At 40.4% G+C, this 57,671-nt stretch carries 47 protein-coding genes, 2 tRNA genes and 2 pseudogenes (2 of these 51 cut by a window edge); 15 read left to right on the forward strand and 36 right to left on the reverse strand.

The features are described 5' to 3' along the window. A pseudogene (locus FXN70_RS02780) lies at positions 1-903 on the forward strand (IS3 family transposase) (it extends 279 nt beyond the left edge of the window). 39 nt (positions 904-942) lie between these two features. On the opposite strand, the gene FXN70_RS02785 reads toward FXN70_RS02780, so the two are convergent. The 5 genes from FXN70_RS02785 to FXN70_RS02805 all read right to left on the reverse strand — a co-directional run bounded on the left by FXN70_RS02785 (position 943) and on the right by FXN70_RS02805 (position 10,186). Further along, complete coding sequence (locus FXN70_RS02785) at positions 943-1,278, reverse strand: Imm42 family immunity protein (protein ID WP_324645951.1); 336 nt, start codon at positions 1,276-1,278, stop codon at positions 943-945. Between the two features lie 97 nt (positions 1,279-1,375). Continuing rightward, positions 1,376-2,773 carry an efflux transporter outer membrane subunit gene (locus tag FXN70_RS02790; RefSeq protein ID WP_324645952.1) on the reverse strand — a complete coding sequence of 466 codons (1,398 nt, stop codon included), beginning with the start codon at positions 2,771-2,773 and terminating at the stop codon, positions 1,376-1,378. After that, a complete protein-coding gene (locus tag FXN70_RS02795; protein WP_324645953.1) occupies positions 2,760-5,885 on the reverse strand; it encodes an efflux RND transporter permease subunit in 3,126 nt (1,041 codons plus the stop codon). The genes FXN70_RS02790 and FXN70_RS02795 overlap by 14 nt, the downstream gene beginning before the upstream one ends. Then, on the reverse strand, positions 5,882-8,986 hold the full coding sequence (locus FXN70_RS02800) for an efflux RND transporter permease subunit (RefSeq protein ID WP_324645954.1): 3,105 nt from the start codon (positions 8,984-8,986) through the stop codon (positions 5,882-5,884). Before FXN70_RS02800 ends, FXN70_RS02795 begins: the two co-directional genes overlap by 4 nt. Before the next feature lie 3 nt (positions 8,987-8,989). Further along, a complete protein-coding gene (locus FXN70_RS02805; RefSeq protein WP_324645955.1) occupies positions 8,990-10,186 on the reverse strand; it encodes an efflux RND transporter periplasmic adaptor subunit in 1,197 nt (398 codons plus the stop codon). 570 nt (positions 10,187-10,756) lie between these two features. Here FXN70_RS02805 and FXN70_RS02810 point away from each other — a divergent pair. The 6 genes from FXN70_RS02810 to FXN70_RS02835 all read left to right on the forward strand — a co-directional run bounded on the left by FXN70_RS02810 (position 10,757) and on the right by FXN70_RS02835 (position 20,357). Next, entirely contained in the window at positions 10,757-11,815 is a 1,059-nt protein-coding gene (locus FXN70_RS02810; protein ID WP_324645956.1) for a type II asparaginase, read from the forward strand. Positions 11,816-11,965: 150 nt separating this feature from the next. Continuing rightward, positions 11,966-15,538 carry a DNA polymerase III subunit alpha gene (gene dnaE / locus FXN70_RS02815; RefSeq protein ID WP_324645957.1) on the forward strand — a complete coding sequence of 1,191 codons (3,573 nt, stop codon included), beginning with the start codon at positions 11,966-11,968 and terminating at the stop codon, positions 15,536-15,538. Between the two features lie 15 nt (positions 15,539-15,553). Beyond that, positions 15,554-16,396: an RNA methyltransferase gene (locus FXN70_RS02820; protein WP_324645958.1), complete on the forward strand. Its 843-nt coding sequence runs from the start codon at positions 15,554-15,556 to the stop codon at positions 16,394-16,396. Beyond that, positions 16,389-17,201 carry a serine O-acetyltransferase gene (gene cysE / locus FXN70_RS02825; protein WP_324645959.1) on the forward strand — a complete coding sequence of 271 codons (813 nt, stop codon included), beginning with the start codon at positions 16,389-16,391 and terminating at the stop codon, positions 17,199-17,201. The genes FXN70_RS02820 and cysE overlap by 8 nt, the downstream gene beginning before the upstream one ends. A 104-nt stretch (positions 17,202-17,305) precedes the next feature. Beyond that, the gene (locus FXN70_RS02830; protein WP_324645960.1) at positions 17,306-18,235 is read left to right on the forward strand and encodes an ABUW_2363 family tetratricopeptide repeat lipoprotein; all 930 of its coding nucleotides are present in this window, start codon (positions 17,306-17,308) and stop codon (positions 18,233-18,235) included. Positions 18,236-18,350: 115 nt separating this feature from the next. Further along, positions 18,351-20,357, forward strand: a complete 2,007-nt coding sequence (locus tag FXN70_RS02835) for an alpha/beta fold hydrolase (protein ID WP_324645961.1) — start codon at positions 18,351-18,353, stop codon at positions 20,355-20,357. A 59-nt stretch (positions 20,358-20,416) separates the two neighbouring features. Here FXN70_RS02835 and FXN70_RS02840 read toward each other — a convergent pair whose 3' ends face one another. Further along, positions 20,417-21,703 carry a carbohydrate porin gene (locus FXN70_RS02840; RefSeq protein WP_420714351.1) on the reverse strand — a complete coding sequence of 429 codons (1,287 nt, stop codon included), beginning with the start codon at positions 21,701-21,703 and terminating at the stop codon, positions 20,417-20,419. 295 nt (positions 21,704-21,998) lie between these two features. Between FXN70_RS02840 and FXN70_RS02845 the strand changes: the two genes are divergently transcribed. After that, entirely contained in the window at positions 21,999-23,306 is a 1,308-nt protein-coding gene (locus FXN70_RS02845; RefSeq protein WP_324645962.1) for an MFS transporter, read from the forward strand. A 65-nt stretch (positions 23,307-23,371) separates the two neighbouring features. On the opposite strand, the gene FXN70_RS02850 is transcribed toward FXN70_RS02845, so the two are convergent. Further along, a complete protein-coding gene (locus FXN70_RS02850) occupies positions 23,372-23,743 on the reverse strand; it encodes a ribonuclease E inhibitor RraB (RefSeq protein WP_324645963.1) in 372 nt (123 codons plus the stop codon). A 108-nt stretch (positions 23,744-23,851) separates the two neighbouring features. Next, the gene (locus FXN70_RS02855; protein ID WP_324645964.1) at positions 23,852-24,517 is read right to left on the reverse strand and encodes a pseudouridine synthase; all 666 of its coding nucleotides are present in this window, start codon (positions 24,515-24,517) and stop codon (positions 23,852-23,854) included. Between the two features lie 233 nt (positions 24,518-24,750). On the opposite strand from FXN70_RS02855, the gene FXN70_RS02860 reads away from it, so the two are divergent. After that, the gene (locus tag FXN70_RS02860; protein WP_324645965.1) at positions 24,751-26,874 is read left to right on the forward strand and encodes a TonB-dependent siderophore receptor; all 2,124 of its coding nucleotides are present in this window, start codon (positions 24,751-24,753) and stop codon (positions 26,872-26,874) included. Positions 26,875-27,100: 226 nt separating this feature from the next. Beyond that, the gene (locus FXN70_RS02865; RefSeq protein WP_324645966.1) at positions 27,101-27,544 is read left to right on the forward strand and encodes a universal stress protein; all 444 of its coding nucleotides are present in this window, start codon (positions 27,101-27,103) and stop codon (positions 27,542-27,544) included. Between the two features lie 253 nt (positions 27,545-27,797). Here the strand turns inward: FXN70_RS02865 and FXN70_RS02870 are convergent. From FXN70_RS02870 to FXN70_RS02930, 13 genes and pseudogenes are all read right to left on the reverse strand, one after another. Continuing rightward, a tRNA-Ile gene (locus FXN70_RS02870) sits at positions 27,798-27,874 on the reverse strand. Positions 27,875-27,937: 63 nt separating this feature from the next. Then, a tRNA-Val gene (locus tag FXN70_RS02875) sits at positions 27,938-28,014 on the reverse strand. A 95-nt stretch (positions 28,015-28,109) separates the two neighbouring features. After that, entirely contained in the window at positions 28,110-28,829 is a 720-nt protein-coding gene (locus FXN70_RS02880; protein WP_324645967.1) for a phosphatase PAP2 family protein, read from the reverse strand. A gap of 99 nt (positions 28,830-28,928) precedes the next feature. Then, positions 28,929-29,714: a formate dehydrogenase accessory sulfurtransferase FdhD gene (gene fdhD / locus FXN70_RS02885; protein WP_324645968.1), complete on the reverse strand. Its 786-nt coding sequence runs from the start codon at positions 29,712-29,714 to the stop codon at positions 28,929-28,931. A gap of 139 nt (positions 29,715-29,853) precedes the next feature. Continuing rightward, positions 29,854-32,262, reverse strand: a complete 2,409-nt coding sequence (locus tag FXN70_RS02890; RefSeq protein WP_324645969.1) for an FdhF/YdeP family oxidoreductase — start codon at positions 32,260-32,262, stop codon at positions 29,854-29,856. Positions 32,263-32,384: 122 nt separating this feature from the next. Further along, complete coding sequence (locus tag FXN70_RS02895) at positions 32,385-32,873, reverse strand: molybdenum cofactor biosynthesis protein MoaE (protein ID WP_324645970.1); 489 nt, start codon at positions 32,871-32,873, stop codon at positions 32,385-32,387. 2 nt (positions 32,874-32,875) lie between these two features. After that, positions 32,876-33,127, reverse strand: coding sequence for a MoaD/ThiS family protein (locus FXN70_RS02900; RefSeq protein WP_324645971.1), 252 nt, complete (start codon positions 33,125-33,127; stop codon positions 32,876-32,878). A 123-nt stretch (positions 33,128-33,250) separates the two neighbouring features. Next, positions 33,251-34,468 carry a molybdopterin molybdotransferase MoeA gene (locus FXN70_RS02905; RefSeq protein WP_324645972.1) on the reverse strand — a complete coding sequence of 406 codons (1,218 nt, stop codon included), beginning with the start codon at positions 34,466-34,468 and terminating at the stop codon, positions 33,251-33,253. Next, on the reverse strand, positions 34,465-35,388 hold the full coding sequence (gene moaCB / locus FXN70_RS02910) for a bifunctional molybdenum cofactor biosynthesis protein MoaC/MoaB (protein WP_324645973.1): 924 nt from the start codon (positions 35,386-35,388) through the stop codon (positions 34,465-34,467). Before moaCB ends, FXN70_RS02905 begins: the two co-directional genes overlap by 4 nt. Positions 35,389-35,461: 73 nt before the next feature. Beyond that, on the reverse strand, positions 35,462-36,463 hold the full coding sequence (moaA, locus tag FXN70_RS02915) for a GTP 3',8-cyclase MoaA (RefSeq protein WP_324646060.1): 1,002 nt from the start codon (positions 36,461-36,463) through the stop codon (positions 35,462-35,464). A 233-nt stretch (positions 36,464-36,696) separates the two neighbouring features. Next, a complete protein-coding gene (locus tag FXN70_RS02920; RefSeq protein ID WP_324645974.1) occupies positions 36,697-37,053 on the reverse strand; it encodes a DUF1304 domain-containing protein in 357 nt (118 codons plus the stop codon). Positions 37,054-37,172: 119 nt separating this feature from the next. Then, entirely contained in the window at positions 37,173-38,150 is a 978-nt protein-coding gene (locus FXN70_RS02925) for a zinc-binding dehydrogenase (protein WP_324645975.1), read from the reverse strand. Between the two features lie 201 nt (positions 38,151-38,351). After that, positions 38,352-38,618: pseudogene (locus FXN70_RS02930) on the reverse strand (IS1 family transposase); the annotation flags it as partial. 183 nt (positions 38,619-38,801) lie between these two features. On the opposite strand from FXN70_RS02930, the gene nfsB reads away from it, so the two are divergent. Beyond that, entirely contained in the window at positions 38,802-39,455 is a 654-nt protein-coding gene (gene nfsB, locus FXN70_RS02935) for an oxygen-insensitive NAD(P)H nitroreductase (protein WP_324645976.1), read from the forward strand. A gap of 25 nt (positions 39,456-39,480) precedes the next feature. On the opposite strand, the gene FXN70_RS02940 is transcribed toward nfsB, so the two are convergent. The 11 genes from FXN70_RS02940 to FXN70_RS02990 all read right to left on the reverse strand — a co-directional run bounded on the left by FXN70_RS02940 (position 39,481) and on the right by FXN70_RS02990 (position 49,957). Continuing rightward, positions 39,481-40,341, reverse strand: coding sequence for a DMT family transporter (locus FXN70_RS02940; RefSeq protein WP_324645977.1), 861 nt, complete (start codon positions 40,339-40,341; stop codon positions 39,481-39,483). Between the two features lie 58 nt (positions 40,342-40,399). Then, on the reverse strand, positions 40,400-42,037 hold the full coding sequence (locus FXN70_RS02945) for an OFA family MFS transporter (protein ID WP_324645978.1): 1,638 nt from the start codon (positions 42,035-42,037) through the stop codon (positions 40,400-40,402). A 142-nt stretch (positions 42,038-42,179) separates the two neighbouring features. Further along, positions 42,180-43,352, reverse strand: a complete 1,173-nt coding sequence (locus FXN70_RS02950; RefSeq protein WP_324645979.1) for a cysteine desulfurase family protein — start codon at positions 43,350-43,352, stop codon at positions 42,180-42,182. 204 nt (positions 43,353-43,556) lie between these two features. Then, a complete protein-coding gene (locus tag FXN70_RS02955; RefSeq protein ID WP_324645980.1) occupies positions 43,557-44,333 on the reverse strand; it encodes an ABC transporter ATP-binding protein in 777 nt (258 codons plus the stop codon). Between the two features lie 10 nt (positions 44,334-44,343). After that, positions 44,344-45,057 (reverse strand): ABC transporter permease, encoded by a 714-nt coding sequence (locus FXN70_RS02960; protein WP_324645981.1) that lies wholly within the window; start codon positions 45,055-45,057, stop codon positions 44,344-44,346. Next, on the reverse strand, positions 45,054-45,743 hold the full coding sequence (locus tag FXN70_RS02965; protein ID WP_324645982.1) for an ABC transporter permease: 690 nt from the start codon (positions 45,741-45,743) through the stop codon (positions 45,054-45,056). The genes FXN70_RS02960 and FXN70_RS02965 overlap by 4 nt, the downstream gene beginning before the upstream one ends. Positions 45,744-45,830: 87 nt before the next feature. Beyond that, a complete protein-coding gene (locus FXN70_RS02970) occupies positions 45,831-46,616 on the reverse strand; it encodes an ABC transporter substrate-binding protein (RefSeq protein WP_324645983.1) in 786 nt (261 codons plus the stop codon). 113 nt (positions 46,617-46,729) lie between these two features. Next, positions 46,730-47,245, reverse strand: a complete 516-nt coding sequence (locus FXN70_RS02975; protein WP_324645984.1) for a DinB family protein — start codon at positions 47,243-47,245, stop codon at positions 46,730-46,732. 125 nt (positions 47,246-47,370) lie between these two features. Then, entirely contained in the window at positions 47,371-48,405 is a 1,035-nt protein-coding gene (gene fba, locus FXN70_RS02980; RefSeq protein ID WP_324645985.1) for a class II fructose-bisphosphate aldolase, read from the reverse strand. A gap of 120 nt (positions 48,406-48,525) precedes the next feature. After that, on the reverse strand, positions 48,526-48,750 hold the full coding sequence (locus FXN70_RS02985; RefSeq protein WP_324645986.1) for a hypothetical protein: 225 nt from the start codon (positions 48,748-48,750) through the stop codon (positions 48,526-48,528). 19 nt (positions 48,751-48,769) lie between these two features. Then, entirely contained in the window at positions 48,770-49,957 is a 1,188-nt protein-coding gene (locus FXN70_RS02990) for a phosphoglycerate kinase (RefSeq protein ID WP_324645987.1), read from the reverse strand. Between the two features lie 183 nt (positions 49,958-50,140). On the opposite strand from FXN70_RS02990, the gene FXN70_RS02995 reads away from it, so the two are divergent. The 4 genes from FXN70_RS02995 to FXN70_RS03010 all read left to right on the forward strand — a co-directional run bounded on the left by FXN70_RS02995 (position 50,141) and on the right by FXN70_RS03010 (position 54,144). Further along, the gene (locus FXN70_RS02995; protein ID WP_324646061.1) at positions 50,141-50,527 is read left to right on the forward strand and encodes a DUF2237 domain-containing protein; all 387 of its coding nucleotides are present in this window, start codon (positions 50,141-50,143) and stop codon (positions 50,525-50,527) included. Next, on the forward strand, positions 50,527-51,120 hold the full coding sequence (locus FXN70_RS03000) for a Maf family protein (RefSeq protein WP_324645988.1): 594 nt from the start codon (positions 50,527-50,529) through the stop codon (positions 51,118-51,120). Before FXN70_RS02995 ends, FXN70_RS03000 begins: the two co-directional genes overlap by 1 nt. An 82-nt stretch (positions 51,121-51,202) precedes the next feature. Next, positions 51,203-52,369: a cupin domain-containing protein gene (locus tag FXN70_RS03005; RefSeq protein ID WP_324645989.1), complete on the forward strand. Its 1,167-nt coding sequence runs from the start codon at positions 51,203-51,205 to the stop codon at positions 52,367-52,369. A gap of 104 nt (positions 52,370-52,473) precedes the next feature. Beyond that, positions 52,474-54,144, forward strand: a complete 1,671-nt coding sequence (locus FXN70_RS03010; RefSeq protein ID WP_324645990.1) for an FMN-binding glutamate synthase family protein — start codon at positions 52,474-52,476, stop codon at positions 54,142-54,144. A gap of 48 nt (positions 54,145-54,192) precedes the next feature. Here FXN70_RS03010 and FXN70_RS03015 read toward each other — a convergent pair whose 3' ends face one another. The 4 genes in view from FXN70_RS03015 to FXN70_RS03030 are tightly spaced (each overlapping or abutting the next) and all read right to left on the reverse strand, a layout consistent with a single transcriptional unit that may run on beyond the window. Beyond that, on the reverse strand, positions 54,193-55,218 hold the full coding sequence (locus FXN70_RS03015; protein ID WP_324645991.1) for an alpha/beta hydrolase: 1,026 nt from the start codon (positions 55,216-55,218) through the stop codon (positions 54,193-54,195). After that, a complete protein-coding gene (locus FXN70_RS03020) occupies positions 55,218-56,348 on the reverse strand; it encodes a YdcF family protein (protein ID WP_324645992.1) in 1,131 nt (376 codons plus the stop codon). Before FXN70_RS03020 ends, FXN70_RS03015 begins: the two co-directional genes overlap by 1 nt. Then, on the reverse strand, positions 56,348-57,388 hold the full coding sequence (gene murB / locus FXN70_RS03025; RefSeq protein WP_324646062.1) for a UDP-N-acetylmuramate dehydrogenase: 1,041 nt from the start codon (positions 57,386-57,388) through the stop codon (positions 56,348-56,350). The genes FXN70_RS03020 and murB overlap by 1 nt, the downstream gene beginning before the upstream one ends. Next, positions 57,384-57,671 carry the 3' portion of a low molecular weight protein-tyrosine-phosphatase gene (locus FXN70_RS03030; protein ID WP_324645993.1) on the reverse strand. Its footprint extends 225 nt past the window's final position, so the window shows 288 of its 513 coding nt (coding positions 226-513); its start codon lies off the right edge, out of view; it ends in the stop codon at positions 57,384-57,386. The genes murB and FXN70_RS03030 overlap by 5 nt, the downstream gene beginning before the upstream one ends.

Genomic DNA, 57,671 nt, shown 5'->3' on the forward strand with positions numbered 1-57,671 from the left:
TTTGCCAAAGAAAGTCAGTGAGGTACGCCTATATGAAATCGCAAAGACACTTATTTCCGATTATTTTGATGGCTCGATTATTTCATGTATCTATTTCACGATTTTATGATTGGCTAAAACGAGGTGCAAGTAAACGATCAGTTCAACGAAATCAACAAACGATTTTGGTCAAAATAGCGCATGAGGAAACTAAACAGAGCTATGGCTATATTCGCTTAACCAAGCATTTACAGGCTCAAGGCGTAAAAATTAGTACATATGCAATACGTCAGATAAAAAAGTTAAATCAGCTTTATTGTAAGCGCCACAAGCGCTTCAAAAGAACGACTAACAGTGACCATAACCGAGCGATCTATCCAAAATTTGCTTGAGCAACAATTCTCAATGACTAAACCAAATCCTTGCGAAGCAGTGCTTCTCAGGTCGAGTGATATTACGTATATATGGACGACTGAAGGCTGGTTGTACTTAGCGGCTGTAAAAGACCTGTACACTAAACAAGTGGTTGGCTACAGCTTAAATGAGCGCATGACAGCCAAGCTTGTTTGTGATGCATTGAATATGGCTATTCGCAATCAAAAAACAGCTAAGGACCTCATTGTGCATTCAGACAGAGGTAGCCAATATTGCAGTCATGAATATCGAAACATACTTGAAAAATATGGTTTTCAAGGTTCAATGAGTAAAAAAGGCGATTGCTTTGATAATGCACCGATTGAGAGCTTTTGGGGCATACTCAAGAATGAGTTGGTTCATCATCATAGCTATAAAACAAGGGAAGAAGCCAAAGCGGATATTACAAAATACATTGAGTTATTTTATAATCAGCGAAGAATTCAAAAAGGTTTGGATTTTAAGACACCAAATCAAATGGCAGAGGACTTTTACAAGTTAGCTGCCTAAAATCTCCCAAGTGAAAGTCTCCTGCTAATTCAGCACACATCACAAACGCTCTTGATGATTATAAAAACCCAATACAAGACCAAAACCAAATTGAAGCAACTCACCAGTATCCAACCATACGAGATCTTTTCTTTCGAAATCACTAAAATCGATTTCACCTATTAAAGCGCCACCTAAATCACGATCAAGTCCATTAATTGTTTTAATATTACAGACCAAGATATGAAAAAGTGAATTTAAAGTAATATTTATGCCCTGTGCTGGATAACATGTATCATTGATCCAAAAATTAAAAACACCTAAATTCAAATTATTTTCTAAGCGATAAATAATGTCCCACTGTATAAAAAAATTTTCATTGTGTTTGATTATCATTTATACACCTTTGAGTTTGATTAGATCACACTCACTTTAGCCAAAAAGAGATTTTATGCAACTCAATATAAAACCCCTATTTAAAGAACTCAAATGATTATGGCAATAAACTCACATCCCAACCACCGCCTAAGGCACTAATCAATGCCACACTATTCTGCAATTGTATCGACTCTAGCTGTAATACACTTTGTTCATTCGACAATCGAGTTGCTTCGCTACTGGCAACATCAGTGTAATCAATCATGCCTTCATTGTATTGATTACGTTTAATTCGCGCGGTTTCAGATGCAGCCGCCAAAGCCTGTTGAGTATGCACAAGTTCTTTAGCTAAACTGTTGGTCTTTGCCAAATCATCTTCAATGCCTTGCATAGCTTCTAAAATAGTTTGTTTATAGCGCGCAACCGCAGCATCGTAAGCAGCTTGCGCTTGTTTCACTTTGGCTTTATTGGCGCCAAAATCGAAAATACTTTGCGTTGCCGATGCACCTAACGACCATACTAAATTTTGCGCGCTAATTAAATTCGCGAAACGATTGCCTGAATAGCCTCCGGAACCTGACAAGCTGATATCGGGGAAATAACCTGCAATTGCTATCCCAATCGTTTCATTGGCCGCAGCCAAATTACGCTCGGCAGCGGCAATATCAGCACGGCGCTCTAATAAGCGACTTGGCAGAGTTAAAGGAATATCGGGAATGGTTGCTAAAGTACCTTGATGGGTTGGTAAATTAAATTCAGCGGGCATTTTCCCAATTAACATGGCAATCGCATGTTCATATTGTGCGCGTTGCCAAATCAAATCTTCACGCGCCGACTGCGTGCTATATAAAGATTGTTCAGCTTGGGTTAAGTCAGACTTTGCAATGATGCCTTCTTTATATTTGGCAGACAATACTTTGTGATAACGTTGATAAGTTGCAATGGTTTGATCGTACAGTGCAATCCGTTTATCTAAAACCCGCAAGGCAAAATAGTCTTGCACCAAAGTCGTTTGAGCACTTAAAGTTGCATTGGCTAAATCTGCGGCACTGGCTTGTGCCGAAGCTTTATTTTCAGCAGTGGTGCGTTTGAGCTTGCCCCATAAATCTAGCTCCCAACTTAAGTTCGCTTTGGCACTCAAACTATTGTTTGGACTTGAATTTTCCGATTGAGCACGACTTGCATTTGTACTGACCGAAACAGATGGCATTTGCCCTGCTTTGGCTTGACCGACCAAAGCCGCCGCTTGAGCATATTTAGCCGCATACTGTGCTACATTTTGATTCGACAGCACCACTTGCTCAACCAACACATTTAATGTGCTGTCTTGATACATCTGCCACCATGCACCACGTAAGTTTTGATCTTGCGGATTCGCCACTTTCCAGCCTTGAGCTTCTTTATATTGCACAGGTGTAGACATTTGTGGTTGTTGATAGCTTGGCCCCACTGTGCATCCCGAAAATAACGACACTAAACCACATAAAGCCAGTGATAATTTATTTTTTAACATAATCTTGCTCATCATTCACAGATTTAAGTAGATGTGGTTTTTTCCAAAACGATTTTACCCAATGGCCGAATCGGTCTAAATATACGTAGACTACTGGCGTGGTATATAAAGTGAGCAATTGGCTAAAAACCAATCCACCACAAATTGCAATACCAAGTGGACGATGCAATGCCGCACTAGCCCCTGTTTGTAAAATTAAAGGCAATGCACCAAAAAATGCCGCCAATGTCGTCATTAAAATTGGTCGAAAACGTTGGTCACAGGCCTGAACAATGGCTTGTTCGGGGTCAATACGCTGCTGTTTCTCTGCACTTAAGGCAAAATCAATCATTAAAATGGCATTCTTTTTAACAATGCCAATCAGCAATAAAATACCAATTAAAGCAATAATGGTCAGCTGAGTATTGGTCATCATCATTAAAACCAATGCCCCAACCCCTGCCGAGGGCAAGGTCGATAAAATGGTGATTGGATGAATCCAACTTTCGTACAATATTCCAAGTAAAATATAAATTGTTGCAAGGGCCGCAAAAATCAGCCATGGCATTTGTTTAACCAAACTTTGAAACACCTGCGCTGTACCTTGCAAACTACCATGAATACCGTCGGGTACACCAATACTTGCCATTGCTTTATCAATTGCCAATTGCGCTTGTTGCAAAGACACGCCATCGGCTAAGTTAAACGCAATGGTGGTGGTTGCCATTTGCCCCTGATGTGCAACCGACAACGGCGCAGTGGTCGACTCTAAATGCGCAAAGTCTGAAATCGCAATTTTTTGATTGCTACTGGTGAGTACATAAAGCTGATTCAATACCGCAGGGTCTTGGGTATAACGGCTGTCTAAACCTAAAATAGCATAATACTGATTAAGCATTTGGTATTGCGTTGCGATTTGGCGTTGGCTAAAGGCATTATTCAAGAAAGTATCAATTTCTTTTACATTCAACCCATAACGCTTGGCAGCATCGCGGTCAATCACCACTTTAACATTCAACCCGCCCGACTCTGCATCACTATCCACACTGGTTAATTCTGGCAGTTTTTTTAAAGTGGCATACACTTTCGGACTCCACTCTCGTAGCGTCTGTAAATTATCCGACTGTACACTGTATTGATACGTGGCATTGGCACTACGACCACCTACACGCAAATCTTGTGCAGGCATTAAAAATAACGATGTACCCGCCATATCTTTGGTTTTTTGGCTCAGACGATTAGCAATTTGCATTGCACTTTCACTGCGTTGATTTTGGTCTTTTAAACGCACAAAAAATTGACCAGAATTACGCGATCCAAAACCACCCCCACCTGTCGATGCCAACACATATTCAATGTCTTTGTCTTGTTGCAACATTTGACTAATCGACTTTAAGCGAGGCTCGATCGCCTGAAAACTGGTGGTTTGATCGGTACGTAACATACCGAATAACATGCCGTTATCTTGTTCGGGAAATAAGCCTTTTTGCACCACATTGTATAAAAAAACATTGGCAATAACAGTGATGAGCAACACCAACATGGTGATGCGTTTATGCTGCATCACACGGTTTAAACTGCTTACATAAATCCGTTGCAATGAATTTAAGCCACGAGAGATGGCCGCCATGACCTTGTTTTCTTGTTGCTGTGGCGCATGTTTTAATAAATGCGCGCACAGCATGGGCGTTAAGGTCAATGAAATAAACAAGGAAATAATTAATGCAACCGACAACGTGACTGCAAATTCTCGAAACAAACGCCCAAGCACACCATCCATAAGCAAAAGTGGAATAAACACCGCAATCAGTGAAGCTGTCATAGAAAGCACAGTAAACCCCACTTCACGACTGCCCTTTATCGCCGCTTGCATCGGGGTTAAACCAGCTTCGATATGCCGAGTGATATTTTCTAACACCACAATCGCATCATCCACCACAAAGCCTGTGGCAATAATTAATGCCATCATCGACAGTGCATCTAAGGTATAACCTAGCACATACATGGCAGCAAAGGTACTTACAATGGAAATGGGCAATGCAATGGCGGGAATTAGTACCGCTCGACCTTTGCCTAAAAACACAAACACCACCGAAATCACCAATAAAATGGCAATCATTAAGGTGCGTTCAGTTTCATGTAAGGCACTGCGAATTGTTAAAGAGCGATCAATTGCCGTGGTAATTTTGGTGCCATTGGGCAACATTTGGTTCAGAACGGGCAATAAAGCTTTAATCGAATCAATGGTTTCAAGCATATTCGCGCCCGCTTGGCGGGTTACGGCAATTGAAACCGAAGGCTGATTATTAAAATAGCCTGCCGAGTAGGCATCTTGAACTGAGTCAGTGACCGTTGCAACATCGTGTAGACGTACCGCTGCACCGTTCCGATAAGCAATGACTAAGTTTTCGTAGTCTTTGGCTTTGCTGAGTTGTCCATTGGCATTAATCCACCACGTATGTTTTTCACCGCTTAATAATCCACGTGGCGCATTGCTGGTGGCATTATTAACGGCTTGACGTACGGTGTCCAAAGCAATGCCATAGCTATTGAGTTGTTGTGGTTCAAGATTAATTCGCACCGCAGGCAAAGCACCGCCACGAATTGAAACTTGCCCTACGCCTTTCACCTGTGCAATTTTTTGCTGCAACTTACTCGAAGCTAAATCGTACAATTGCCCACGATTCAAGGTATCAGATGTCAATGCCAACATTAAAATGGGCGCATCCGATGGATTGGCTTTGCGGTAGTTCGGCAATTGCTTCATACTGCTCGGCAATAAGCTTCTTGCGGCATTAATGGCCGCTTGTACATCACGCGCAGCACCATCAATATCTCGATTTAAATCGAATTGCACCACCACACGGGTTGAACCTTGCCCACTGGTCGATGTCAGCTCTGTTATACCACCAATTTGCCCCATCGCACGTTCAAGTGGCGTTGCTACCGTTGCCGCCATAGTTTCAGGGCTTGCACCTGCCAAACTTGCCGAAACCACAATGGTTGGCGTGTCAATTTTCGGTAAGGGTGCAACCGCTAAAAATCGAAATGCCAAAGCGCCCAACAAAGTGAGTGCCAAACTCACCAAGAGCGTACCGATGGGACGGGTAATGAAAATCTTAGAGAAATTCATGCCGCATCCTTTTTCTTAGCTTGCGTTAAGCGCTCAAAAGCCAAATAAATAACGGGCGTGGTAAATAAAGTTAAAAGTTGGCTACAGATTAAGCCACCAACAATCACTAAACCTAAAGGCTGACGTAATTCTGCCCCTGAACCCGAAGCCAACATGAGTGGTACAGCACCCAGTAATGCCGCACAGGTGGTCATTAGAATGGGTCTAAAACGCAACATACAGGCTTGATAAATTGCATCAAGCGGTGTTTTGCCCTGCTTTTTTTCTTCTAGGGCAAAGTCAATCAGCATAATGGCATTTTTTTTCACAATCCCGATTAAAAGAATGACTCCAATTAAGGCAATTAAACTAAACTCTGTACCTGTTAATTTTAACGCCAATAGCGCACCAATCGCCGCAGATGGTAAAGTTGAAAGTACCGTAATCGGATGAATCCAACTTTCATATAAAATCCCAAGCACAATATACATGGTGATCACCGCCGCCAAAATTAGCCACAATGTGTTGCTACTGGCAGAACTAAAGGCTTCAAGTGAACCTTGATATTGTAAATTCACCGTATCAGGCAAATGTATGCTTTGCTTGACCTCAGCGATGGCTTGACGCGCTTGCTCAACCGAATAACCATCGGTCAAGTTAAACGAGACCGTTGCAGCAGGAGTTTGGTCACGGCGCGCATAGGTCATAAAACCATTTTTTTCTGACACCGTAATTAAGTTGCTTAAAGGCACCATCGTTGAAGCGGTTGAAGTATTCGTCGTTGAATTTGTCGTGGTTGCCTTTAAATAGATGTTTGAAAAAGCCGATAAATCTTGCTTATACTGCGGTGCAACTTCTAACACCACACGATACTGGTTGGCTTGAGTATAAATGGTCGAAATTAAATGTTGCCCAAAAGCATTATACAAAGCAGCATCTATATCACTTGCGCTTAAACCATAACGACTTGCGGCATCACGATTAATTTCCACATACGCAACTTTAGCCTGATCTTGTAAATTAGTGTTCACAGCTTTGAATTCAGGACGTTGTTTTAACGCATCGACAAAGCTTGGAACCCATTGCTGTAAATCTGCCTGAGTCGATGTATCTAAAGTCAATTGATACTGACTTGGCGTGACCTGATCATCCACATTTAAATCTTGGCTTTTAATTGCATACAGCTGAATACCTGCAATATTTGCAGCACGTTGTTTGAGTCGTGCAATCACATCATCGGCTTTATCTCGCTCGGAAAAATCTTTTAAACTAATTTGCAAACGCCCCATATTTAAGGCGCTGTTATTGGTCGCATCTACCCCAACAATCGAGGCAATCGAATCCACCGCAGGGTCTTGTTGTAATGCTGCGGCTAAGGCCTGTTGGCGCTTGGCCATTTCATTAAATGAAACATCTTGCGAAGCAATCGTGATGCCTTGAATTTTACCTGTGTCTTGGGCTGGGAAAAATCCTTTTGGAATCCAAACATATAACGCGGCTGTTACCACCAGTGATAACACCGCCACAATTAAAGTAAAGCCTTGATGTGCCAATACCCATTGCAAACATTTTTCATAGAACTTAAGCAGTTGATCAAAACCACGACCGAACCCACGCACCACAGGGTTATGTTGTTCTTCGGGAACATGTTTAAGTAAATAGGCACTTAACATGGGTGTGAGTGTTAAAGATACAAACATCGACACCAAAATAGACACTGCAAGCGTAATGGAAAACTCACGAAATAAGCGCCCAATCACATCTCCCATAAACAGCAATGGAATCAGCACCGCAATTAAAGAAATGGTTAAAGAAATAATGGTAAAACCAATTTCTCGTGAGCCTTTGAGCGCAGCTTGCAGCGGTTCTTCACCATTTTCAATATGCCGTTGAATGTTCTCGACCACCACAATCGCATCATCAATCACAAAACCTGTGGCAATGGTCAGCGCCATTAATGTTAAGTTATTAATTGAAAACCCTGATAAATACATCACCCCAAACGTACCAATAATCGATAAAGGCACGGCCAAGCTTGGAATAAGCGTGGTGGCAAAGGTACGTAAAAATAAGAACGACACCATTACCACTAATGCCATCGCGAGCATCAATTCAAACTGCACATCTGAAATAGACGCACGAATGGTATCGGTACGGTCGGACAAGGTTGAAATTTTAACTGATGCAGGTAGGCTCGCTTGAAGCTCAGGCAATTTTTCCCGAATGGTGTCAACAATAGATACCACATTGGTACCGGGTTGGCGCTGAATATTGACAATAATGGCAGGTTTACCATTTGCCCACGCTTCTTGATATTGGTCTTGCGCGGCTTGTTCAACCGTTGCGACATCTCGTAAATACAGCGCTTGCCCATTTTCATATTTTAAAATCAGGTTTTTATATTCTTCAGGGGTTTGCAGTTGATCATTGGCGTCAATGGTGACTGAACGCGCGACACCATCAAATCCACCTTTAGAGCCATTCACATTGGCATTATTAATAATGGTATTGACATCACTTAGCGTTAAACCATAGTTTGCAAGCAAGGTTGGATTAACCTGAATACGCACCGCTGTTTGCTGCCCACCTGCAAGGCTGACCAAACCGACTCCTGAAATTTGCGATAATTTCAGTGCCACACGCGTATTCATCAAGTCTTGCACCTTAGTCAGTGGCAAGGTGTCTGAAGTGGCTGCAAGGGTTAAAATTGGAGTATCAGCAGGATTAACTTTTTTATAGGTGGGTTTATTCGGTAATTCAGAAGGTAATAATGAGTCGGCGGCATTAATCGCGGCTTGAACTTCTTGTTCGGCCACATCTAACGATGTATCTAAGTTAAATTTTAAGGTAATCACCGATGCACCACCCGAACTGGTCGAATACATTTGGTTCAAACCTGCCATTTGCCCCAATTGACGCTCAAGTGGCGCAGTCACGCCACTGGTCATCACCTCCGCCCCTGCACCCGGAAACTGTGTAGTGACTTGAATAATGGGATAATCTACCTCAGGCAATGCAGAAATAGATAAGCTTCGATAAGCCAAGAGTCCACTTAAAATGATGGCAATCATCATTAGCATGGTGGCAATTGGTCTTTGAATAAAAATACGAGATGGATTCATGGCTTATTTACGGTGATGTCCTGATTTTTTAGTGGTCGCATCATCTAAAACCGTTAAGTCGACTTGCTTAGCCTGCACAACATTCACTTTAGCACCATTGCCTAAGGCATCCACGCCTGTTGTGACAACTTTTTGCCCCACTTTTACCCCCGATGTAATGACGGTTTGACCATCTTCAGTTTGAGTGCCCGTCGTCACCATCACTTTATGTGCGGTTGCGTTGTTATCTATAACAAATACATATTGTCCGTTATTACTGGCTTGTACCGCAGCATTTGGTACCACAATGGCATTGTTTAAATTACCCGTTTGTAATTTCACGTTCACAAATTGATTTGGAAAAAGTGTATTGTCGGCATTATTAAAAATGGCTTTGAGCTTTATTGAACCTGTGGCGCTGTCAATTTCATTACTAATCACACTCACTTCACCTTCAGCAAGTTCCGTTTTGCCTTGTTGATCAAAGGCTTGAACCACTAGTTTTTGACCATTCCGTATAGGTTGCACCACTTCATCTAAACGACTTTGCGGCACGCTAAACACCACCGCAATTGGTTTAGTTTGGGTAATGGTGGCAATGGCAGAGCTTGCATCACTGCTGACCAAATTGCCAACATCAACATTTTTTATACCAATATACCCTGAAATCGGTGCAGTAATTTTTCCATATTGAATATTGAGTTTTGCCGCCGCAATTTGCCCCATCGCCGACTGAATCGCTCCTTGATACTGCGCGGTGGTTGCCGTTTGGGTGTCTAAATCTTGCTTGGCAATCGAGTCTTGTGCGTATAAGCGCTGATAACGTGCAAGGATGAGTTTTGCGTTATTTAACTGCGCTTGGTTTTCCGCCAACTGCCCTTGATATTGCTGCAAAGTCGCGGCATAACTACGGGTATCGACTTCGGCCAGCAATTGTCCTTTTTGAACATATTGCCCTTCCTTAAAGTAAATATGTTGTAAATGTCCTGAAATTAAACTGGTCACCGACACGGTCTGACTTGCTATTACAGTGCCTAATGCAGACAACTTTAGTGGTACATTTTTTTGCTCGGCAACCGCAACTTGCACAGCAGTTATATTTTGCATTTGAGTTCGTTCATGCTGCGCAGTGTTTTTATGCTTCAACCAAAAGAAAATGGCCAATCCCACCAGCAATAACACCAAGCATAACCAAAGCACTGTACTTTTTTTCTTCAACATAAAGAAACTCAATTTAGAAATAAGAAGGTGAAAGAGCAAATAAATAGATCCACAGGAGCATAAAACCAACAACACGAACAGTAAGTACTAACGTCTGTGCGACTGTAAAATTTTCATCCTGAAAAATCGTCCATTATTTTATCAGGATAAAACCCTAAGAAATATGAAACTTGTTATAAAACATACAATTTTTTGTTTTATCTGCAATGAAAGCTCACTTTATTTTTTACAGAAAATATCAGATTAATAGCGCTAAAATAAAAAAACCAAATTTTAAAGAATACCCTGTGGTTTTCTTGTAAAAGAAAATAAATTGCTCATCAAATCGACCACCCTACAAAATTAATGTCTTTTTTAAATCCAAATTTTGCACTAAAACCTACCTTTTCATGCACATAAAAGATATCTACTGCTTTTAATTACAGTAAAAATGGCAATCAAGCATAGCAATATTACGAAATTGGTTTTTTATGCTATCGCAAAATATATATTTATAGCATAAGCTTTAATCGCCAAATGAATTGGCATATAAATTGCTGAATTAAAAAAACTTTAATAAGGATTAATCGAATGAAACGCGCACTAACAGCTCTAACTATTGCCTTGAGTTTAACGCTCCCTCTTTCTGCTTTTGCGAAAAATAATGTTGTCGTGGTTGCTACGGGCGGCACAATTGCTGGGGCAGGAGCAAACTCAACCAATAGTGCAACTTATACGGCCGCAAAAGTACCTGTAGATGCGCTGATTAATGCCGTTCCTCAGGTACAAGAATTAGCCAATGTTCGTGGTGTTCAGGCACTACAAATTGCATCCGAAAGTATCACCGATAAAGAATTATTAAATCTTGCACGCCAAGTCAATGATTTAGCAAAAAAACCTGATGTAAATGGCATTGTCATCACTCACGGTACAGATACGTTAGAAGAAACTGCATTTTTCTTAAACCTTGTTGTTCATACCGATAAACCGATTGTTGTTGTGGGCTCAATGCGCCCAGGCACTGCACTTTCAGCAGATGGCCCACTCAACCTATATAGCGCAGTCGCACTTGCAGCTGCGGAAAGTGCTAAAGGCAAAGGTGTGATGGTACTGATGAACGATAGTATTTTTGCCGCACGCGATGTTACTAAAACCATTAATGTACATACCAATGCGTTTGCAAGCCAATGGGGAGAACTTGGCTCAGTGGTTGAAGCAAAGCCTTATTGGTTTAGAAGTTCAGTAAAACGTTTTAATAACAATTCAGAATTTAATATCGAATCAATTAAAGGTGACACGCTACCTTTAGTTGGGATTGTTTATGGTTCAGATAATATGTTACCGCAGTCCTATTTGGCCTTACAACAAGCAGGCGCAAAAGCAATTATTCACGCAGGCACAGGCAATGGTTCGGTGGCGAACTATATCGTACCAACCTTAACTAAATTACAAGCGGAAGGTGTGCAAATTGTCCGCGCATCTCGCGTACCTCAAGGTTTGGTCTTGCGTAATGCAGAGCAACCTGATGATAAATATGGTTGGGTCGTTGCACATGATTTAAATCCACAAAAAGCACGTCTACTCACCGCACTTGCACTCACTAAAACAAAAGATGCTAAAGAAATTCAACGTATGTTCTATGAATACTAAATCACTTTATGCTTAGAACGATTAAATCCCGACCCCATTCAGGTCGGGATTTTGTTTTGTATTGTCTAGTTTTTCCGCAAAGACATTTTAAGCACATCCAAGCTATGAATTGCATGTTAAAATACCCTTTGGTCTAGTGAGGAAAGCTTTATGCAGTTTGTACATCTTGGTATTCATACCGAATTTTCGATTACAGAGTCGATTGTTCGCATACCTGATCTGATTAAAGCTGCTGTAAAAGACCACATGCCTGCTTTGGCATTGACCGACCTTTCCAACATTCATGCAGCAGTCAAGTTTTATGAAAGCTGTTTGCGTCAAGGTATTAAACCTATTTTAGGCAGTAATGTTCGTTTAAATCATGCCGAGCACCGCGTAACCTTACTTTCCATGACGAATAATGGGTGGCGTAACCTCACGGAAATTATCTCGCGTGGTTTTATTGAAGGCCAACAACTTGATATTCCCTGCATTCAAAAAGAATGGATTTTAGAACAACAACAAGACCTTATTCTCTTGCTCGGACTACACAGCGATGTTGGGCAAATGCTCATTTCATCGAATCCACAAAAAGCCGAACCATTATTTGAAGCATGGTTAGAAAAATTTGGTAATCGGGTTTATTTTGCCCTGACCCGCACCAATCGCCCAAATGAAGAAGCTTTTATTGCCGAAGCTGTGAAGTTGGCTGCCAAGTACCAAGTGGGTGTTGTCGCACATAATGACGTACATTTTATCACTGAAGATGACTTTGATGCCCACGAAGCACGTACATGTATTGCCGATGGTTATGTATTAGGTGATGATAAGCGTCCAAAAAATTACACGCCTGAGCAGTATTTTAAAAGTGCAAACCAAATGGGCGATTTATTTGCTGATCTGCCAAGTGCGCTTGAAAACAGCGTACAAATTGCCAAACGTTGTAATGTCAGCTTGCAACTTGGAAAGTATTTCCTGCCTGACTACCCAATTCCTGAAGGCTTCACTATTGACTCATACTTTGCCCATTTGTCTAAAGAAGGCTTAGAAGAGCGTTTAAATCATCTTTATCCCCCCGAAAATCGTGATGAAGATTGGAGCGAGATTCGTAAACCTTACGATGAACGAATTGAATATGAAGTTGGTATTATCCTTAAAATGGGTTTCCCCGGTTACTTCTTAATCGTCATGGACTTTATTCAATGGGCAAAAAGTAACGGCGTACCTGTTGGCCCGGGACGTGGCTCTGGTGCAGGCTCGTTGGTCGCATACAGTTTAAAAATTACTGACCTTGACCCATTGCGCTACGACTTACTATTTGAACGTTTCTTAAACCCCGAACGTGTATCCATGCCCGACTTTGATGTCGACTTTTGTATTGCAGGGCGTGACCGTGTGATTGATTATGTCTCAAGTCATTATGGTCGTGAAGCAGTATCACAAATTGCCACCTTCGGTACAATGGCTGCTAAAGGTGCTATTCGAGATGTAGCCCGCGTTTTGGGTAAATCCTATGGTTTAGCCGACCGTATTTCAAAACTTATTCCAACCAAACCTTTAGGGGTTGACCTTGCCACCGCTATTGAAATGGAACCTCAGCTTAAAGATGTGGTGACCAATCCATCCAATCCCGACTATGACGATGCCAGTGAAATTTGGGAAATGGCGCTCAAACTTGAAGGTATTACCCGAAATACAGGTAAACATGCGGGCGGTGTCGTGATTGCACCGGGTAAAATCACCGACTTCTCTGCGGTACTCTGCGATGCCGATGGCACCAACCGCGTGGCGCAATATGACAAAGACGATGTCGAGGCCGCAGGTTTAGTAAAGTTCGACTTTTTGGGGTTACGTAACTTAACCGTAATTGAAGATGCGATTCAAAACATTAACAAACGCATTCAATCAGCCACGCCTTTAGATATTACCCACGTTCCGCTTGATGACAAAGATGCGTATTTGGTCTTTGCCGAAGCCAATACTACAGCGGTATTCCAGTTTGAATCCGTCGGCATGAAAAAAATGCTGAAGGAAGCACGACCAAGTAAATTTGAAGAAATTATTGCCTTCGTGTCGCTGTATCGTCCTGGCCCAATGGATCTAATTCCTGATTTTATTCATCGTATGCACGGCGGCGAGTTTGAATACTTACATCCTTTGCTTGAAGGCGTTTTAGAACCGACCTACGGCATCATGGTATATCAAGAACAGGTTATGCAAGCAGCACAGTACTGTGCAGGTTACACCTTGGGTGGTGCAGACTTACTGCGCCGTGCGATGGGTAAGAAAAAACCCGAAGAAATGGTCAAACAACGCCAAATCTTTATTGAAGGTGCTGCAAAAAAAGACATTGATGAAGCCACTGCCAACCATATTTTCGACTATATGGAAAAGTTCGCCGGCTACGGTTTTAACAAATCGCATGCCGCAGCTTATGCGCTTGTTGCCTATCATACCGCATGGTTAAAAGCACATTACCCTGCCGAATTTATGGCGGCGGTGATGTCATCAGAAATGCAGAATACCGACAGTGTGGTGTTTTTAATTGACGATTGCCGTAATAACAAACTTACGGTATTGCCACCTTCTGTGAATATGTCGACCTATCATTTCCATGCCAGTGACGAACGTACCATTGTATATGGACTAGGTGCAATTAAAGGCGTGGGTGAACAAGCGATGCAATCGGTGATTGATTCACGCGTTCAGCAAGGTCCATATCAAGATTTATTCGATTTTTGTCATCGTATTGACTTAAAGAAAATGAATAAACGCACCCTTGAAGCATTAATTCGTGCAGGTGCGCTTGACTGCCTAGGCATTGAACGTTCAAGTTTAATGACACAATTACCCGAAGCAGTACAAGCTGCCGAACAAGCACGCCAAAACCGTGAATCGGGGATCATGGATTTATTTGGTGAAGTTGAGGAAGTGCAGCGAAAACCTGCCAAACCTGTTAAACCATGGTCGGATGAAGTACGCTTAAAAGGCGAAAAAGACACGCTTGGTTTATATTTAACGGGTCATCCAATTGACGTATATCGCGCCGAACTCAAACACTTTATACCCAATAAACTCAATGAAATTAGCACGACCCGCCGTGGTCAAACTACAGTGTTTGCAGGCTTGGTCATGGATGTTGCCAACTTCCCAAATCGTATGGTCATTACCCTTGATGATGGGACATCGCGCATCGAAGTGAGTTGTAATCACGAACGCTTCCAACGCTTTAAAGAGATTGTACAGGTCGAGCGTGTTGTGGTGATTGAAGGTGAAGTGTATGAGCGTGAAGGCTTTGATCGCCCGATGGGACGTTTAAGTAAAGCCTTTGATTTAAATGAAATTCGCCAAAAACGTGCGCAAAACATTCAAATCTCACTCACCGCCAATCATTTAACCAAAGAATTAGCTAAAGATATTCAAAAAATCTTAATGCCATTTACTCAGCTTGAGCAAACCCGTAAAGTGCCAATTATCTTTGGTTTAGCCTTTGACTACGCCCAAGCCGAATTGCATTTGGCCGAGAATTGGCAAATTACCCCACTCGATGAAGCACTCATTCAACTGCGTGATTATTTTGGTAAAGACCATATTCAAATTGAATATCAGGTTAAATCTAAAGCCGCCCAAGTGGTCGACTATCAGACAGCACAAGCCGCAAGCACGGTTACAATCCCGCCTAACAGCCAAAGTATGGATGAAGCAATGGATTTGTATCAAGCCGAAGCCAGCCAATATTCTTAAATTTTAGGTCGTATAATGAATACTTTTGATAACACTACTGTAAGCAATCACCTACGTAATATTCGTATTGTGATGGTCAATACCACGTTACCTGCCAATATCGGCAGCGCGTTACGTGCCATGAAAACCATGGGCTTAAGCAAATTGGTTTTGGTTGCGCCGAAAACCTATCCGCACCCAGACATTGACGCTTTAGCCGCAGGTGCAACCGATTTAATTGAGCAAATTGAAATTGTAGACACCTTGCAAGAAGCGCTTGCACCGTGTCATTTGGTGTTTGGTACTAGCGCGCGCAGCCGTACTATTCCGTGGCCATTGCTTGACATTCGCCCTGCCAGTGAAAAGATTGCACAGGCTATTGTTGAAGAACAACAACAAATTGCAATTATGTTTGGCCGTGAAGACCGCGGCTTAACCAATGAAGAATTAGCTTTAGCCAATTACCATGTCACTATTCCTGTCAATAGCGAATATGGTGTGTTAAATGTGGCTCAAGCCATTCAAATTATTTGCTATGAACTGCGCATGTCGACGTTGCAATACGAACAGCAAGAAAATGATACAGAGCAACTGATGCCAGTCGGTGAAGATACTCACATGCAATGGGATGAACCCTTGGTCACCCAAGCCGACATGGAAAAGTTTTATCCACATATTGAAAAAATGCTTGAAGAAATTGAATTTTTAGATCTAAATAATCCAAGATTATTGCCATTACGCTTACGCCGTTTATTTGGCAGAATTCAACTTGATAAAATGGAATATCATTTACTGCGTGGCATTTTTAGCCGTGTGATCGCGTTAAGTCAGGGAACATGGCAAAAATCGCCAAAGGAAGGAAGTTCAGATCATGTTTAAACAACTCAAAGAAGATGTAGCTGCGGTGTTTGCACGTGATCCTGCTGCGCGAAACACCTTAGAAGTCTTAACCACCTATCCGGGCATTCATGCCTTAATGATGCACCGCGTTGCACATGAATTATGGAAAAAAGAATTTAAAACCAGTGCCCGTCTTTTATCTTCATTTAGTCGTTTCACAACAGGCATTGAAATTCATCCGGGGGCTAAAATTGGCAAGCGATTTTTCATTGACCACGGTATGGGTGTGGTAATTGGCGAAACGGCCGAAATTGGCAATGATGTCACGCTCTACCACGGCGTAACCTTAGGTGGAACAACGTGGAATAAAGGTAAACGCCACCCCACTTTAGAAGATGGTGTGATTATTGGTGCAGGTGCTAAAATTTTGGGGCCATTTACGGTTGGCAAAGGCGCTAAAGTCGGTTCTAATGCTGTTGTAACCAAAGAAGTGCCTGCAGGTGTCACTGCTGTAGGTAATCCTGCACGTTATATTCAAAAAGACACCAATAGCACTGACCAAGAAGTCCGTCGTCGTGACTATGCACAAAGTATTGGCTTTGAACCGTATGCTGCATCTAAAAACCAAACTGATCCATTGTTAGAAGGTATTCGCGTTTTACTTGACCGTATGCAAAGTAATGAAACACGTATGAATACCCTGTGCCAACGGTTGTCGTTACTTGATCCAAGTTTTAACAAACAAAATGCAAATCAACAGCAACCTTATAGCCCAGAAGAGCTTAAAATCTTGGAAGATGTACGCCGAGAATGCGAATCACAAGCACAAGCGTCTAAACTATAAACAAGCAGCATGCTGTTACACGCTTTACATTGCATGCTTTTTTGCTTTTTCTTAGACTGATCTAAGCTTAACTCACCATAAACAATAAATTTGGGAAAGGACTTATGCGTTTAAAACCACTTGTAACAGTTGTGATGACCGCGGCAGCACTTGCCGCATGTAGTGCAATACCAGAAAAGAAGAACAATAATAATGTTTCGAATGAACCCATTGTTTTTACAGAGCCAGCTCCAACTCCTGCTTTCTATGCCTTAAACCCTTTTAACTACGATGCACCACCTGTATTTGAAGTTGAACTTAAACAAGCTGCGGCACAGCCCGTCACAAGAATGATTGCAACCAGTGATGCATATCCGGGAAAATCCATCACATTTGAAGTGAATAAACTAATTATTCCAACTATAAACAGTAAAGTTTCAGCAATGAAATATGCACCACTTGCCAGTGCAAACCAAATTGATATCACCAATATCGATGACTTTTTACAATTGGTCGAAGGTAAAGCACGTCATTATCCACCCCAATTTAGCAACCGCAACGAACGTCGTGGCTATGAAAGTAAACTACGTGAAGTGACTCAGCAACTTGACACACTTGCTGCTGCAAATGATGCGTCTTATGATGTTTTAATTCGCGCTTTTAAAGCAACGGTGATGGCACGTAACCTAGACTTAGGGCAACAATACACGACAAAATCACTTCAATATGCACAGCGTCTATTAAAAATAAATCCAAATGATCCAACTACAAATTTCTGGTTTGGTTTTAGCTTGTCTGAAGGTGGTGGGCAACGTGAAGCTATTCCTTATTTAGATAAAGCTATGAAAGCAGGCGTTCAAGAAGCCTATTTGTCTGCCGCGAACAACTACTTATTCCTTGAACAAAAGCGTAATGCCTTGACTACACTGAATAATTATAAAGTTAAGTTCCCACAAGAAGCAGAAGTCACCAGTCGCTTAGTGAAGGAAATTCAAACCCAAGGTCGTACCAATGTTTGGGAAAACTTAAATGCAATGAAACAAGGCAAATATTAATTTAAAACACCTTTTACAATAAACCACCATTTATGGTGGTTTATTGCTTTTTATCCATTGAAAAAAAATAAGACTTTAGTATCATTTTTTACAATTCCGAGCTTTTTACTTGTCTATGTTCGCACTCCCACCTATTTTCAAACGCATCTATTTTATTGGTCTATTCATTCCACTGGTCTTAACTGGATGTCAAGTTGTGAGTGTAAAACAGCAAACCTTTAACGTCACCATTACCAATGAGCGTGACAGCATTCTGACACGGGATAAACTTAGCGAAGCAAGCCTCAATGTATTATCAATGACCGGACGCGATGCTAAAAGCTGTATGAATGATCCTGCTGCATGCTTACAAGAAATCCAAAAAGTTCCACAAATTCCAAATGAGCAATTTTTTTCTACAGGCAGCGAGCTCTATTTAGCCAAAGCCAAAGAATTAGAAAAAAGCTCAGCCTGCAAGGCAGAAACTAAAATTGTTTTACGCAACAATAGTTTTGAAAATGCACCTTGTTTACGGCAAGAAACGGCAATGCTAGACAAAAGCATTCGTTATAGCTATGCCTATTTATTTAAGTCTAACCGTGAAGCAGAACAACGACTATTTAATAACCGCCAAGTACAAGTCCGCGATTTTTATAATCAAGGCGTTGCTAAATTACTCTCGGCTTATCGAAATGTAAAACCTAAAACAAGTCACTACAATACCCAAATTCCTGTTGCAAACTCGATTTACCACATCGACTTTACCGAGTTTCCAGAACTCAAAAATCAAAAAATTGAAGACTATATGTCGAGCTACAATTTGAACTTTTCAGGTTTACGCTCAATTAACCGTCGTGATGGTTTTGGTTCAGAATTTGTTGCGATTTTGGCAGATCCATTAGGCCAAGAAGAAAATAAATATATTATTGACCCACTGCACTACAAATTTAAAGATGGGAGTAATCCCAACATTCACCATCCGCGTTATTTATCCACCACCATTACAATTGAACCGAGTAATCAAAGCTCTATAGCAGACTTACTGGGCAATGCCCCAATGTATGTCAAAATTCATGATCCATATAAATTTGATACGATTACGATAGATGGTAAAAAATTTCCACTGGCTGCCAATTTTTCTGCACCTTATGGCTTATGGCTTGCACAAAATAATTTAGGCAAAGCTGCATATTTAAGTTTAATTGATCGCGATCAAAAATTACTTATGCCACATTTATATATGCTTGAACCTTACAATCCGAATAAGAAAATTATTGTCTTGGTACATGGATTAGCCAGTAGCCCAGAAGCATGGATTCGCTTAACCAATGACATGATGGGCGATAATGTATTACGTGAACATTATCAGGTTTGGCAAGTTTTTTATTCAACCAATATGCCAATTATTGAAAGCCGTTTCCAAATTTACGCAGTGTTAAAACAGGCCTTTGATCAAGTTGATCCTAAAAGCCCTGCCTATTCCGATGCAGTCTTGATTGGTCATAGCATGGGTGGAATCATTTCACGACTTTTGGTCAGCGATGCCGATATTCGTCAAGCAACCTTTAAACTGGTGAAATCTGCGAAATTACAAAAACATAAGAATGATGAAATTGTGACGGAACGCTTGCAATTCCATCCTATTCCTAATTTTGATCGGGCTGTTTTCCTTTCATCACCACATAAAGGTACACCCTTTGCAGATTTATGGTTTACTAAACTTGCAAGACGGATTATTAAATTGCCTGTTGCATTTATTGGTGCTGTTGCCGATACAGTACAAGGTGATATAAATATAAAAGATGTAATGAAACAGCTAGATAATGGTTTTGTTCAGAATGGCCCAAGTGATTTAAGTTATAAATCTAAATTTATGCAACTCACGCGTGATGTCAATCCGAGATCAGGTTTTGTGTTCCATTCCGTGATAGGTAATATGACCAAAAGTAATGACCCTCAAGTCATGACCGATGGAGTTGTGCCTTACGAAAGTGCTCATCTAGCAGGTGCAGCATCTGAAAAAATTATTTCAGGTGGTCACTCCATTCAAGAAACACCCGAAGCCGTTTTAGAATTACGCCGGATTCTGCGTTTACACCTCATTCAACATGGCTTGTACAAGCCATCTATGCCATCGCAATAAGTAGAAAAGGGTTGTTTGTACAACCCTTTTTTAAATCTTCACGAACCCCAAATAACGTTTTAGAAAATTACTTTGGTGGTTAAACCCAAAACCAAGGCGTTATTGACATTATCGGTTGCACCGGGATGAATCACATATTGCACTACAGGGCGTAACATTAACCACGGCGTTACATAATGCGAATAGTTCAATTCCATATTGTATTCTGCATCTTGGTTAATCGCTTGGCGTTTGTTATAAACACCGTCACGATAACGATCACTGACATGAATGCGATTGACCCCAAAGCCTAAAATGTCATTTGGATGATTCGCAGATACGCCTAAATAGCGAATGCCCAATTGCTGCATGTTATCGACTTTATTGGTGTTTTTATCATGCAATGACGCATTGGCAAAACCATATAAACCACGTTTTCCACCATCAACCGAGGTTAACTGTTGGTCAGCAACCCACCAAACGGCATAGGTATGATCTCGTTGTTGCCCAGTTAAAGTATCTTTATTTTGGGTTTTATCAGCATTATTATAAAACGCACCTAACTGATAGGTTGCAGGCAGCTGATTAATGCCCTGTTTTGGCTGATACGTTACTTGAACAGGAACCGATACTCCTTCAACGTGGTCTGACTTTAAATTCCAACCTTTATTTTCTTCAATGTTGGTTGGGTTAAACTCAAACACACCAATTTGTGCTGACCATTCTGGATTAAACTTATATTTGGCAAGCGCTGCCCATTGTGCGACTGGCTCGTTATACCAAATATTGCCTTGCCATTTCCCATTTTGCGCGGTACAGAATGAGGTGCTTTGGAAATCGCAGCCCATAGTATCAAAATACGAGCCCATGCCCATTCGCCCTACACGAACACTCACGCCGCTATCGCCAAACACTTTTTCCACCGAAAATTGAGTTAAGCGAGAGTCGACATTACCACGTCCAAAAGTGGCTTGGGTATTTGCCATTTGCGGTGCGCCAGGCGATGAAATGTTCTCAACACTGGTACTTTGCCCTTGGCGTGCCGTCACAATGGCACGTACAGACATGCCATCCCAACCTAAAAGTTTGGCTAAATCGAGCGTTGTTCCAAACCACAATTGACTGGCAAATGTGACGCCATCTCGTGGCTTATATCCACCATCAGCCAAATAATCGCTGTCGACATATAAATTGGCATCAAACTTCACCCCTTTTTGTTCTAAGCTTTGACGTCCGCCATTCCAATCTCCCAATAAATATTGTCCATTCGGATCAAATGCTTGCGTTGCATGTGCTGCAATAGAAGTTAGACCTAACATTGAAGAAATTATTGCAAAACAGATCGCTTTCTGATGATTATTTTTCATATTTAAATCAATATACACTATAGAATTTGCATTATATTGTGACTTTTTCGTAAAAATTTCCCACATTCACCCCAAAATGAATCTTTTACTAAGAGAGTTTTTCAAAAAAACGATATTTTTTAGTATGAATCCTCATCTCAATCTCTGCATACTAAGCGCATACTTTTAAATAAGTGACAGTAATTACGATGAATGGTATTTATCGTAGTCAGTATAAGCAGGCTATTCTATTTTTATTCATATTCAAGAATGGTCTAGATAAAGTTTTTAATTTTTGAAAAGTGTATGGTTGATCATGGCGCATTCTCAAGCAGTAGAGGTTTCCGCAAATCCAAACTCTAAAGCCCGCGTTTTAGTGGCAAGTTTGGTTGGAACAACAATCGAGTTTTTTGACTTTTATATTTATGCCACTGCGGCAGTATTGGTCTTTCCTCATTTATTTTTTCCAGCAAGTAGTAATGGTGCAGCCGTACTACAATCACTTGCAACTTTTTCAATCGCCTTTATTGCTCGTCCAATTGGTGCCGCACTATTTGGGCATTTAGGCGACCGTATTGGACGTAAAGCCACCTTAGTTGCCGCACTGTTATTAATGGGTATTTCAACAGTGTGTATTGGTTTACTTCCAACCTATGCGCATATTGGTATTCTTGCACCGTTATTATTAGCACTTTGCCGTTTAGGGCAAGGCTTAGGTTTAGGCGGCGAATGGAGTGGTGCAATTTTATTGGCAACTGAAAATGCACCTGATGGTCAGCGTGCATGGTACGGCATGTTCCCACAATTGGGCGCGCCAATTGGTTTTATCTTTGCCGCAAGCTCGTTTTTAATTTTAGGTGCGGTGTTGTCGAACGATGCTTTTTTACAATGGGGCTGGCGTTTACCGTTTATTGCCAGTTCATTATTGGTGATTGTTGGGCTATATATTCGTTTGAAATTACATGAAACTCCTGCATTCCAACGGGTTTTAGACAAACAAAAAGAAGCCAATATTCCATTTAAAGAAGTCATGACCAAGCATACTAAAATGCTCGTTTTAGGTACGCTTGGTGCAGTATGTACCTTTGTTTTGTTCTATTTAATGACTGTATTTGCATTGAACTGGGGCACAACGGCATTGGGTTATACCCGTAGTGACTTCTTAAAAATGCAATTGATTGCAACCATCTGCTTTGCAATTTTTATCCCTGTTTCAGCCATTTTAGCGGAAAAATTCGGACGTAAGACCACATCTATTACGATTTGTGCCATCACTGCACTTTTTGGATTTGTGTTTCCTTACTTCTTAGTTGCCAATAACCCCGTTGCAATTGTTTGTTTCTTATCGCTTGGTTTAGGCATTATGGGTTTAACGTATGGTCCGATTGGAACAGTTTTATCTGAGATTTTCCCAACCTCAGTACGTTACACGGGTTCAGCTTTAACCTTTAACTTGGCCGGAATTTTGGGTGCTTCTTTTGCGCCGTTAATTGCAACCAAACTTGCGCAAACGTATGGCATTGGTGCTGTCGGTTTCTATTTATCTGCTGCAGCACTCGTTTCAATGTTGGCATTCATGTGCATTCGTGAAACCAAAAATATTGATGTAAATCATCAAATCTAAGCGATTGACTTCAATTAAACCCCATAAAAAACGCCGATTTACTCGGCGTTTTTTATTTGTTCTGTTTATTCTTCTTCGTCATCATAAACGTCAAAAAAGTAGCTGCTACATTCCCAACCTGCGTACTCGCCTTGAAATTCTGTGGCAATTTTAGTGAACCAAGTTTCTAAATCGACAATATCTTCATAGTCTGGTTCAATCAAAATATAAACAGAAACTTGCCATTCATTTGGTTCCGTTTGTTCATCTTGTGCAAGCGAAATTCGCTGTTCTTGATCGAGCAAATACAAAGCACAGGTTTGCGCATCGGTCAGTGTTTTAAATGCAAGAATAAATTCAATTTCGTGCGGTTGGCTTAAATCACCACCATCTTCAACCATTTGCCAAAGTACATTGCCATTATCATCGTTGGGGAATTTTTGGAAATCACGGCTCATGTATCGTATCCTTTTTTGTTGTTACTGAAGAAAAGAACATCTTAACGTAAATTAATGACGATTTTATAGTGACATTTTTTCAACTTAAATCCACCTTGCCACCCAAGATTAAAATGGGATGATTGAGGTAATTTTCATGGCTATTTTTTGTAGCGGATGCTCGAATGATAATGCCGCAGCATGCAGTGCCATACGGCTTAGCGCAAAATTTTTCGGCTGTGGATGATACAGCTTGTCGCCCATAATCGGATGCCCCAAATGTTGCATATGCACCCGTAACTGATGTGACCGGCCAGTAATGGGTTCTAAACGCACACGGCTTTGATCCGTTGTTAAATCATAATCTAGACGCTCATACAGCGTTTGTGCTGACTTACCCAACTCAAAATGCACAATTTGACGAGGGCGATTTTCCCAATCGGTAATTAACGGCACATCGACACAGCCATTTTCTGCAATTTTACCTTGTACCAAAGCAATATAATGCTTCTTCACTTGCCGTGCTTGAAACATTTTACTGACCGCAACTTCTGCATCTCGATGCTTCGCAAACATTAAAATACCCGAAGTCGCCATGTCTAAACGATGGGTCACTTTTGCTTGTGGGTACTGTTCTAAAATACGTAAATATGCACTGTCCTGATGTTCGGGTTTTCGCCCCATCACCGACAATAACCCCGCAGGTTTATCGATAATAATCAGGTCATCATCTTCAAATAAAATGCTTAGCGGTTGTTGTGGCGGGCAATAAACAAAAGCATCATTCAAGGACATAAATTTTAGCTGCGATAAAAATGGGCAACATAGCAAGCTGTGCTGTGTTCGTCAATCCGATCATCTAATAGAAAGATATACAGCTGTTTTGAATTTTTGATTTTTAGAGAAATAGCCAAAGAATACCGCGAATATGAAATGAATTTTTGTAGGTTGATGAACTACAAAAACATAAAATGAAATGTTATACTATAACAATTAAAATTTTATCTCTACATTTGAGTCAGTTTACTATGCAGCGCAAATCTTACCTTTTGGGGCTTGTTTTATTACCTGTTTTATCTTGGGGTGACAATAAAACAGAGGACACTCTTCCAACCATCACGGTCAAAACCACAGATAAAGAAGATGAAAAACTCACGTCTTCAAGCACAAAATTCCGCCACAGCATCATGGATGTACCCTTTAGTCGCAATTTTTTATCTGAAGAAATGTTAAAGCAGCAAGACATTCAACGTATTGATAAAGCAATTCAATTGGTGAATGGCGTCTATGCACAGAACAATTATGGTGGTGGCTTCTGGGATAACTATTCCATTCGTGGCTTTACCACCGACCCGAATGTCAGTAGCACAGTCATTCGGAATGGTTTGAGTGTGAATCGCGGCTTGAGTGCGCCACGTGATATGGTCAATATTAAATCGATTGATTTTTTAAAAGGCCCTGCCACTGCCATGTATGGCCGTGGTGAAATGGGCGGTTTACTGAATATCAACGCCAAACAACCGCAATGGGAACCGCAAGGCGAGCTTTCTTTGCGTGGTAATACCGAAGAAAAATATCGTGCAAGTGTGGAATATACAACGCCAATCAATGATCAACTGGCGTATCGGCTTGCCCTTGCACATGAAGATAATCAAAGTTTTCGCGATGAAGTGAACAGCCAGCGTTGGTTTATTTCACCACAATTTAGTTGGAAAATTTCCGACCAGACCCAGCTTAATTTCGACAGTGAAATCACGCAGCAAAAAGGCTTGTTCGACCGTGGGATTAGTGCCTACCAAGGTCAAATTTTAATGAATCGTAAAACTTTTACAGGTGAACCCTCTGCCGACCAAAATAAGGTGAGCGACCAATTTTATCAGCTCAATTTAATCCATCAAATTAATGATGATTGGAAGCTGAATAGCGCCATAAGCTACAAGCAAGGTAAAATTACAGGTAGTTCCAATGAACCACGAAGTTTTGCCAATGATGCTGAAACGTTAAACCGTCAACGGCGTGAGCGTTATACTTTCACTAAAGATTTACTCGCGCAAAGCGAAATGTTAGGCACAATTGACACTGCATGGGCTAGACACGAAGTTTTAATTGGTACTGAAATTGGAAGATTGATTTTCAATCAAAGTCAGTTGCGTTGTGACAGTGGTCGCGTAGGACGCATTAATGGTGGGTACAGTAATTCTGCGCGCTACTGCGTGAACCAAATTAACGTAAATCATCCACAGTATGGTGACTATCCAAACTACATGGGCATGTTTACCAATACCCATGAAGTGCAAGATACAGCGGCGCTGAACATGCAAGATCAAATGTTCTTGAATGACCAATGGAGTATTTTACTGGGTGGGCGCTTCGACCATGTGAAGCAAAGCCTAGACAATTATGTGAATGCGGCGTCTTCCAATAAAATCTTTAATGAAGTTTCACCACGTATTGGCGTAAATTACAAACTGAATGATACGTTATCCTTTTACAGCAATTATGGTAAATCTTTTGCGTTAAATACGGGTACCGATGCAAACGGTCAAGTTTTTGCACCAGAAAAAGGTGAAAGTTATGAATTAGGCTCAAAATTCCAACCTAGCGATGCCAATCTATTCACTGCGGCACTTTTTCATATGAAAAAACGTAACGCTTTAACCATCGACCCGAAAGATCCGAGCTATCAATATGCCGCAGGTGAAGCACGTAGCCAAGGCATCGAGCTGAGCTTTCAAACCGAGTTCGCATCGAAGTTGAATGTATCCGCCAATTATACCTATACCGATGCGATTATCACCCAAGATACCAACATTGCCAAAGGTACACGGTTAAATAGCATTCCTAAGCACAATGCCAATTTAAGTCTAAACTATACCATGCTTGATGATGGTGATCGTAAAGCGGGAGTGGGTGGCAATGTGGTTTATGTGGGAAGTCGAAATGGCACACAAAACGATCAGGGAAATCTGAAATTAGCAGCTTATACGATTGTAAATTTGAATGCTTATTATGCACCGAATTCTAAATTACGTTATCAATTTAACCTAAATAACCTGTTTGATAAAACCTATTCGGTTGAAAGTTATAGCGATATGTGGATTCAACCTGGAGACCCGATAAATGCGTCTTTATCTATGCAGTGGCATTTTTAAAAAGTAGCCGATGGATAAAGCGTTTATCCTCTTGTTGTATGTTTTAACTTAAAATATCAAATTTATTGGAGCGCCTATTCAGGCGTTCCGATGAATAGCTTCGTATAAAATACAACCAAAAACTCAAACTGTGTTAAAATAGAATCAATTAAAAAGAAACGCAATCATTGCTTCCCTATTCCTTAAAATAGGAATAACACATAAAGAAAGAGAACGGAGATAAAAAATGAGCTATCAACATATTCTTATTCCTGTAGATGGGTCTTCTACATCAAAAATTGCAATTCAACATGCAGCGTCACTTGCGAAAGCTTTCAACAGTCGTATTACTGCGATTTGCGTATTAACCGTTGATCCTTTTGTGGGCGTGGAATTTGTAAACAGTGCTGAATTTTCAAAAGATTATATGAATAAGGTCAAAGAGGAAATTCAGGATATTTTAACTGAAACAAAAACCTTGTTTGCACGTGAGGGTATTAATATTGAAACACAAATTATTGAAGGGCAAAGTATTTATAAAGAAATTGTAAATACCGCAACTGATATTAAAGCCGATTTAATTGTTATTGGCTCTCATGGCCGTAAAGGCTTTAAAAAGTTTGTTTTAGGAAGCGTAACTCAAGCATTATTAGGCGAAGCGCATGTGCCTGTTTTAGTGGTTCGAGAATAAACATCATGATTTGTATGAGCAGAATATATTTCTAGGAATGTGTTCTGCTCTATCTCTCTTTGGGCTAATTCATCTCACTAACACCCTGCTCTTTCTGCAAAATTGATTGATGTATTGGTTTAAAGGATGTATGTCACAATGAGCTTGCAGAGTGTTTTAAAAAAACTTACAGAGACAAAAAACCCATGAATTTTTAAATTCATGGGTCTATATTTTAAATCATTGCAAAACTGTGCATATGATTACAAGAATTTGGTGGGCCCACACAGACTTGAACTGTGGACCAACGGATTATGAGTCCGCTGCTCTAACCAACTGAGCTATAGGCCCTTATCGTATAATTAAGTCTAATTTTTAACTTAATCTACACTTTAGGAGTTTAAATAAATAAACTGGTAGGCATATCCAGACTCGAACTGGAGACCTCTACGATGTCAACGTAGCGCTCTAACCAACTGAGCTATACGCCTAAAGTAGTTGCATCATATTCATTTAAAACAATAAAAGCAAGCCCGTTTTGAATAAAAACCCATTTAACCGTTTGCTTTTTATTCAATTATTGAAACTAAACAGCTTTGGGTAAGAATCTAGAAAAAATTCTTAAATTCAGCGGCGTATGCATAAACCATTTATAACAATAAAAATCAATCGCCCAAGACCACCACAATGCCCACAAATTATGACTTAAAAAATGTGCACCTCGCACCATTTGAACTGCACTCATAATGCACCCCATCACCAATGCAATAACTAAAAACCATTTGGATAGCTGGATAAATCGATCTCGATAAGCAAAATAAAGTGCAATTAATGCAAAACCTGCAGAAGCATGCCCACCAGGAAAACATGCACCTTGTTTAAGTAAAGTTCGGTCCCATGCCACAACATGCTGATGTAATTGCACCATATCCCAAGGACATGCATGTGAAGAATTTGCTTTGAACACACCAATAATCGCAACCGAACTCAACATCATTATCAGTACTGTAAGTGCAATCTTGCGTAATGTACGAAGTCTAGGTTGTATAAAACTGGCAATTACAATTCCTAAATGTATCAAAGCAATCGCGATGACCATATTTTTTAAAAGCTGATGTCCATATTCAATTAATACATGATTCTCTTTTAATGTATATTGTCCTGAGGCATTGACCCAAGGTAGGCTTAAGGCATGATCAATCGCTCCATTTACAGGAATAAAATAAAGCATCATCAAAGCGCTACAAATTAAGCACCATGTATTGATCTGCTCAAAATGGGTTCGTGGCAATACAAATTTCAACACAACCAATACTCTTCAAAATTCTAAAAAGAGCATATAAAAGCAACATTAAAATATTCTTATTGTTTACAAAAATAAAATATAAACCTATCTATCAATCACTTAATTATAACAAACAAAGCCAGATTCCCGACAAAAACTCGCAAGCGTTAGACCTGCTTGTTGCGCCATACCAATTGCCATACTCGTTGGTGCAGAAATTGTGGCCAACAAACTAATATTAAATACCGCACATTTACGAATTAATTCATAACTTGCACGACTGGTCATTACCACAAAACCTTTTCTCACATCTTGCTGCTGTAGAGTCAAATAACCCAATAGTTTATCTAGCGCATTATGCCGCCCCACATCTTCAAACGTTGCAATAATTATTCCATTTTCAACCCACGCTGCTGCATGTGCACCACCTGTTAATGCACTAATTGGCTGCTGTGCTTGTAGCTGCTGCAATGCATTTGGAATTTGATCTAACCATGATTTCGGTGCAGGATGCGCTATTTTTTCTAAATTAAATTGAAACTGTTGCAAGCTTTCTATTCCACAAAGACCACAACCTGTACGTCCAACTAACGCACGGCGCTGCTGTTTAAGTGCCATAAATGCGCGAGATGCAATATTCATCTCAATTTGAACACCCAGTGCATCTGTGTGAATCTCAAGATCATACAATTCACTCAAGTTTGCAATAATCCCTTCCGACAAGCTAAACCCAATAGCAAAAGCTTTTAAATCTAGCGGAGTTGCCATCATCACCGCATGTGAAATACCGTTATATACCAATGCAATGGGATATTCCTGCACAACATTATCCAACAATTCTTCGGTAGCACCTGCTTTAAAACGGGTAACCGCAACCTCGATAACGCCAGTTAATTGACTCTCCAACCTATATTCCTTTTTTAAAGGTGAAGGACTTCCTCCACTGTACAATTAAAAAACCTCTTGCATTCGTCCTGTTTTATTCTTATAAAAATAAAACAGCAAATACAAAAGGTCTAATTACCAAATTCAATTATTTGTAGCGTTATTCAGTCACCAGAGCTGGCTCAACTTCAACTGCCAAATTAAAATGTGCAGGAGCTTGTCCCGCATGTAAAATCACAGGAATGCTTTTTGAAGCAGGAATTTTAGCTTGTTGATCATGGCTTGAAAGAGCAACCAATGGATTAGTTTCAGGATAATACGCCGCCAAACTTCCCATCGGAATGTTATAAGGCACAATACGGAAACTTTCGACCACACGTTTAATACCATCAGAATAAATACTTTCAATATCTACCCATTGATTGGCAACAAAACCGGCAGCATCAATATCTGCCTGATTCATAAACAAAACACGGCGTTGCCCAAACACGCCACGATAACGATCATCTAAACCATATAACGTTGTATTGTATTGGTCGTGCGAACGTGTCGTCATTAAAGTAAAGACATTTTTTGCACTATATCGTTTCGAAAATTTATTTTCTGCATCTTCATAAACTTCGGCAAGTGGCTTAATAAAAAACTGCGCTTTACCAACAGGTGTATTCCAAACGTGATGATTAGCAGGATGCTCGAGATGAAAACCACCTTCAGGATAAACCCGTGCATTAAAATCTTTAAACTCATCAAACACATCGGCAATTGAATCGCGGATGCGATCATAGCTTTCAACATACCAACGCCATTGAATTTGACTATTGTTCAGCGTCATTTCTGCCATACGCGCCACAATATCGGGTTCTGAAAGTAGTTGTTCCGATGCAGGTGCATTACGCCCTGCCGACAAATGCACATTACTCATTGAATCTTCAACAGAAATAGCCTGAGGACCATGCTTTTGCATATCGACTTCGGTGCGTCCTAGACATGGCAAAATTAACGCATCTTTCCCACACACCAAATGACTTCGATTTAACTTTGTTGCGATGTTCACCACCAAATCACAACGCTTTAATGCTTCTTGCGTATAAACTGTGTCAGGTGTTGCAACCGCAAAATTACCACCCAAACCAATAAAGACTTTTATACGACCTTCGTACATCGCTTTAATGGTTTCCACCACACCAAGACCATCTTCTCGTGGTGATTGAATACCAAACACACGGTCTAAGTTATCGAGCAATTTTGCAGGTGGATGTTCATTAATACCCATGGTGCGATCGCCCTGCACATTACTGTGCCCACGCACAGGACATAGCCCCGCACCTGCTCGACCGACTTGCCCACGTGAAAGTAATAGGTTCGCAAGCATATGTACATTGGCTGTACCATGTCGATGTTGCGTAATTCCCATGCCCCAACAAAAAATAGACCGATTAGAATCTAAAAATAGCTTCGCCAAAGACTCTAATTGTTCTGCCGAAAGTCCCGAATAATAGTAAATTTCATCCCAACTGCTGCGGTCAACTTCGTGCAGCATCGCCTCAAAACCAAGCGTATTTTTTTCAATAAAATCTCGATCAAAAACACTGGCTTTATTGGCAGCTAAAGCCTTTTTGTCCCATTCAGACAAATGCTTCATCATGCCCAACATTAAGGCATAGTCACCACCAATTTTAGGCTGGAAATAATAACGACTAATTGGTGTACTGCCATTGGTCATCATTTCAAAGGCCGCTTGTGGGTCTTGAAAACGCTCTAAGCCACGCTCTTTAATTGGGTTAATGGCAATAATTGTTCCACCACGGCGTGACACTTCGCGCAATGTGCCCAACATTCGTGGATGATTCGTACCAGGGTTATGTCCAAAACTAAAAACAGCTTCGGCTTCATCAAAATCATCTAACGTTACCGTACCTTTCCCCAAACCAATGGCATCTTTTAAGCCAAAACCAGTGGGTTCATGGCACATATTGGAGCAATCTGGAAAGTTATTGGTGCCATAACTACGCACAAACAATTGATACAAAAATGCCGCTTCATTACTGGCACGCCCCGATGTATAAAAAGCCGCTTGATTCGGGTCATCTAAATCATTTAATTGAGTTGCTATCAGCTTAAATGCATCATCCCACGAAATCGGCACATATTTATCTGATGCTGCATCGTAACGCATTGGTTCAGTCAAACGCCCTGAATCTTCTAAAAAAAAGTCATTTTGTTCAGACAACCAACTTACCGTATGCTGTGCAAAAAAATCGGCACTTACACGTTTAGTGGTTGCCTCAAAAGCCACCGCCTTTGCACCATTTTCACAAAAGTTAAAAGCATGGCTATTTTTCTTCTCAGGCCACGCACAGCCGGGGCAATCAAAACCTGTAGGCTGATTCACATTTAGAAGCGTAATTGAACCTTTTTTAAGGACATCTTGACGCTTCAAATTTTTTGCAACACTCAATAATGCCCCCCAACCACCCGCAGGATGATCGTAAGGTTCAATCCGTGCAAAAGCAGTATTTTCCTGCACTTGCCGTTCTAATTCTGGTGTTTCTGGCTCTAAATTTTCCATTTTGATGCCCTCATCGTAATGATGTGCTTCTATGCTGCACACCATGACTGTTTTATTTTACGCCAAAATATGACTCTATAACATTTAATCACATTTATGGCATGTCTACTTTTATCACACTGTTATTTCATTTCATGTCTATGCACGTGATGGTGTGAATGTGCATGCATCTCGACATCATGGTCTTGACGAATACAGCAACCAGCAACAAATTGCTGTGTACCATCCATATAAAATTCTTCTTTCCACACAGGCACTTCGTGTTTTACCCGTTCAACCGCTTCTTCACACGCCATAAAAGCTTCTTTACGGTGGGCTGCATAGGCAACGGCAATAATGGCTTTTTCACCAATATCTAAGGCACCAACCCGATGAATCACATGCACATAAGCAACAGCATATTTTGCTTTGACCGCTTGTTCAATTTCACGAATCATCTTTTCAGCAATTGGCTTATAACTCGTATATTTCAGTGCTTTTACCGCCTTACCTTCATGATGATTACGCACTGTGCCAATAAAAATCCCCGTCCCACCACATTCAGGATAATTTTGAATCGCTTCGAAATCATCTAAATTTAATGCTGTATCTTGAATACGATTCGTGTTCATTTTTAACCTCCCGCCACAGGCGAAAGTAAAACCAAAGTTACATCTTGGCTTAAAACAAAACTACGCGGCACAATATCTTCACCTATTGCACAAGCACACTGTTCAATTAAATGCTGTGCTTGGGGATGTTGTTGCACCAATTGCTCAAGAACATCACCAACTTGCGCCTTAACTAAACATCGCACAGATAAATATTCAGGCAACTGCGCACTGACGGCACCATATGCTTCAATTTGGATTTGAATTTCAGCCATACTTCCTCTACTTCACTGTATTTTAGCCATTGCTCATTTTGCAACCTTGTGCAAAAAACATATGCCTACGGTATTACTTCAGTGAATAATACATTCAATTAAGGTTTTTTATCCGCCACAAAATTAAATTTCAAGGCAATCTACATACTCAAGTGGTGACTCAGCCAAAGTTTGAGTCGGAATGCGCACAATCACGTTTGCTTCACTTAAATTACTTAACATATGCGATTGTTGCTTTTTCAATTTCGATACAATCCGCTGCCCTTGTTGATTCACATCCAGCTTCATACGTAACAATTGTTCTCGGCTATCTAAGCGTACAGTATCATTGAGCAACGCTCGTTGCCACTGTGGTTGTGGATGCGCAATACCTTGCAATGCTTTTAGTAAAGTTGTTACGTGCAGCGCTAAGCAAACAAATACAGCAGCAGGATTTCCCGGTAAACCAATTAAATAGGCAGATCGATTTAAATGTTGATACTGTGCAAAATATAAAGGCTTACCGGGTTTTTGTGCAACTTTCCAAAAAATCTCTTTAGCACCTAATGCCAATGAAACAGGGCGAATAAAATCATAATCACCTACAGAAACGCCGCCTGTCGTAATCACAAGATCATGCTTTTGCAATGCATCTTGTAATACTTGACTTAGCACGGCTTCATCATCGATTACATGCTGCAAAGTAACATTCTGATAACCTTGTTCTTTTAGCCAAGCCAGAATCATCGGGGCATTGGCATCAAAAACTTGAGCGTCATTTTCTAAAGACTGACTGACTTCATCACCTGTAATTAATACTGCGATTTTAGGCTGCGCAAATACATTAACTTGTTGCACACCGGCCATACTTAATGCTGCTATCACACCACTATTTAAATACTGCCCACGGCGTGCTAAACAGGCGCCTACTTGTAACTCTTCGCCCTGATAGCGAATGTCAGCACCTTGTTTTAAGCATTCATTCAAGTGAATCGTTGCAGCATCTGCTGTCACAATTTCTTGTCTTGCGACGGTATCAGCAGATTCAGGTACACGCCCACCCGTAAAAATGCGTAGGCACTCTCCAGACTGAATTTCTAACTGCTGCGATACACCTGCACGCACTTCACCTACCAATTTAAAAGTAGTCAAGCCCGCTGCAACATCTTCACTTTTTAGCGCGTAACCATCAACAGCACTTTGGGTAAATAAAGGCAATGCAATTGTAGACATCACATCTTCGGCTAAATAATGACAATGTGCGTGACTTAAGGCAATTTGCAATTGTGCTTGCTTTTTAACAGTTGTATAGGTTGCCAAGGCTTGATCTAACGAGAGCAAACCGTGTTCCGAGCAACTCATTCATAGCCTCCAGGATGAGGTAAATCACGGCAAACATCAAAGATATGTACCATGGCAGGCAATAAAGCCACCATCGACTCCGATGCACCACCACGACTTCCCGGCAGCGTCACCACCAGTGAACGATCAATAAACCCTGCCACGCCACGTGACATTGCAGCATAAGGCGTACGGCGCTGTCCAAAGGCACGTGCAGCTTCCATCAACCCATTAAGTTCACGTTCAAGTAACGGTTGAATCGTATCTACCGTAATATCACGCGAGCCAATTCCTGTTCCACCTACAGTAATCACGCAACCATACGATTGGGTTAAATCGAGTACCGTTTGCTTGAGTAGTTCAGCTTCGTCAGGCAAAATTTGGTAATGAATTGGATCAAAACCTGCTTCAGTTAAAGTTTCAACCACCGAACGACCTGCGGTATCAGGCTTTTTACCTGCTGCAACGCTGTCGGATAATACAAGTACTGCTGCCGCCACAGGCTGACGTAATTGACGCTTAAAATGTGACTTACCACCTTTTTTCAGCTCCAATTTGCATTGCTCAATGATGAGTTCATGTGGTTCACAATGGGGTTTAAGCATGTCATAAATCGTCAATGCCGCTAAACTTGCCGCAGTTAAAGCTTCCATTTCCACACCTGTTGGTGCAATGGTTTCAACTGTGGCACGAATCAAGACCCGATCAGACAAAAGTTCAAAATCTACATCGGCACGGTAAATTGGCAATGGATGGCACAGTGGAATCAGCTCATCTGTTCGTTTGGCTGCTAAAATGCCGGCAATACGTGCCGTTTTTAACGCATCGCCTTTTTCGGTATTGCCATCGGCAAGTAATTGCAAACAATGTGGCGGTGCCAATAGTTCAGACGTTGCGGTTGCAACACGAAAGCTTTCAGGCTTCATGCCTACATTCTTCATAAGATTTTTCCGAGCTTTTTCATTCAATTTTTAAAGAGATTTGCAAGCTTAAAGCGCAAGGATTAACACAAAATTAACCCCCAATTGCATGCATGGTAATTTTACGCAGCGGCGCTGCTTGATGTGCAATATAACCCGCTTTTTTATGCCACACTGTAGTCAAAATTTGTGTAATTAAAGTTTGTTGCTGCCCTACTGCCAACAAATGGCGAATTGGTGTGCCTGTATTAGCAAATAAACAGGTAAATAGCTCACCTGTTGCGGTTAAACGTAAACGGTCACAACTTTCACAAAAGGGCTTACTAATGGTTGAAATGACACCCAACTTGAACGTTTGATTGAGTAAATAATGGGTGGCAGGATCATTTTTTCGAGGGATACTGTCAATTTGAAAATGAGGTGCAAGCTGTGCCAAAATTTCATCTTCAATCACGACTTTTTCACGCTGCCATTGTTCAGGTTGGTCAAGCGGCATATATTCAATAAAACGCAACTCAATCTGCTGTTGATATGCCCACTGCACCAACTCTAAAATTTCATCCGAATTTTCACCTTGCAACAAAACACAATTGATCTTAATAGGTATATTGGCTTGCTGTGCCGCGGCAATCCCTGCTAAAACCGGCTGCAATGGCTTTTTAGTCATATTAAAAAAAGTTTCGGGACGAATACTGTCTAAACTAATATTTAAATCGTCTAAACCGGCTTGTTTTAAATCGGCTGCATACTCTGCCAAATAATACGCATTGGTGGTCATTGAAATACGAGAAAGCCCCAAAGCACGCAATTGATTTAACCGTTCAATAAAATGGCTCACCCCTTTACGCATTAATGGCTCACCACCAGTTAAGCGAATTTGCTGAATACCAAGTTTGACCATTGTTTCGCAAAACAAATACAGCTCTTCAAAGCTTAAAATTTCTTTTTTTGCCAGCCAAGTTGGATGATCAGGCATACAATAACTACATTTAAAGTTACAACGATCGGTCAGTGAAATACGTAATTTGGTTTTTTTGCGCTGATATTGGTCATGTAACTGCTGAGAATAAAGCTCAAACTCAGAAACTGTAGGCATAGAAGCACTCAAACTCAATTCACTGTGTGCTTGCTTGAATAATTCTCCCATGCCGTTGTCCTTCGTACCGCAAATTTTAATTCAATAAAAATAAGATTGACCTTTTTTGTGCTAGGCATAAGACATGATGTTTATGCCCGCATTAAAAAATGAACATACTATTTTGATGATCTTAGTGGTGATATTGCATCCTTAAATATCATGTTAAATCCTAGAACCATTCAATTGCAATTTTAAACATGTAGGTTAAGTAAAATCAATGCTAAACACGCAGGTACCGCCTGAATATAAAGAATCTTTTTACTTGCGGTGATGCCACCATAAATTCCAGCAATCAAAACACAAGCTAAAAAGAAATTACCTAATGCCAAGGCATAGCTTGCAGGCGCACAAAGTGACCACAACAAACCTGCGGCTAAAAATCCATTATATAAACCTTGGTTTTGCGCCATTACTTTTGTTATTTTGGCTTTTTCAGGGCTATTTGCAAAAGCCTTTAAACCTGCTGGTTTATCCCATAAAAACATCTCCAACACTAAGATATAAAGATGTAATGCGGCAATCAAGCCAATAAAAATCTGTCCAATCATGCTGTATCCCTTATTTGAATGGCCACAAAAATAGATTATTAATAAGACCTCTTGCTTTCCCCCTACAGCGTTTTATTTTATAAACCGTTAGGAGGAAATTTGCAAAAGTCCAATCAGTACTATGGTTTTAACAACACTTTACCTAAACGTGCCGTTTGTATCGCTTTTTTACTTGCTTCTTGCACTTGATCAAAACTTAACACAGCTTCTACAGGTAATAATAATTTTTTCTCTGCCGCCAAAGTTAATAATTCAACAATTAATTCTTTCTTACGCTCTGAAGGCATATCCCGGCTCACAACACTTCCCCAGAAACCTTTTACAGTTGCCTGTTTAAAAATTAAGTCGCCTGATGAAATGTTCATCGCACCGCCACTCATCGTTCCAAAAGAAACTAACAAACTGTTGTCACTTAATAAATGTAGTAATTCACCACTGGCATTTCCACCAACAGAATCCACTGCAACTTTTAAAGGTTGATCGGCATGAATGGCTTTAACCTGCTCTTTCCAATCGGCTTGATCAGTTGCAACCACATGCTGAATGCCTAAAGCCTGTAATTCTGCAATCACATCTGTGCGGCGCACCAAATTAATCACTTGTAAACCACGTGCTTGAGCAATCATCGCAACAGTTTTACCAACCGCACCATTCGCAGTATTCTGAATTAACCATTCATTCGACTTTAAAGCAACAAAATCAAGTAACATTAATGCACTTAATGGCATTGCTATTAATTGAGCAGCAGTTTCATCATCAATGGCATCAGTTAAAGGGATAACACTAGCCGCAGGAGCAATAAAATATTCTGCCCAGCTACCATGCACCGAAGCTACAGTAATACGCTGACCCACAACAACATGGCTAACTCCCTCGCCTAAAGCATCTACAATTCCAACTGCTTCACTACCACCAATCGCTGGTAATTCAGGCTTATAGCCATAACTACCACGCACCGTCCAAACATCGTGATTATGGATCGGTGACAAAATTGTTTTGATTCTCACCTCACCTGCTTTCGGTTCAGGTATTGGCATTTCACCAAGTTCCAGTACATCAACAGGTTCACCAAAACTTTTATGAATAATACTGCGCATCATTATATTCCTTTTAGGTATTTAATCGGTAGTTTTGTAATTAGCATGAGCTCTCTTGGTCTAGATCATCTCATTCTTTCCAAATTTTAAAATCATATTTTTAGATCATTACAAGCCAACCGATAAAAATACAGATTCTTAAAAGTGCTATCATAATAAAAAATAGACCGGTCGTCTAGTTTTTTTAATTTATTACATTGTCACCGGATAGTTTGATTGACTGAGTATACGTAGAACCTTGTATATTCACTCTTTCGACTTATGCGATATACCCGACACCATTACCTCGTGCCATCAAGTGTAATATTTTGATTTTTATACCTGAATGACAACCTTGGTAGCCCAGTGCATGGTCATCGGTAAACTGACGCTTGCATATTTTACATTGGTAATTTTGTTTACCAGCTATTTTTTCTTTATACTGTCACTCAGGCAGGTAGGATATTTGATCTGTAGAGTGATTAGCATTTCTCTATAGTATCAAATTCTTACCTGTTTTTCTTTCAGCATACTTTTGATACACGACCAATCTGCCGCCATATTAGCGCTATACATTCTTTAAAAATGACATTATCCCAAACCTTGTTTTTGATGCAAGTAACACCATATTATTTTCAAAAGCCATTGCTTAAAATGAAATTAGGATCATCTATGGACTTGTTAAAAATCGCCCAACAACGCTACACCACCAAAGCCTATGATGCGACAAAAAAAATTGCACCTGCTGACTTAAATACCTTATTAGATGTCCTACACTTAGCCCCTTCTTCTATTAATATTCAACCGTGGCATTTTTTAGTGATTACAAGTGATGCGGCCAAACAACGTGTTACCCAAGCCATGACAGGCCCTTATGCCTATAATGCACCTAAAGTTTTAAATGCATCGCATACCATTATTTTTTGCACCCGTACCGATATCAGTGATGACTATTTAGCACAGCTAATTACACATGATGCTTCTATCGGACGTTTCAAAGATACCGCAACGCAAAACGCACAGGCTGAAGTCCGCAAAGGTTATGTCGATCAGTACCGTCAAGCCGAAGGTGGCATTGGGCGTTGGATGGAAAATCAAACCTTTATTGCTTTAGGCGAAGCTTTACTTGCGGCAGCAGCATTAAGTATCGATGCCACAGCGATTGGCGGTTTTGATGCTAAAATTTTAGATGAAACCTTTAATTTAACCGAACAAGAACTCACCAGTTCTGTTGTGCTTACCTTAGGTTATCGCAGCGAAAGTGATTTTAATGCAGACTTGCCAAAGTCACGTTTAAGCAAAGAACAACTGTTTACGATGCTTTAAAAAATAACGATGGCTTAATTCATCGTTAAGCCATCGTATTGGCGAGGCACAATACACCAAAAATGCCCATTGCTAAACCGACAAGGGTTAAACGACTCGGTTTTTCTTTAAATATTCCCATGCCTGCGATTATCCCTAAAATCACCACACTCATATTCATCAGCATAAAGACAATGGCTGGAGAATCTTTAAGTTGCTGATGTGCCTGAATATATAGAGCAATATTGGCAAAGTTCAAACCGCCTAATAACACGCCCGCAGGCAAGTTTTTGAATTGCCATGTCGTTTTAGAGAAAAATATTTGAGCTAGAGTCGTTAAAACAAAGGCAACGATAAAAATGAGATTTAAGCTTAAAGTAAAGCTTTTCCCCAAACTACTGTTGTATTTTAATAAAATATCTACGCCTGCATAACCTATCCAAACCAGTGCTAAAAAAGCCATTCCTTTAGCTGATGTGGCATTTTGTGCTGTATTCTTCGCAATCAATAAACATAAAACCGCAAAAACACCCAGCACAATTCCTGCAAATTTTAATGCCGTAAATGTTTCATTAAAAATAAAATAGGCAGCCAATAATGAAAGCACGACTGACAAGCGCTGGGCGATTTCTGTTTTCATCATCCCTGCATATTGCAGTGACTGTACAAGAAACATAAATACAGCGGGAAATAAAATACCTAATGTAGCAATTAACCACCAAGGTGTATGCGATGATGCAACAAATACCTGTGCTAAATTTGGCTTAAACCACAAAAAACACAATACCATTGCCGAAACGTAGTTCCACACCAACATTTGCAATGTTGCAAAACCTTTCGCATTGAATTGCTTTAATAAAATCGATACCGCAACACTACACAGTGCTGCGGTCAAAATAAGGAACATAGACAAAACCTAATAATCTTTTAAAATAAAAGCTGCGTAAAAGCAGCTTTCATTCGGTTTAAAAAAATGCACGCACACTCATTATCGTGCGATAAATGCCCCATAATAAGGGTAATCCAACTGCAAGCCATGCCAATACCACCCAAATTTTGGCGGTTGCTGGCGCTTCAGTCATAACAGATGATGATTGTTGCGGTTTATCTAACATGTGCTGTTGAATTTCAACCAACTGTTGTGCCGACATAAAGTATTTTGCCGCAACTGGTTTAATCAATAAATTACACACCAAACCAACTGCTAATAACCCTGCTAAAATAAACATGGTTTGGTTATAAACCTGACTTGCAGGCAAGCCCAAGCTTAATTGATAATCACGCATATTATTGACAATAACAGGGCCAACCACGCCTGCTGTTGCCCAAGCGGTAAGCAATCGACCATGAATGGCACCAACCATTTGCGTGCCAAATAGATCGGCCAAGTAAGCAGGTGCTGCAGCAAAACCACCGCCATACATACTAATAATAATACAAATTGCAGCAACAAATAAAAACTTACTGCCGACTGCTGCAAGAAATGGCACACTAAGATACAGCAAAATTCCTAAAATAAAAAATACGCTATACGTCGCTTTACGTCCAATTTTGTCAGAAAGACTTGCCCATGCAATCCGCCCACCAATATTAAACAAACTCAGTAATGCGGTAAATCCTGCTGCAATTGCAGCAACTGCTTTAAGCTGCCCTTCATTTAACTGCGAAAATGATAAACTCTGACCAATTAAATTACCTGCAAAAACCTCTTGTAACATCGGAGATGCCATTCCGATAATCCCAATCCCCGCAGAAACATTCATACACAAGACCAACCACACCAACCAAAATTGAGGAATCCCCCAAATTTTATTGACATGCACGTGATGTGGCGTCATCCGCGTAGTTTGAGCCGCTTTAGGTTGCCAGTTTTTAGGTTTCCAATCTGATGCAGGAATACGATAGGTCAGCGCACCACCTACCATAAAAATAAAATACAAACATGCCATAACAACAAAGGTCGATGCCACCCCAACATTCGTAGCAGATGAAAAATGCGCCATAAGTTCAACAGCAAGGGGCGAACCAATCATTGCACCACCACCAAAGCCCATAATTGCCATGCCTGTTGCTAAACCACGTTTGTCAGGAAACCATTTAATTAAGGTACTGACAGGTGAAATATAACCTAATCCTAAACCTATCCCCCCAATCACACCTGAGCCCAATAACATCAGCCAGAATTGATGCAAATAAATGCCAAGTGCAGAAATAAGCATTCCACCACACCAACACAAGGCACTAATCAACCCTGCTTTACGTGGCCCAACTTTTTCAAGCCAACCACCCCAAATGGCAGCAGAACTTCCTAAAAGAACAAAAAATAAAGTATACATCCAACCTAATGTAGAGACTTTCCAATCGCAATTAGACACAAAAAGTTGTTGGAAAAATCCTGTGCCTGTAGAGCATGCAATTGATTCGGAAATGCCTAAGGCTTTAGAAAGTGGCAACCAAAAAACAGAAAATCCGTAGGCCATTCCAATACACAAATGAATTGCTAAAGCAGCAGGAGGCATAAGCCAACGATTAAATCCAGAATGTGCAATAATTCGTTGTTTCGATAAAAATGAAGCGTGTACTTGTGATGTTGATGAGGGCATGAAATCACTCCTTTTTCAGCGGCTCAATTTAAGATCGTTATAATATTGTTAATTAAAGTTTAAATAAACTCAAAAGCATTGTTTTTTATAAAAATTCAGAGTTAATGACTGAACGTCAATAACTCTGGAAAGCATCTACCAATTAATTAAAAACGAAAAAGTTGGCTTTAGGCTGGGTTAAGTGGACTTTTAATTGTGCCAATAAAAATTGAATATCTTCAGGCGTTGTATAAGCGCCAAAACTAAAACGAATCGAATACGAAGCTGCTTCAGGCGAACGCCCTAAGGCAAGCAAAACATGTGAAGGTGCGGCATTTTTAGAATTACATGCAGAACTACTCGACACCGCCGCCAATTGCTTAATTTTTTCAGTCAAACTATTGGCATGCTCCCCCACAAAACTGACGCTTAAATAGTTAGCCACATGCTGTTCAGGATGACCATTTAATATTACATCATCAAGTTGTTGTAGGCCTTGCCACAATTGCTGACGCAACACTGCTAAACGGGTTTGCTCGGTGGTTAGTTTTTGCTGTGCAATTTGAAATGCAGCGCCCATCCCCACAATTTGATGAGTCGCTAATGTACCAGAACGTAAACCAAACTCATGTCCACCCCCATGAATTTGTGTTTCAAGTTGTGGCTGTACCTCACTGCGCACATACAATGCACCAATCCCTTTTGGCCCATAAACTTTATGCCCAGATAAACTCAATAAGTCAATATGACACGCATCGACATCAATCTGAGTTTTTCCTGCGGCTTGTGCGGCATCTACATGAAATAAAATTTGATGCTGTTTGGCTAAAGCACCAATCGCTGCAACATCAGTTAAAGTTCCAATTTCATTGTTCACAAACATTAAAGAAATTAAGACCGTATTGGGCTGAATTGCTGCTGCAACTTGCTCAGCCGTAACCAGCCCTGTTTCAGCTTGTGGCTGTAAATAAGTCACCTCAAAACCTTGTTGCGCAAGCGCCGCACAGGTATCTAAAATCGCTTTATGCTCTATTTGACTTGTAATAATATGTTTTTTTTGTTGCTGATATTGTGCAGCTATTCCCTTTAAAGCCAAGTTATTTGACTCGGTTGCACCCGATGTCCAAATAATTTCACTTGGATCGGCCTGAATTAAATCCGCAATTTGCTGACGCGCTTGGCGAACACGTTTATCTGCATCCCAACCATAATGATGTGACTGCGATGCGGGATTGCCAAAATGTCCATCAAAGGCCAAACATTGTACAACTTGTTCAATAACTTCAGGGAGTACAGGCGTAGTCGCTGCATAATCTAGATAAATCAATTTATTCATTTGAAAGCACGTATGAATTGGAGCGAGAATGAATGAGAATTATAACGACAAATTGATCTATTTTACTGCTTTTAATCATCATTATTTCTGATAAATAAATCATTAAAATAGACCATTAATATCTTTACATGGCATAGCGTATTGCGTGTACTTAAAACCAATATGAACAATTTTAGCTTTTAAATACACATCAATTTGCTATTTTTATTTAAAATTACCTGCTAGAAACTGTTGTAGGCGTTCACTTTTTGGATGATCCAGCACATCTTGTGGATGACCTTGTTCTTCGATTTTTCCTTGATGCAGAAAAATCACCTGATTTGACACATGGCGCGCAAAGCCCATTTCATGTGTTACCACAATCATGGTACGTCCCTCTTCGGCTAAACTTTGCATGACTTTTAACACTTCACCGACTAATTCAGGGTCAAGCGCAGAAGTCGGTTCATCAAACAACATCACCTCTGGTTCCATGGCTAAAGCGCGTGCAATTGCCACCCGTTGTTGTTGCCCACCCGATAAAAATGCAGGATATTTTCCTTCTAGGCTTTCCGCCAACCCCACTTTTTTTAAATATTTACGCGCACGTTCAATTGCTTCGCTACGTTTCACCCCAAGTACATGTATTGGCCCCTCAATGACATTTTCAAGCACCGTCATGTGTGACCACAAATTAAAATGCTGAAACACCATCATCAATTGGGTGCGCATTTTTTGCAGTTGTTTTGGATCGGTGGGTTTTAAATTGCCATGTTTGTCATATACCGTTGCAAGCTTTTCACCATTTAACTTAATTGAACCATTGCTCGGTTGCTCTAAAAAGTTCAGACAACGTAAAAAGGTACTTTTACCTGAACCTGACGAGCCAATAATACTAATAACATCGCCAGCATTTGCATCTAAGGACACACCCTTCAACACTTCATTGTCACCAAAACTTTTACATAAATCACGAATCACCAGTTTGGCTGAATCTGTCATTGTATTACTCCTAATGATTCGATGGTTTTAAAAACGCCAACCAGCGTTGTTCCAATTTACGAAAAATTGCAATTAAAATAAAAGCTAAACACGCATACAATGCTGCTGCTATTCCAAAAGCATCAAAAGTGGCATAGGTTGCAGCATTGACATCTCGCGCAACTTTTAAAACGTCGGGAACGGTAGCTGTAAAGGCAATGGTGGTTGCATGCAGCATTAAAATGACTTCGTTGCCATAAAATGGCAAGGCACGGCGCAGCATAGAAGGAATGATAATTCGGGTATATTTTTTCCACGGTGACATTCCAAATGCTTGGGCAGCTTCAATTTCACCATAAGGAATTGAACGGATTGCCCCTGCAAAAATTTCAGTGGTATACGCACCTGTATTTAATGCAAATGCCAAAATGGTACATTTTAAACCACTTTGGAAAAAATCATTTAAAGCCTGCTGCTCGTGAACAAAGTCGAAACTATAAATACCCGAATAAATAATTAACAGCTGTACATATAATGGCGTACCACGAAATACATAGGTAAACAACCACACAGGACCACGAATATAAGGATTACTAGACACACGTGCAATTGACAAAGGAACGGCAAGAATAAAACCAATCGCAATTGAAAACACCAATAACCAAGATGTCATCGCAACACCCGTCATTTGCATGCCATCTGTCCACAAATAGGACTTCCAATATTCTTGAAGAATCTCAATCATAATTGTCCCTTCTTCACGCCTACCGAATAACGACGTTCAAGCCACCAAAGCACTCCATTTGAAACCGTAGTAATTGCCAAATAAATAGCAGCGGCGACCATACTAAATAAAAACAGTTGCATGGTATTACGCCCCGCATCTTGCGTGATTTTAATAATGTCTGTTAAACCAATAATTGAAACCAATGCCGTTGCCTTAATCAGCACCTGCCAATTATTACCAATACCGGGTAAGGCAAAACGCATCATCTGCGGAAATAAAATTCGTCTAAAGGTTTGAAAAGGTGTCATTCCATAGGCCACGGCAGCTTCAATTTGCCCCTTCGGCACCGACTGAAATGCACCTCGAAAAGTCTCGGTAAAATATGCACCGTAAATAAAGGCTAAGGTCACAACCCCTGCCACAAATGGATCAATATCTATTTGTTCCATACCCAAAGGTTCAGTAATTGCATTCAGCCCAAGCTGCAAACTGTAAAAGAGCAACAACATAATCACAAGGTCAGGTACACTCCGAATTAACGTGGTGTACAAAGTCGCGGTATAACGCACAAATTTAATGCTAGATAATTTACAAACTGCACCAATTAAACCCACTATCACCGATAAAACGAGTGATAATAGTGCAAGTTGTATGGTCATCCATGTCCCCGTCCATAAAAGCGGGCCATAACCAGACAAAAACATGCTCATCTTCTCCCAATCAAGCTACATCCGATATTGATGAGACTACATATAACAAGTGTCGGTCGTTGACCGACACTGATCAAACAATTAATAAATGCTAAATGGGAAATATTTTTTCTCAATTTTTTTGTAGGTTCCATCAGCAATCACTGCCGCTAAACCTTTGTTAATGGCTGCACGTAAATCGGCATCTTCTTTACGTAAACCAATCGCAGCACCTACGCCCAATGTTTTTGCATCAACCACATTCGGGCCTGCAAAACCAAATACTTTACCTTTTGGTGATTTTAAGAAACCTGCATCTACCATAATTGCATCTTGTAACGAGGCATCTAAACGACCTGAAACTAAATCTTGATATAAGACATCTTGGTTTGGATAAGGTACAACAGTTACGCCTTTAGTTGCCCAATATGCTTTAGCATAGCTTTCTTGCATCGTACCTTGTTGCACGCCTACACGTTTACCTTTAAGTGATGCAACAGTTGGCAACAATGGCGAACCTTTCTTCGCAATCATGCGGGTTGGAGTGTTATAAATTTTATTACTAAATGCAATTTGCTTAGAACGTTCATCGGTAACCGTCATTGACGATAAAATACCATCAAACTTTTTCGCCTTTAATGCAGGAATCATCCCGTCAAATGAGTTTTCAACCCAAACACATTTGGCTTTCAAATGCGCACAAATGGCATTGCCTAAATCAACATCAAAACCTGTGAGCTTATTGTCAGGCGTTTTATATTCAAAGGGTTGATACGATGATTCTGTACCAAAGCGAATCACAGACCAATCCTTAGCTTGTACATGCGTTGCAAAAGTTGCAAGCATTAAGGTGGTTGAAACAAGGACTTTCTTTTTCCAGTTTTTCATGTGAATTTTCCTAAATTTAATCAACTTATTCAGAAGTAAGCGTTTAAACCTACCTGCATTTTCCTTTCATCTAAAAAGCAATTTTTATACCATTTTAGATCTTTCTTGTTAAATTATGAGCCAATGGATATTTGTTGTTCTAAAAGCATATAAACCATATCGAGTTCAGGACACTGATACCCTTGTTGTGTTAATGCAACCGTCATTTGCCCACGATGGTGAGTCGCATGATTCAATACATGCCATAAGGTCTTTAAATATGGCAATGAAATTTTTTGTCCTGCCGAAGTTATATAATGTAATTGTTGTGGAATTTTATGATGATCAAGCTGAATAATAAAATCGTACCATGCAGCTGCACTGGCATTTAAAGCGCTAATTAATGCAGCCCGATCCGTCTCAACAATACGATTTAAAGCAACAATTGGAGTGCTTTTCCCCTGAAACCGAGCAAACCATAAATCGCGCTCTCCCAACACCAAATGATTAAGCGTGCCAAAAACACTATGAAAAAACAAACCACAATCTGCATAGAAATCGTGATCAGAGATTTGTTCTAAACTTAAAGCTAAGCGTTTGGTCGCCCAAAGGTGATATTCGGCACAATATTTGAGGCTCTGCACATCCATATGTCATACTTTTTATAAGAATTACATCTGTTTTACCTGAATTTAGACAAGTTGACGAGCCATTCAACATAAAAAAACCCGTTAAATGATTTAACGGGTTTTGAAAACATTAGAATTTCTAAAAATTAATAATGTTCCACCATTTTCTCTAAAGAAATTGGGCGAATTTTAGATGCATTGCCCGCAGTACCAAATGCTTCATAACGATCGATACAGACTTGTTTCATAGCATCGACAGTTTTAGCGAAATATTTACGCGGGTCGAATTCAGCAGGTTTTTCTGCCATAAATTGACGAATTGCACCTGTAGAAGCTAAACGTAAATCAGTGTCGATATTGATTTTACGCACACCGTGTTTAATCGCTTCAACCAATTGTTCTACTGGCACACCATAAGTTTCGCCAATATCACCACCAAATTCGTTAATGATTTTTAACCATTCTTGTGGCACAGAACTTGAACCGTGCATAACAAGGTGAGTATTTGGTAAGGCTGCATGAATTTCTTTGATGCGGTCAATCGCCAAAATATCGCCTGTAGGTGGGCGCGTGAATTTGTATGCACCGTGTGAAGTACCCACTGCAATTGCCAAAGCATCAACATTAGTGTCTGCAACAAATTGAGTTGCTTCTTCAACCGAAGTTAAAAGCTGTGAATGGTCAAGTACGCCTTCTGCACCCACGCCATCTTCTTCACCCGCCATACCTGTTTCAAGGCTACCCAAACAACCAATTTCACCTTCTACAGAAACACCACAAGCATGTGCAAGTGCAACAACACGACGTGTTACGTCAACGTTATATTCATAGCTCGTTGGCGTTTTACCATCTGTACCTAATGAACCATCCATCATTACCGAACTAAAACCCAATTGAATTGAACGCTGGCAAATGTCTGGGCTAGTACCATGGTCTTGGTGCATCACGACAGGAATATGTGGCCATTCTTCAATTGCAGCAAGAATTAAATGACGTAGAAATGGTGCGCCTGCATATTTACGTGCGCCTGCAGATGCTTGCACAATTACTGGAGAATTAGTAGCATCCGCTGCTAACATAATTGCTCGCATTTGTTCCAAGTTATTTACGTTAAATGCTGGTACACCGTAGCTATGTTCTGCTGCGTGATCCAATAATTGACGCAATGAAATAAGAGCCATAATATCCTCCCAAATAGTGCTTTGTATTCTACATGTTGATCCTGCGTAATTCAGCATCAAATTTTAAAAAAATAAAAAAATCCCCGCATTTGCGAGGACTTTATCTAAAAAATCAACAAATTATTGTGCTTTCGGCTCAGATGCAGTTGGCGTTGCATTCTTATCATCTAAAACTGGCTTATCTAGCGCATTAATTTGCGCTTGTTGTTCAGGTGTAGTTTTCGCGTCTGTGCTTGTCGCCGCTGTTGATGCAGCATTTACAGTCGTATCTTCAGCTTTTTTGGCACAACCAGCAAAAGCCAATACTGTTCCAAAAGCCAATACCAATATAAGTTGTTTTTTCATCATACATTCCTAAAAAAATTTAGGCACGTTCTAGTAAAACTGCCACTGCAGGCAAAGTTTTACCTTCGACAAACTCCAAGAACGCACCACCACCTGTTGAAATGTAGCTAATTTCAGATGCAAGCTTGTATTTATCAATCGCAGCTAAAGTATCGCCACCACCTGCAATTGAAAATGCATCGCTTTGGGCAATTGCCAATGATAAAGTTTTTGTTCCTTCACCAAACTGATCAACTTCAAACACCCCAACAGGTCCATTCCACAGAATAGTCTTAGATTGTTTCAGTAATGTTGCAAAATGCGTGGCTGTTTCTGGACCGACATCTAAAATCATGTCAGTATCGGAAACATCGGCAACATTTTTAATGACGGCTTTGGCTTTCGCTAAAGAACCTAAAAAGTCGGAAAAATCAATTTCAGCTGCATCGGCCACGACTACATCGGTCGGTAATGGCACATTCACTTGCGCTGCAATATTTTTAGCAGTATCTAATAAGTCTGGTTCATAGAGTGACTTACCCACATTAAAGCCAGCAGCCGCCAAAAAGGTATTGGCAATACCGCCACCGACAATCAATTGGTCACAAATACGAGACAATGCATTTAAAACATCTAATTTTGTCGAAACTTTTGAACCTGCAACAATCGCTGCCATTGGGCTTGCGGGAGTTTTAAGGGCTTGGCCAAGCGCATCAAGTTCCGCTGCCAGTAACGGCCCTGCGGCAGAAACTTTTGCAAAACGTGCCACGCCTTCGGTAGAAGCTTCGGCACGGTGTGCAGTACCAAAAGCATCCATCACAAAAACATCACACAAGGCTGCATATTTTTGCGCAAGTTCGGCATTATTTTTCTTTTCACCCACATTAAAGCGCACGTTTTCCAACAAAACCACTTGGCCCTTTGTCAGTTCAATACCATCTAAATAGTCTGCAATGAGCTTGACATTAACATTTAAAGCTTGGCTTAAATAGTCTGCCACAGGGGCAAGCGATTGCGACTCTTGCGGCTCTCCCTCTACAGGACGCCCTAAATGCGAACAAACCATAACCGTTGCACCTTGTGCCAGTGCTTGCTTGATGGTTGGTAATGCAGCTTTCAAGCGTGCATCACTGGTAATTGTTCCATTTTTAATGGGTACATTCAAATCTTCCCGAATGAGTACACGTTTTCCATCGAGGTCAAGGTCCGTCATGCGTTTAAAGTTCATGTAATCCTACTCATGTTTTGTTATGAAATTTAAAAATGATGCCATTTTTTCAAATTATACCCAAAAACCAGATGATTCTGTAGCCTATTTACTAAAATTTTTGACAAAATAATCATGGCTGTTTTTTCCAATGCTCGTCATTTGCGCTATGATCAAGCATCAATCCATAAAGCCCACATTATTATGTCATCAATTCATCCAGACCCGAGCATTAACCGCCTAAATGTTTTTGGAGAAGCGCTCGCAAGTTGTTGTTTTGACCCCATTACTGGCTATTTTCGTAATGGCTTTTGCCATACATCACCTACCGACTTAGGGCAACATACTGTTTGCGCCTTAATGACCTCAGAATTTTTAAACTTTTCACAAAAAACAGGCAATGACTTAATTACACCTCTACCTGAAGTTGGCTTTATGGGGTTAAAACCAGGCGATTTTTGGTGTATCTGTGTTAGCCGTTGGGTTGAAGCTTATGAAGCAGGCTTTGCCCCACAACTTAAATTACAGGCCTGTCATCAATCTATTTTAAGTTATGTTCCGATCAATATTTTGATGGACTATGCGATCTAATGCGTCCCAATGAAATTATTCTTGCTTCAAGCAGCCAGACTCGCCGTGAACTAATGGATCGCTTAGGTATCAATTATCGTTGTATTTCACCTGATATTGATGAATCTTGCCAAAATGAAAACCATGCCGATGACTTAAGCCGCCGACTGGCATTTGAAAAAGCCAATATAGTGGCCAAGCAATTTCCAAACGCATTAGTGATTGGTTCAGACCAAGTCGCATGGCGTAAACATGCGCCGCAAGACTTTATTGGAAAACCGCTTACACATGATGCAGCCATTGCTCAGCTACAACAAAGTGCAGGCAAAACCTTGTGTTTTAGCACGGGTTTAAGTGTTCAACATGCTGCTTCCAATTTTGAAAGAACCTGTGTCGAACATTATACGGTTAGCTTTCGTGCGTTAAGTTTGGCCGAAATTGAACGTTATGTGCAAAAAGAACAACCTTTACACTGTGCAGGCAGTTTTAAATGTGAAGGTTTAGGAATTAGTTTATTTGAAGCTATGCATGGCAATGACCAAACCACATTAATGGGCTTACCCTTAATTCAACTTTGTGCAATTTTACGTCAGTTTGAGTTTGAACTGCCATAAACCTAACTTACCCTCAATGTTAAGCTTGCACTGATTGGCTGGCTCAACGACAATAGCCAAAATTTTTGATCGGCACTTTATTATGTCTGAAGCTTTGGCTATTTTAGGCGGTCTTACCGCAGAACAATTCTTATCGGAATATTGGCAAAAAAAACCATTATTGGTACGTAACGCCCTACCCGAAATTGCAAATATTTTGGAACCCAACGATGTTTTAGAATTGGCGCTTGATGAAAATGTCAGCGCACGCTTAATTAAACAAAAAGATAAAAACCCAAACCAATGGAGCGTGAAATCTTCACCTTTAATTAAAGGCGATTTCCAAAAAATGCCAAAATTATGGACGTTATTGGTACAAGCGGTTGACCATTATTCATTTGATTTAGCAGAACTTTGGAAGAAGTTTCCATTTATTCCACAGTGGCGCCGTGATGATATTATGGTTTCTTACGCCCCTAAAGGTGGTTCTGTTGGGCAACATTTTGACTTTTATGATGTCTTTTTGGTACAAGGTCACGGGCATCGTCGTTGGCAACTTGGGCAAATGTGTGACGAATCAACTGAGTTTGTCGCGAATCAACCACTAAAATTACTTCCTGAAATGGATGTAAATTTTGATGAAGTTTTAGCACCGGGCGACCTACTTTACGTTCCACCTGGTTTGGCACATTTTGGCGTGGCTGAAGATGACTGTTTGACGTACTCATTTGGCTTTCGTATGCCGAATATTGCCAGCATGATGGATCGTGTCAGCGACCATTTTGCAGACAATCAACAGCTCAAAAATCCATTATTAGACATCATTCGTGATCAGACTGCTCAAATTGGTGAAATCACAGCCAATGAGTTGGCCTACTTAAAAGCCAAAGTACTGGATCAATTGCAACATTCAAATGACTTTGAGCATGCCTTAATGTCACTTATGTCGGAAGCCAAATATCCAGAAAATATTCCTGAACCTGACGAAATTGATGTAGATGATTTAAGCGCCGTTTTAGATACAGGTTATGAATTATGCTTAGAGCCTGCGTCTCGCTTACTCTACACCCTTGAAGATGATCAACTTTTATTTTGGGCCAATGGTGAAGCGTGCTGTATTGACGATGCTTTTGCACCCATCTTAAAAACACTTGCAGATGGTGGGAGTCTCGCTTTTGATCAAACGTTAAATCAGGATGAAATTTTGCAAGACATTGCTCAACTGTTGAATGACTCGGTGTTGATGCTATTGCCACCAAATGAAGAATAATTTTATTTAAGAATCTTTCTTAAATCTGACAATTCTTTACTTGAGATTTGGGTGAGTTATTGGCATTTTGAATTTATGTAACTAACAAAACATGAATGATAACAATGACAAGCCCAGCTCAAACCATTCGCCACAAATTGCTGAACACGTTTTTTTCACGCCACTCCGTTTGGTTTTTCTGCCTATTTAGTTTTATTTCCTTAACAAGCTTTGAAGTTTATCATCAGCCTAAAATTATTGATTATTTCTTTAGCCTTACCCTAACACATAGTCTTTGGCTAATTACAGGTTTACTCAGCGCCCTTGGTATTTATGACATTTTACAAAATAAACATTCTATTTTAAAAAATTACCCTATCATGGGGCACTTTCGCTTCATTTTTGAAGATTTTAGACCCGAAATTCGTCAATATTTTATTGAAGCTGATCGCGACGCACTGCCTTTTTCACGCATTCAACGTAGCTTAGTTTACCAACGTGCAAAAAATCAAAATGCCGACAAACCTTTTGGCTCAATTATTGATGTGTATCAAGAAGATTATCGCTTTTTAACTCACTCAATTACCCCGTGCACACCTGCTGATCCCAAAAGTTTCCGCATTCACATTGGCAATCAACAATGTCTGCAACCTTATAACGCTTCGATTATGAATATTTCTGCCATGAGTTTTGGTAGTTTAAGTGCAAATGCAATCCGCTCATTAAATCTAGGCGCACATTTAGGTAATTTTTATCACGACACAGGTGAAGGCAGCCTTAGTCCATACCATTTAGAACATGGTGGTGATATTGTTTGGGAAATTGCGAGTGGTTACTTTGGCTGCCGCAGTTTAGATGGAAAATTTGACGACGAAAAATTCCGCCAACAAGCCAAACGCCCACAAATTAAAATGATTGAGTTAAAACTTTCGCAAGGTGCCAAACCTGGGCATGGCGGCATTTTACCCAAAAATAAGATCTCTAAAGAAATTGCTGAAATCCGTGGTATCTCTCAGAACGAAGATTGCATTTCACCCGCAAGACATTCAAGTTTTAATACCCCCATCGAAATGATGCAATTTTTACAAAAACTTCGCAATTTGTCTGAAGGTAAACCTGTTGGTTTTAAGCTGTGTATTGGACAGCCTTGGCAGTTTATGAGTATTGTAAAAGCCATGCTTGAAACCCAAATTATTCCCGATTTTATTGTGGTCGATGGATCTGAAGGTGGAACTGGTGCAGCACCAATTGAACTTATGGACTATATGGGAACGCCTTTACGTGAAGGCTTATTATTTGTGCATAATACGCTAGTCGGCGCTGGGCTACGTAAACAAATTAAAATTGGCGCAAGTGGCAAAATTATTAGCGCCTTTGATATTGCCAGCACGTTTGCATTAGGTGCAGATTGGGTAAATTCTGCGCGTGGTTTTATGTTTGCTGTAGGCTGCATTCAAGCACAAAGTTGCCATACCAACCAATGTCCTGTTGGCGTTGCCACCCAAGACCCTGAACGACAAAAAGCCATTCATGTGCCAACCAAAGCAGAACGTGTGGTCAATTTTCACCATAATACCTTACATGCATTGGCAGAAATGATTGCAGCAGCGGGACTCAGCCATCCAAGCGAAATAAAAGCACACCATTTAGCACAGCGTTTAAATGACCGTGAAATTAAAAACTATGCACAATTGCATTTTTTCTTAAAAGATCAAGAATTAATCAATTTAAATAATAATGAAAGTGACAATTTTTATTATCGTATGTGGAAAATAGCCAATCCACACACTTTTTAAACAAAAAAATAGAAAGTACCCCCTAAAGTGGTACTTTCTTGGTTTAAATTAATAAAAATTCCCAGTCGATTTAGCATGTAAAAAAGCAGGAATTAAGCCTGTGAGTGCAGCACGAATATCTGCACGTTCATTAATAAGCTGATGCGAACCTTCTTCTAAAATCAGCAAAGTTTGTAAGCGAAATTTCTTACGAATAAACTCAATATTATATTTCCAATCTACAGTCTGATCGAGCGCACCTTGTGCCAACCATACAGGAATCCGACATGCAGGTTTTTGCTCCATTTCAAGCATCCACTTTGACATGGCTAAAATCCAGTCCATCCCCATCATACGAGGTTGTAATGGATCTTTTAAACGAATAAAACGCAAATATTCAGGATTATGGTTATTGCGCCGAAAGTGCCGTGGCACTTGACTCCGTACACGCCGAATAATGCCTAAACCAACAGGATTATGCCACCATGCAGTTTTAGCAGGACGCACCAGTGGAGACAGCAACAAGACCCGCTCCACAAAAGGATTTTTACGTTGTTCGGCATAATCTAAAACATGATGCATTAAAATAGCACCACCTGTACTCTGCCCAATCCCAACCCACGGTTTAGGCAACTGCTTGGCATTTTTAACATAATGATAAACACTATGCAGCACATCTTGATAATGGTTAAAATTTTGAATATTGGCAGGTGACCCACTACTTAAACCATGACCTGGTAAATCAAAAACCAAAACACTAAACCGTTGTGCTAAAAGTTCAGCAATAATCGGTTGGTATAATCCACTATGCTCTAAATAGCCATGCAACAAAAATACAGTTCCAAATGGTTTTTCTTTGGGTTCAAACACTTGGGCATGTAATTTAAAGCGTTTGGCCTCTATTAAACCTTGCCAATAATGGCAATTAAGTAGGTCTAAACCATATAATTTTTGATAGGCCAATAACGCAGGTTCAGGCACATAAGCCCGATTCAAATTCAGTGCATGCAAACACGTTGGAGTTTGCTCACGGTCAGGCACGGGCAAGTTTAAAGCGGTTAATGCACTCGGATTCAAAAATGGAATTTCAGGCATTATGGAACCTCTCGGCAATTGCCCACGCCAAAGAAAATATCGCGGATACTGGCAAGGAGTTCATAGTTGGCACGACGGCTATGGTCATAATTTTGCATTGCAGGCTTCCATGCGGTGAGTGTGGTTGGCATAGGTGCATTCACAGGTATAGTTGCAATCCCATTCATAGCAAATAAACGCCGCGTCCGTGGCATGTGATATTCATCTGTCACCAGCATGACTTTGGGCGCACCACCTTTTTTTTGTAATAGTAACGAACTAAAACGGGTATTTTCACAGGTATTCATGCTGCGGTTTTCTAACAATTTTGCTTCAACATGATGTGCATTTAACCACTTTTGCATATAAGGTGCTTCCACCCCACTCAGCACAATTGGTAAATTATCTTGTTGCTCTAACTGCAAAGTCTTTTCAAGTCTAAGCCGTGTATAGTCATTTACCACAATGTTTTTACGGCTTTTATCTAGGGTTAATCCACCACCTAAGACTACAATTGCAGAAGGTTTAACCGTATCATTTGGTTTCTCTTCGCTTTGCGTTGCTTGCTCTAAGTCTTGATAAAGCTCGTTACTCACGGCTTGACTTGCCACAACACGCACGGGATAACTCACTAAAAAGTGAGTGTATTTGTCCATTAAGGCCAAATGGTCGGGCTGATCAAACGCGGCAACTTCACTTGCCAACTGAATATCTTCGGCATCTTGTTCAGCTTTTAATGGCTTATGTTTTTGCTGAAAAATAAGCGACTCAATTGGGTCAGAGACCGAAGCCGTTTTTCCATCTGACTGATTACGCTTAATTTCAACAGTTAAAAGCGTATAACGCTCTTGCAACATATTAAGCGCATGTAAGTCTTTTTTCTGTCCAGCCTCTTGTAATACTTTTAAATAAGCTTGTCTCGCAATCCATAAGTCAGAGCCGGGTTCTAAATCATCATTCTCACTTAAAGCCGCCATTTGCTGACTTTGTGCAGCAACATGATTAACTTCTACAGGCACAAATTGATTTAACAAAAATAAAATAAACCGCGAGTAAAATGGCGTATAAAAAAACACCACAAAACAGCCAAGCAGCACAAATAGCACTGCTGCCATTCGTACTATCTTTACCATTCCATGTTGTTTTACCATTATTGATTACTCTGGTGTGCTTGAATCAAAGCGTTAGCACTAAACAATACAGGCTCAGGCTCAAGCAAAATATTAAATTTTTGTTGTACTGCCTGTTGCACTGCACGATACGTCTGCTGCACATCATTTAAGTTGGCATCGGCATAATTCACCAACACCAAGGCTTGTTTGGCAAACATTCCTACGCTGCCAAGCTGCTTGCCTTTCCATCCTGCCTGATCAATCAACCACCCTGCTGCAAGTTTCACTTGAGCATTGGCTTGAGGATAATGTGGTAGCTGTGGAAACTGCTGTGCCAATTGTTGATATTGCACATCATCAATCACAGGGTTTTTAAAAAAGCTGCCTGCATTTGGAAACTCTGAAGGGTTAGGCAATTTACTTTGACGGATTAAAATCACTTGCCGCTGTAAATTTTCAGGACTTAAATCATCACCAACTGCTGTACGTAAATCGCCATAACCGAGCTTTAAATTGGCCACTTTAAGCAGCTTAAATGTCACAGCCACAATCACAAAACGTGTGGGATGATCTTTAAAAATACTATGTCGATAAGCAAACTGACATTCTGCCGCAGTTAAATTTTTAAAGCGCTGATCTTCTCGGTCATAAACTCGAACAGTTGCAATAAAATCACCAACTTCAACCCCATAAGCTCCAATATTTTGCACGGGACTTGCACCGACTTTACCCGGAATAAGGGCTAAATTTTGCAAGCCATACCACGCTTGGGCGGTACTATGTAAGACAAACTCATGCCAATTTTCACCCGCACCAACACAAATTTGCACAGTATCCTGATTTTCTGCACTTTTTTGAATGCCTAAAATGGCAATATGAATCACCAAACCATCAATATATTCAGGTAATAACATATTGCTGCCGCCTGACAAAATTAGGCAGTTTAAGTGCTGATCTTTTGCAAATGCCAACGCATCCAGTAACTCGTGTTCAGATACGACTTTCACATAAAATTTTGCGACAGATTTGAGGTTGAGGGTATTAAATTTTTGCAGTTGAACTTGTTGTTGCACTTCAATCACTGCGGTGTCCCTTATTGTGTAACATAAATATCGTGTTTACCCATGCATGACTGGCTGTTTCGCATTGGTCAATCACACGTTGAAAATCAGCTTCCGCTCCATAATATGGATCGGCAATTGCTTGATTAGGTCTTGCAAGATCATGTGCCGACATCATCACAAGCTCAGCTTTACACGCTGTACCAAGCTTTTGTTGTGCTTGCTGTTGTAGCTTTTGAATATCTTTTAAATTTTGATGATCCATTGCCATAATAAAATCAAAATCGACAAAATCTTGCAA

It is taken from the genome of Acinetobacter sp. MD2 (assembly GCF_035615575.1).
Lineage (GTDB): Bacteria > Pseudomonadota > Gammaproteobacteria > Pseudomonadales > Moraxellaceae > Acinetobacter.

Bases quoted from the DNA above. Each gene is read 5' to 3' on its own strand.
- FXN70_RS02785 (WP_324645951.1), bottom strand. From the start codon at position 1,278: ATGATAATCAAACACAATGAAAATTTTTTTATACAGTGGGACATTATT.
- FXN70_RS02790 (WP_324645952.1), bottom strand. From the start codon at position 2,773: ATGTTAAAAAATAAATTATCACTGGCTTTATGTGGTTTAGTGTCGTTA.
- FXN70_RS02795 (WP_324645953.1), bottom strand. From the start codon at position 5,885: ATGAATTTCTCTAAGATTTTCATTACCCGTCCCATCGGTACGCTCTTG.
- FXN70_RS02800 (WP_324645954.1), bottom strand. From the start codon at position 8,986: ATGAATCCATCTCGTATTTTTATTCAAAGACCAATTGCCACCATGCTA.
- FXN70_RS02805 (WP_324645955.1), bottom strand. From the start codon at position 10,186: ATGTTGAAGAAAAAAAGTACAGTGCTTTGGTTATGCTTGGTGTTATTG.
- FXN70_RS02810 (WP_324645956.1), top strand. From the start codon at position 10,757: ATGAAACGCGCACTAACAGCTCTAACTATTGCCTTGAGTTTAACGCTC.
- dnaE (WP_324645957.1), top strand. From the start codon at position 11,966: ATGCAGTTTGTACATCTTGGTATTCATACCGAATTTTCGATTACAGAG.
- FXN70_RS02820 (WP_324645958.1), top strand. From the start codon at position 15,554: ATGAATACTTTTGATAACACTACTGTAAGCAATCACCTACGTAATATT.
- cysE (WP_324645959.1), top strand. From the start codon at position 16,389: ATGTTTAAACAACTCAAAGAAGATGTAGCTGCGGTGTTTGCACGTGAT.
- FXN70_RS02830 (WP_324645960.1), top strand. From the start codon at position 17,306: ATGCGTTTAAAACCACTTGTAACAGTTGTGATGACCGCGGCAGCACTT.
- FXN70_RS02835 (WP_324645961.1), top strand. From the start codon at position 18,351: ATGTTCGCACTCCCACCTATTTTCAAACGCATCTATTTTATTGGTCTA.
- FXN70_RS02840 (WP_420714351.1), bottom strand. From the start codon at position 21,703: ATGAAAAATAATCATCAGAAAGCGATCTGTTTTGCAATAATTTCTTCA.
- FXN70_RS02845 (WP_324645962.1), top strand. From the start codon at position 21,999: ATGGCGCATTCTCAAGCAGTAGAGGTTTCCGCAAATCCAAACTCTAAA.
- FXN70_RS02850 (WP_324645963.1), bottom strand. From the start codon at position 23,743: ATGAGCCGTGATTTCCAAAAATTCCCCAACGATGATAATGGCAATGTA.
- FXN70_RS02855 (WP_324645964.1), bottom strand. From the start codon at position 24,517: ATGTCCTTGAATGATGCTTTTGTTTATTGCCCGCCACAACAACCGCTA.
- FXN70_RS02860 (WP_324645965.1), top strand. From the start codon at position 24,751: ATGCAGCGCAAATCTTACCTTTTGGGGCTTGTTTTATTACCTGTTTTA.
- FXN70_RS02865 (WP_324645966.1), top strand. From the start codon at position 27,101: ATGAGCTATCAACATATTCTTATTCCTGTAGATGGGTCTTCTACATCA.
- FXN70_RS02890 (WP_324645969.1), bottom strand. From the start codon at position 32,262: ATGGAAAATTTAGAGCCAGAAACACCAGAATTAGAACGGCAAGTGCAG.
- FXN70_RS02895 (WP_324645970.1), bottom strand. From the start codon at position 32,873: ATGAACACGAATCGTATTCAAGATACAGCATTAAATTTAGATGATTTC.
- FXN70_RS02900 (WP_324645971.1), bottom strand. From the start codon at position 33,127: ATGGCTGAAATTCAAATCCAAATTGAAGCATATGGTGCCGTCAGTGCG.
- FXN70_RS02905 (WP_324645972.1), bottom strand. From the start codon at position 34,468: ATGAGTTGCTCGGAACACGGTTTGCTCTCGTTAGATCAAGCCTTGGCA.
- moaCB (WP_324645973.1), bottom strand. From the start codon at position 35,388: ATGAAGAATGTAGGCATGAAGCCTGAAAGCTTTCGTGTTGCAACCGCA.
- moaA (WP_324646060.1), bottom strand. From the start codon at position 36,463: ATGCCTACAGTTTCTGAGTTTGAGCTTTATTCTCAGCAGTTACATGAC.
- FXN70_RS02920 (WP_324645974.1), bottom strand. From the start codon at position 37,053: ATGATTGGACAGATTTTTATTGGCTTGATTGCCGCATTACATCTTTAT.
- FXN70_RS02925 (WP_324645975.1), bottom strand. From the start codon at position 38,150: ATGCGCAGTATTATTCATAAAAGTTTTGGTGAACCTGTTGATGTACTG.
- nfsB (WP_324645976.1), top strand. From the start codon at position 38,802: ATGGACTTGTTAAAAATCGCCCAACAACGCTACACCACCAAAGCCTAT.
- FXN70_RS02940 (WP_324645977.1), bottom strand. From the start codon at position 40,341: ATGTTCCTTATTTTGACCGCAGCACTGTGTAGTGTTGCGGTATCGATT.
- FXN70_RS02945 (WP_324645978.1), bottom strand. From the start codon at position 42,037: ATGCCCTCATCAACATCACAAGTACACGCTTCATTTTTATCGAAACAA.
- FXN70_RS02950 (WP_324645979.1), bottom strand. From the start codon at position 43,352: ATGAATAAATTGATTTATCTAGATTATGCAGCGACTACGCCTGTACTC.
- FXN70_RS02955 (WP_324645980.1), bottom strand. From the start codon at position 44,333: ATGACAGATTCAGCCAAACTGGTGATTCGTGATTTATGTAAAAGTTTT.
- FXN70_RS02960 (WP_324645981.1), bottom strand. From the start codon at position 45,057: ATGATTGAGATTCTTCAAGAATATTGGAAGTCCTATTTGTGGACAGAT.
- FXN70_RS02965 (WP_324645982.1), bottom strand. From the start codon at position 45,743: ATGTTTTTGTCTGGTTATGGCCCGCTTTTATGGACGGGGACATGGATG.
- FXN70_RS02970 (WP_324645983.1), bottom strand. From the start codon at position 46,616: ATGAAAAACTGGAAAAAGAAAGTCCTTGTTTCAACCACCTTAATGCTT.
- FXN70_RS02975 (WP_324645984.1), bottom strand. From the start codon at position 47,245: ATGGATGTGCAGAGCCTCAAATATTGTGCCGAATATCACCTTTGGGCG.
- fba (WP_324645985.1), bottom strand. From the start codon at position 48,405: ATGGCTCTTATTTCATTGCGTCAATTATTGGATCACGCAGCAGAACAT.
- FXN70_RS02985 (WP_324645986.1), bottom strand. From the start codon at position 48,750: ATGAAAAAACAACTTATATTGGTATTGGCTTTTGGAACAGTATTGGCT.
- FXN70_RS02990 (WP_324645987.1), bottom strand. From the start codon at position 49,957: ATGAACTTTAAACGCATGACGGACCTTGACCTCGATGGAAAACGTGTA.
- FXN70_RS02995 (WP_324646061.1), top strand. From the start codon at position 50,141: ATGTCATCAATTCATCCAGACCCGAGCATTAACCGCCTAAATGTTTTT.
- FXN70_RS03000 (WP_324645988.1), top strand. From the start codon at position 50,527: ATGCGTCCCAATGAAATTATTCTTGCTTCAAGCAGCCAGACTCGCCGT.
- FXN70_RS03005 (WP_324645989.1), top strand. From the start codon at position 51,203: ATGTCTGAAGCTTTGGCTATTTTAGGCGGTCTTACCGCAGAACAATTC.
- FXN70_RS03010 (WP_324645990.1), top strand. From the start codon at position 52,474: ATGACAAGCCCAGCTCAAACCATTCGCCACAAATTGCTGAACACGTTT.
- FXN70_RS03015 (WP_324645991.1), bottom strand. From the start codon at position 55,218: ATGCCTGAAATTCCATTTTTGAATCCGAGTGCATTAACCGCTTTAAAC.
- FXN70_RS03020 (WP_324645992.1), bottom strand. From the start codon at position 56,348: ATGGTAAAACAACATGGAATGGTAAAGATAGTACGAATGGCAGCAGTG.